The sequence below is a fragment of the Actinoplanes sp. ATCC 53533 genome (assembly GCF_003947245.1).
In genome coordinates, this window is record NZ_QHHV01000059.1 from 114,327 (window position 1) to 170,723 (window position 56,397).

51 protein-coding genes and 3 pseudogenes (2 of these 54 running past the window's edge) are annotated in these 56,397 nt (G+C 72.3%); 32 read left to right on the plus strand and 22 right to left on the minus strand.

Features of this window, described 5'->3' with window-relative positions:
- Window positions 1–158, minus strand: partial view of a carbohydrate-binding protein gene (locus DMB66_RS20385; RefSeq protein ID WP_125805690.1) — the 5' end (the start) only. The gene continues 1,414 nt to the left of window position 1, outside the view; only the first 158 of its 1,572 coding nucleotides appear in the window; it begins with the start codon at window positions 156–158; the stop codon falls past the left edge of the window.
- 223 nt (window positions 159–381) lie between these two features.
- On the opposite strand from DMB66_RS20385, the gene DMB66_RS20390 reads away from it, so the two are divergent.
- On the plus strand, window positions 382–1,374 hold the full coding sequence (locus DMB66_RS20390) for a tetratricopeptide repeat protein (RefSeq protein WP_125805691.1): 993 nt from the start codon (window positions 382–384) through the stop codon (window positions 1,372–1,374).
- Between the two features lie 40 nt (window positions 1,375–1,414).
- Here the strand turns inward: DMB66_RS20390 and DMB66_RS20395 are convergent, their stop codons facing one another.
- Entirely contained in the window at window positions 1,415–2,023 is a 609-nt protein-coding gene (locus DMB66_RS20395; RefSeq protein WP_125805692.1) for a DUF1707 domain-containing protein, read from the minus strand.
- Between the two features lie 63 nt (window positions 2,024–2,086).
- Window positions 2,087–3,568 carry an aldehyde dehydrogenase gene (locus DMB66_RS20400; RefSeq protein ID WP_233624725.1) on the minus strand — a complete coding sequence of 494 codons (1,482 nt, stop codon included), beginning with the start codon at window positions 3,566–3,568 and terminating at the stop codon, window positions 2,087–2,089.
- Between the two features lie 250 nt (window positions 3,569–3,818).
- On the opposite strand from DMB66_RS20400, the gene DMB66_RS20405 reads away from it, so the two are divergent.
- Complete coding sequence (locus tag DMB66_RS20405; RefSeq protein ID WP_125805694.1) at window positions 3,819–4,823, plus strand: helix-turn-helix domain-containing protein; 1,005 nt, start codon at window positions 3,819–3,821, stop codon at window positions 4,821–4,823.
- Between the two features lie 22 nt (window positions 4,824–4,845).
- On the opposite strand, the gene DMB66_RS20410 is transcribed toward DMB66_RS20405, so the two are convergent.
- The 3 genes from DMB66_RS20410 to DMB66_RS20420 are packed head-to-tail and all read right to left on the minus strand — an operon-like array spanning window position 4,846 to window position 8,524.
- Complete coding sequence (locus tag DMB66_RS20410; RefSeq protein WP_125805695.1) at window positions 4,846–6,369, minus strand: sugar ABC transporter ATP-binding protein; 1,524 nt, start codon at window positions 6,367–6,369, stop codon at window positions 4,846–4,848.
- 2 nt (window positions 6,370–6,371) lie between these two features.
- Window positions 6,372–7,448 carry a sugar ABC transporter substrate-binding protein gene (locus DMB66_RS20415; RefSeq protein WP_125805696.1) on the minus strand — a complete coding sequence of 359 codons (1,077 nt, stop codon included), beginning with the start codon at window positions 7,446–7,448 and terminating at the stop codon, window positions 6,372–6,374.
- A 20-nt stretch (window positions 7,449–7,468) separates the two neighbouring features.
- On the minus strand, window positions 7,469–8,524 hold the full coding sequence (locus tag DMB66_RS20420) for an ABC transporter permease (protein ID WP_125805697.1): 1,056 nt from the start codon (window positions 8,522–8,524) through the stop codon (window positions 7,469–7,471).
- A 177-nt stretch (window positions 8,525–8,701) separates the two neighbouring features.
- Between DMB66_RS20420 and DMB66_RS65950 the strand changes: the two are divergent.
- The 16 genes and pseudogenes from DMB66_RS65950 to DMB66_RS20495 form a co-directional block, all read left to right on the plus strand.
- Window positions 8,702–9,043 (plus strand): annotated as a pseudogene (locus tag DMB66_RS65950) (SDR family oxidoreductase); the annotation flags it as partial.
- A gap of 79 nt (window positions 9,044–9,122) precedes the next feature.
- On the plus strand, window positions 9,123–9,530 hold the full coding sequence (locus DMB66_RS65255; protein WP_305025587.1) for an SDR family NAD(P)-dependent oxidoreductase: 408 nt from the start codon (window positions 9,123–9,125) through the stop codon (window positions 9,528–9,530).
- A 10-nt stretch (window positions 9,531–9,540) separates the two neighbouring features.
- Window positions 9,541–10,395: a molybdenum cofactor biosynthesis F family protein gene (locus tag DMB66_RS20430; protein ID WP_125805698.1), complete on the plus strand. Its 855-nt coding sequence runs from the start codon at window positions 9,541–9,543 to the stop codon at window positions 10,393–10,395.
- Window positions 10,392–11,879 carry a GMC family oxidoreductase gene (locus DMB66_RS20435; RefSeq protein ID WP_125805699.1) on the plus strand — a complete coding sequence of 496 codons (1,488 nt, stop codon included), beginning with the start codon at window positions 10,392–10,394 and terminating at the stop codon, window positions 11,877–11,879. The genes DMB66_RS20430 and DMB66_RS20435 overlap by 4 nt, the downstream gene beginning before the upstream one ends.
- Window positions 11,876–13,318: a fumarylacetoacetate hydrolase family protein gene (locus DMB66_RS20440; RefSeq protein ID WP_125805700.1), complete on the plus strand. Its 1,443-nt coding sequence runs from the start codon at window positions 11,876–11,878 to the stop codon at window positions 13,316–13,318. The genes DMB66_RS20435 and DMB66_RS20440 overlap by 4 nt, the downstream gene beginning before the upstream one ends.
- The gene (dapA, locus tag DMB66_RS20445; RefSeq protein ID WP_125805701.1) at window positions 13,315–14,268 is read left to right on the plus strand and encodes a 4-hydroxy-tetrahydrodipicolinate synthase; all 954 of its coding nucleotides are present in this window, start codon (window positions 13,315–13,317) and stop codon (window positions 14,266–14,268) included. The genes DMB66_RS20440 and dapA overlap by 4 nt, the downstream gene beginning before the upstream one ends.
- Window positions 14,265–15,764: a 5-carboxymethyl-2-hydroxymuconate semialdehyde dehydrogenase gene (gene hpaE / locus DMB66_RS20450; RefSeq protein WP_125805702.1), complete on the plus strand. Its 1,500-nt coding sequence runs from the start codon at window positions 14,265–14,267 to the stop codon at window positions 15,762–15,764. Before dapA ends, hpaE begins: the two co-directional genes overlap by 4 nt.
- Window positions 15,765–15,774: 10 nt before the next feature.
- Entirely contained in the window at window positions 15,775–16,794 is a 1,020-nt protein-coding gene (hpaD, locus tag DMB66_RS20455) for a 3,4-dihydroxyphenylacetate 2,3-dioxygenase (protein WP_125805703.1), read from the plus strand.
- Between the two features lie 99 nt (window positions 16,795–16,893).
- Window positions 16,894–17,514: a DsbA family protein gene (locus tag DMB66_RS20460; RefSeq protein ID WP_125805704.1), complete on the plus strand. Its 621-nt coding sequence runs from the start codon at window positions 16,894–16,896 to the stop codon at window positions 17,512–17,514.
- 40 nt (window positions 17,515–17,554) lie between these two features.
- Entirely contained in the window at window positions 17,555–18,361 is an 807-nt protein-coding gene (locus DMB66_RS20465) for an MBL fold metallo-hydrolase (protein ID WP_125805705.1), read from the plus strand.
- A 94-nt stretch (window positions 18,362–18,455) separates the two neighbouring features.
- A complete protein-coding gene (locus tag DMB66_RS20470) occupies window positions 18,456–18,875 on the plus strand; it encodes a nuclear transport factor 2 family protein (protein ID WP_125805706.1) in 420 nt (139 codons plus the stop codon).
- Window positions 18,876–19,039: 164 nt separating this feature from the next.
- Window positions 19,040–19,498, plus strand: a complete 459-nt coding sequence (locus tag DMB66_RS20475; RefSeq protein ID WP_125805707.1) for a hypothetical protein — start codon at window positions 19,040–19,042, stop codon at window positions 19,496–19,498.
- Window positions 19,499–19,617: 119 nt separating this feature from the next.
- Window positions 19,618–20,613, plus strand: a complete 996-nt coding sequence (locus DMB66_RS20480; protein ID WP_125805708.1) for an ABC transporter substrate-binding protein — start codon at window positions 19,618–19,620, stop codon at window positions 20,611–20,613.
- On the plus strand, window positions 20,610–21,356 hold the full coding sequence (locus DMB66_RS20485; protein ID WP_125805709.1) for a class I SAM-dependent methyltransferase: 747 nt from the start codon (window positions 20,610–20,612) through the stop codon (window positions 21,354–21,356). The genes DMB66_RS20480 and DMB66_RS20485 overlap by 4 nt, the downstream gene beginning before the upstream one ends.
- Window positions 21,353–22,366 (plus strand): iron ABC transporter permease, encoded by a 1,014-nt coding sequence (locus tag DMB66_RS20490; RefSeq protein WP_199752520.1) that lies wholly within the window; start codon window positions 21,353–21,355, stop codon window positions 22,364–22,366. Before DMB66_RS20485 ends, DMB66_RS20490 begins: the two co-directional genes overlap by 4 nt.
- Entirely contained in the window at window positions 22,363–23,151 is a 789-nt protein-coding gene (locus DMB66_RS20495; protein WP_125805710.1) for an ABC transporter ATP-binding protein, read from the plus strand. Before DMB66_RS20490 ends, DMB66_RS20495 begins: the two co-directional genes overlap by 4 nt.
- Before the next feature lie 31 nt (window positions 23,152–23,182).
- On the opposite strand, the gene DMB66_RS20500 is transcribed toward DMB66_RS20495, so the two are convergent.
- Window positions 23,183–24,679 carry an OmpA family protein gene (locus tag DMB66_RS20500; RefSeq protein ID WP_158647297.1) on the minus strand — a complete coding sequence of 499 codons (1,497 nt, stop codon included), beginning with the start codon at window positions 24,677–24,679 and terminating at the stop codon, window positions 23,183–23,185.
- Between the two features lie 376 nt (window positions 24,680–25,055).
- On the opposite strand from DMB66_RS20500, the gene DMB66_RS20505 reads away from it, so the two are divergent.
- On the plus strand, window positions 25,056–25,487 hold the full coding sequence (locus tag DMB66_RS20505; protein ID WP_125805712.1) for a hypothetical protein: 432 nt from the start codon (window positions 25,056–25,058) through the stop codon (window positions 25,485–25,487).
- Between the two features lies 1 nt (window position 25,488).
- On the opposite strand, the gene DMB66_RS20510 is transcribed toward DMB66_RS20505, so the two are convergent.
- The 10 genes from DMB66_RS20510 to DMB66_RS20555 all read right to left on the minus strand — a co-directional run bounded on the left by DMB66_RS20510 (window position 25,489) and on the right by DMB66_RS20555 (window position 36,581).
- Window positions 25,489–25,833 carry an MmcQ/YjbR family DNA-binding protein gene (locus DMB66_RS20510; protein ID WP_125805713.1) on the minus strand — a complete coding sequence of 115 codons (345 nt, stop codon included), beginning with the start codon at window positions 25,831–25,833 and terminating at the stop codon, window positions 25,489–25,491.
- A 130-nt stretch (window positions 25,834–25,963) separates the two neighbouring features.
- Window positions 25,964–28,930, minus strand: coding sequence for a S8 family serine peptidase (locus tag DMB66_RS20515; protein WP_125805714.1), 2,967 nt, complete (start codon window positions 28,928–28,930; stop codon window positions 25,964–25,966).
- Window positions 28,931–28,983: 53 nt separating this feature from the next.
- Window positions 28,984–29,553, minus strand: a complete 570-nt coding sequence (locus DMB66_RS20520) for a GNAT family N-acetyltransferase (RefSeq protein ID WP_125805715.1) — start codon at window positions 29,551–29,553, stop codon at window positions 28,984–28,986.
- A gap of 74 nt (window positions 29,554–29,627) precedes the next feature.
- Window positions 29,628–30,392 carry an enoyl-CoA hydratase gene (locus DMB66_RS20525; protein ID WP_125805716.1) on the minus strand — a complete coding sequence of 255 codons (765 nt, stop codon included), beginning with the start codon at window positions 30,390–30,392 and terminating at the stop codon, window positions 29,628–29,630.
- Window positions 30,393–30,416: 24 nt separating this feature from the next.
- Window positions 30,417–31,715: a hypothetical protein gene (locus tag DMB66_RS20530; RefSeq protein ID WP_125805717.1), complete on the minus strand. Its 1,299-nt coding sequence runs from the start codon at window positions 31,713–31,715 to the stop codon at window positions 30,417–30,419.
- Entirely contained in the window at window positions 31,712–33,304 is a 1,593-nt protein-coding gene (locus tag DMB66_RS20535; RefSeq protein ID WP_233624726.1) for an amino acid adenylation domain-containing protein, read from the minus strand. The genes DMB66_RS20530 and DMB66_RS20535 overlap by 4 nt, the downstream gene beginning before the upstream one ends.
- A 155-nt stretch (window positions 33,305–33,459) precedes the next feature.
- Window positions 33,460–34,308 (minus strand): hypothetical protein, encoded by an 849-nt coding sequence (locus DMB66_RS20540; RefSeq protein WP_125805719.1) that lies wholly within the window; start codon window positions 34,306–34,308, stop codon window positions 33,460–33,462.
- A complete protein-coding gene (locus tag DMB66_RS20545) occupies window positions 34,305–34,619 on the minus strand; it encodes a PadR family transcriptional regulator (protein WP_125805720.1) in 315 nt (104 codons plus the stop codon). The genes DMB66_RS20540 and DMB66_RS20545 overlap by 4 nt, the downstream gene beginning before the upstream one ends.
- Window positions 34,620–34,683: 64 nt before the next feature.
- Window positions 34,684–35,904 (minus strand): sensor histidine kinase KdpD, encoded by a 1,221-nt coding sequence (locus tag DMB66_RS20550; protein ID WP_158647298.1) that lies wholly within the window; start codon window positions 35,902–35,904, stop codon window positions 34,684–34,686.
- On the minus strand, window positions 35,901–36,581 hold the full coding sequence (locus DMB66_RS20555; RefSeq protein WP_233624727.1) for a response regulator transcription factor: 681 nt from the start codon (window positions 36,579–36,581) through the stop codon (window positions 35,901–35,903). Before DMB66_RS20555 ends, DMB66_RS20550 begins: the two co-directional genes overlap by 4 nt.
- Before the next feature lie 127 nt (window positions 36,582–36,708).
- On the opposite strand from DMB66_RS20555, the pseudogene DMB66_RS20560 reads away from it, so the two are divergent.
- Window positions 36,709–39,330 (plus strand): annotated as a pseudogene (locus tag DMB66_RS20560) (hypothetical protein); the annotation flags it as partial.
- Window positions 39,242–39,649: a hypothetical protein gene (locus DMB66_RS65955; protein WP_370318858.1), complete on the plus strand. Its 408-nt coding sequence runs from the start codon at window positions 39,242–39,244 to the stop codon at window positions 39,647–39,649. The pseudogene DMB66_RS20560 and the gene DMB66_RS65955, both read left to right, overlap by 89 nt.
- A gap of 84 nt (window positions 39,650–39,733) precedes the next feature.
- On the opposite strand, the gene DMB66_RS20565 is transcribed toward DMB66_RS65955, so the two are convergent.
- Window positions 39,734–40,828, minus strand: a complete 1,095-nt coding sequence (locus DMB66_RS20565; RefSeq protein ID WP_199752524.1) for a sorbosone dehydrogenase family protein — start codon at window positions 40,826–40,828, stop codon at window positions 39,734–39,736.
- Window positions 40,829–40,941: 113 nt separating this feature from the next.
- Here DMB66_RS20565 and DMB66_RS20570 point away from each other — a divergent pair, with 113 nt between their 5' ends.
- The 5 genes and pseudogenes from DMB66_RS20570 to DMB66_RS20590 all read left to right on the plus strand — a co-directional run bounded on the left by DMB66_RS20570 (window position 40,942) and on the right by DMB66_RS20590 (window position 48,357).
- Window positions 40,942–41,742: an intradiol ring-cleavage dioxygenase gene (locus DMB66_RS20570; RefSeq protein WP_125805723.1), complete on the plus strand. Its 801-nt coding sequence runs from the start codon at window positions 40,942–40,944 to the stop codon at window positions 41,740–41,742.
- A gap of 338 nt (window positions 41,743–42,080) precedes the next feature.
- A pseudogene (locus tag DMB66_RS20575) lies at window positions 42,081–45,692 on the plus strand (Pls/PosA family non-ribosomal peptide synthetase); the annotation flags it as partial.
- A 235-nt stretch (window positions 45,693–45,927) separates the two neighbouring features.
- Window positions 45,928–47,136 (plus strand): M1 family metallopeptidase, encoded by a 1,209-nt coding sequence (locus DMB66_RS20580; RefSeq protein ID WP_233624728.1) that lies wholly within the window; start codon window positions 45,928–45,930, stop codon window positions 47,134–47,136.
- 79 nt (window positions 47,137–47,215) lie between these two features.
- Entirely contained in the window at window positions 47,216–47,995 is a 780-nt protein-coding gene (locus DMB66_RS20585) for a hypothetical protein (RefSeq protein WP_125805724.1), read from the plus strand.
- Entirely contained in the window at window positions 47,992–48,357 is a 366-nt protein-coding gene (locus DMB66_RS20590) for a GntR family transcriptional regulator (RefSeq protein ID WP_125805725.1), read from the plus strand. The genes DMB66_RS20585 and DMB66_RS20590 overlap by 4 nt, the downstream gene beginning before the upstream one ends.
- Before the next feature lie 76 nt (window positions 48,358–48,433).
- Here DMB66_RS20590 and DMB66_RS20595 read toward each other — a convergent pair whose 3' ends face one another.
- The 3 genes from DMB66_RS20595 to DMB66_RS20600 are packed head-to-tail and all read right to left on the minus strand — an operon-like array spanning window position 48,434 to window position 50,712.
- Window positions 48,434–49,414 carry a YafY family protein gene (locus tag DMB66_RS20595; protein WP_125805726.1) on the minus strand — a complete coding sequence of 327 codons (981 nt, stop codon included), beginning with the start codon at window positions 49,412–49,414 and terminating at the stop codon, window positions 48,434–48,436.
- A 39-nt stretch (window positions 49,415–49,453) separates the two neighbouring features.
- Window positions 49,454–49,609: a hypothetical protein gene (locus DMB66_RS61270; RefSeq protein WP_158647300.1), complete on the minus strand. Its 156-nt coding sequence runs from the start codon at window positions 49,607–49,609 to the stop codon at window positions 49,454–49,456.
- A complete protein-coding gene (locus tag DMB66_RS20600) occupies window positions 49,609–50,712 on the minus strand; it encodes an epoxide hydrolase family protein (RefSeq protein ID WP_125805727.1) in 1,104 nt (367 codons plus the stop codon). Before DMB66_RS20600 ends, DMB66_RS61270 begins: the two co-directional genes overlap by 1 nt.
- Window positions 50,713–50,774: 62 nt before the next feature.
- Here DMB66_RS20600 and DMB66_RS20605 point away from each other — a divergent pair, with 62 nt between their 5' ends.
- Window positions 50,775–51,749 carry a YafY family protein gene (locus DMB66_RS20605; protein ID WP_125805728.1) on the plus strand — a complete coding sequence of 325 codons (975 nt, stop codon included), beginning with the start codon at window positions 50,775–50,777 and terminating at the stop codon, window positions 51,747–51,749.
- 76 nt (window positions 51,750–51,825) lie between these two features.
- On the opposite strand, the gene DMB66_RS20610 is transcribed toward DMB66_RS20605, so the two are convergent.
- A complete protein-coding gene (locus tag DMB66_RS20610) occupies window positions 51,826–52,536 on the minus strand; it encodes an FKBP-type peptidyl-prolyl cis-trans isomerase (protein WP_233624729.1) in 711 nt (236 codons plus the stop codon).
- 222 nt (window positions 52,537–52,758) lie between these two features.
- Here DMB66_RS20610 and DMB66_RS20615 point away from each other — a divergent pair, with 222 nt between their 5' ends.
- The 5 genes from DMB66_RS20615 to DMB66_RS20635 all read left to right on the plus strand — a co-directional run.
- Window positions 52,759–53,583 (plus strand): TIGR03619 family F420-dependent LLM class oxidoreductase, encoded by an 825-nt coding sequence (locus DMB66_RS20615; protein WP_125805729.1) that lies wholly within the window; start codon window positions 52,759–52,761, stop codon window positions 53,581–53,583.
- 139 nt (window positions 53,584–53,722) lie between these two features.
- The gene (locus DMB66_RS20620) at window positions 53,723–54,076 is read left to right on the plus strand and encodes a hypothetical protein (protein ID WP_125805730.1); all 354 of its coding nucleotides are present in this window, start codon (window positions 53,723–53,725) and stop codon (window positions 54,074–54,076) included.
- A gap of 237 nt (window positions 54,077–54,313) precedes the next feature.
- On the plus strand, window positions 54,314–54,760 hold the full coding sequence (locus DMB66_RS20625) for a GNAT family N-acetyltransferase (protein ID WP_125805731.1): 447 nt from the start codon (window positions 54,314–54,316) through the stop codon (window positions 54,758–54,760).
- 208 nt (window positions 54,761–54,968) lie between these two features.
- Window positions 54,969–55,553, plus strand: coding sequence for an RNA polymerase sigma factor (locus tag DMB66_RS20630; protein ID WP_125805732.1), 585 nt, complete (start codon window positions 54,969–54,971; stop codon window positions 55,551–55,553).
- Window positions 55,550–56,397: the 5' portion of a CU044_5270 family protein gene (locus tag DMB66_RS20635; protein WP_125805733.1), read on the plus strand. The gene runs 160 nt beyond the window's last position; only the first 848 of its 1,008 coding nucleotides appear in the window; the start codon lies at window positions 55,550–55,552; the stop codon falls past the right edge of the window. Before DMB66_RS20630 ends, DMB66_RS20635 begins: the two co-directional genes overlap by 4 nt.

The window sequence follows — 56,397 nt, forward strand, 5'->3', positions numbered from 1 at the left end:
GAGAAACCGGACCAGTTGCTGTCAATCGTGCCGGTGCAGACCGCGGGGGAGGACTCCGCCTCGTAGCGGGTGGGCGCGGCGACCGCCGGCCCGGCGGTCAACACTCCCGCCGCGCCCGCTACCAGGACGGTGCCGGCGACGAGAAACTTCGATCTCATCAATTGTCTCCAAGACTGTGAGCGCGGCGCTGACACTGCCTGCTGCCCGAACACCGCATACGGCTTCGTGTTCCGCGACCCCGGGTCGGCCCAAGGTTGAAACATCGACGTAACTCTATGGTAAGGAAAGCGCTTTCCTGACCACAAGAGTTAACGTGTGCAGGTTTGTTGCAGGCCGGAGGGCCCATGACCAGGTGTCCTCCGGACTCGGTAGCCTGTCGGAATGGCTGACTGGCGTCGATGGCTTGGCTGGCGATCCGACCGCTCGGACGTTGCGGCGTTGTTACGCGACGGCGATCGGTGGGAAAAGCGCGGCAGGCTCTCCGCAGCGGAGGACGCCTATCGTCGGGCGGACGCGGCGGGCAGCGCGGAGGGCGCGTCCTGCCTTGGCGTCCTGCTCTTTGAGCGCGGCGAGATCGACGCGGCGCGTGCGGCGTTGGTCCGGTCCGACGAGCGGGGCAGCGCGACGGGCGCGTTCCGGCTCGGGTTTCTGTTGGAGGAGATCGGGCAGCCAGCGGAGGCGGAGGGGGCCTACCGGCGGGCGGTCGATCGGGGCAGCGCCGATGCTGCGGGCAACTTGGCGACGATGCTGCGGCGGCGCGGCGATCAGGCCGGCGCGGACGCGGTCGCCGCACGGTTGGCCGAGGTCACCGGCCAGGTCAGCGTGGATGCCGTCCTCGCCGAGGCCGTCGGCTCGGGCGTCCCCACGGTGCGGGTGGACAGCGCCGACGAGCTGTCGATCGCGCTGGCGACGCAGGAACAGCGGAAGGGCCGGACTGACCGCGCGGAGCAGATCCTTCGCGAGGTCGTGGCCGGCGGCCGGCCCGCGCGCGGCTTGGCCGCGTTGAACCTCGGCATTCTCCTGGAGCAGCGCGGCGACGTGGCCGGCGCCCGCCACGCGTACGGGAGCGCGCTCGCCTCCGGGGATGCGTCCGCGGCCGGGGCGGCCGGGCTCAATCTCGGCCTGATCGCCGTCACCGACGGAGATTTCGTCGCGGCCGAGAGGCTGTTTCGGGTCGCGGCCGAGTCGGACCACCCGGAAGCCCGCGTCGCCGGGGCACTCAACCTCGCCGGGGCGCTCGTCCTCAAGGGCGCCGACGCCGAGGCGCGGCAGTACTACCGCCGGGTGGTCGACTCCGCCCATCCGGAATACGCGCCACAGGCCGCAGCGAGGCTGGCGAGCCTGCCTCCGCGCTTCACCGAAGGCCAATCCTGACTGGGTGGAAAGAATGATCGCGGTGCGCTGCCCAACGGGTTCATCGGGTGGTGGTCAGCATCCCGGCGATGGTCGCGGCTTCGCGGGTTTGTAGCCGCCACACGATCCGCCCGGACCGGTCATGGTCGAACGCGCCGACGTCAGTGGTGATGCGTAGCCGGTCTCTGTGATCGACCGACACCTCGACGGCGTGCCACAGCGGGTGAACGAATGGCATGTCGACGCGTTTGGCTCCGGCCGCCCACACCAGGAGCCGGCGTTGGGAGACCGCGACTGCGCCTCTGATGCCGATCGTGCGGCGGTAGATTCGTTGTCCTGGCGCCCGGTAGCGACGGTAGATCATCGAGCCGACCAGGTCCTCGGTGAGGACGCGGAGCCCCTCGGCGGTGAGCTGGTCCCTCACCTCGGCCGGCAGGTGCCCGGGTCCCGTGCGGGCTGTGGCCGGTGGCGGGGGGTGCGGCAGCGGCAGGTCGATGAACAACGGGCGGAGGTCCGCATAGGTCCGGGCCTGCGTCGCCGCGTTGACCCGTCGCTCGTATTCGTCGAGCTCCAGGCGCCCTGCCGCGAGATGCTCGCCGATTGCGGCAACCGCGGCATCTCGTTCCGCTGCGCTGATGCGCAGACCGTCGGGGTCGACAGGACTGGACACGCACCAACGATAGCGGCCCGCCGTTCTCGGCGCGGAGCCCGCTCAAGCGCACTTATGGCCCACTCAGGTGTCCAGGTTCATGAAGACACCTTTGAGCTCGGTGTAGGCATCGATGGCCGCGGGGCCCATCTCGCGTCCGATGCCGCTGGACTTGAAGCCGCCCCAGGGGCCCGAGGCGTCGGGCACGTGCAACATGTTGACGAAGACGGCACCGGCGCGGACGGCCGCGGCGAGCCGGTGTGCCGTGCTCAGATCCCGGGTCCAGACCGACGCGGCGAGGCCGTAGTCGGTGTCGTTGGCGCGGGCCACGAGCTCGTCGGCGTCGGAGTAGGTGAGGACGGGAATGACCGGACCGAAGATCTCCTCGCGGGCCAGGGCCATGTCGTCACGGACGTCGGTGAAGACGGTCGGCTCGTAGAAGAAGCCGTCGCTGAGGTCGCCCCCGCCGCGCCGTCCGCCGGTCACGAGCCGGGCGCCCTCGGCGATGCCGCGGCGCACGCTGCGGTCGACGCGGTTCAGGTGCTCCTGGGTGACCAGCGGCCCGAGATCGGTGCCGGGGGACAGGCCCGGCCCGAGCCGGAGGCCGGCGGCCAGGGCGGCGGTCTTCGCGACGAACTCGTCGGCGCGTGCCTCGTCGACGTAGAAGCGTGAGTAGGCCGCGCAGACCTGTCCGCTGTTGAACAGGGCACCGTGGACGGCGCCGCGCACGGCGGCATCGATGTCGGCGTCCCGGGCGACGATCATCGGGGCCTTGCCGCCCAGCTCCAGCGTCGTGCGCTTGAGGTCGTCGGCACTCACGCGCAGGATCTCCCGGCCCACGGTGGTCGATCCGGTGAACGACACCTTGTGTACGCCGCGGTGGCGGGCCAGCGCGCGGCCGACCTCCGGGCCCCCGGTGACGAGGTTGATCACGCCGGGCGGGAAGCCGGCCTCCAGGCACAGCTCCACGAGGCGGATCGTGGTCAGCGGCGTCTGCTCGGCCGGCTTGACGACGACCGAGTTGCCGCAGGCCAGCGCGGGTGCCAGCTTCCAGGCGGCGATCATCATCGGGAAGTTCCAGGGCAGGATGAGGGCGCACACGCCGACGGGTTCGCGTCGCGTGTAGTGGAAGACGTCGGGGTTGGCGACCGGGCCGGCGCTGCCCTGGATCTTCGTGGCCCACCCGGCGAAGTACCGGAAGTGCTCCGCGGTGGCCGCGACGGTGACCTCGCGTGCGACGCCGAGCGGCTGGCCGTTGTCCAGGGTCTCCAGGCGCGCCAGTTCGTCGGCGTTGGCCTCGACCAGGTCGGCGACCCGCCAGAGCAGCTTGGCCAGTTCCGGCTTCGGCAGGTTCGCCCAGGCCGGGTCCGCCATCGCGGCGCCGGCCGCCCGCACCGCCTCGTCCACGTCGCTGTCGGAGGCGGTCGCGACGTCGGCCAGGATCCGGCCGTTCGCGGGGTCGCGGGTCTCGAAGGTCGCGGCGCCGGAACCGGGTCGCCAGTCGCGCCCGATGAGAAGTGCCGTGCCCGGGGCCGGGGCATCCCCGTGGGGGGCCTCGCCGGTCACTGGCCCGGATGGGAATCCGCCGGATCGGTGCCGCACCGTCGTGGACATCGCGTGGACCTTCCGCTCTTCGCCAGGCGCGCGGTGGTGGCGCCGCCTTTGGAGTCTGCGGCCCGGTGTGCGGGTCACGCTTGTCCCTGGGGGGACTGAGCTTGTCTGTGGGGCATCGACCGCGTGACGGCGACAGCTCTGGTGCGGGGCGGCATTGTAGGTTACGTTCCCGACAGCCCGTCGACACGACCATGGGAGTCTCGTGTCAACTCTGTTACGCACCACCGAGGTGAGCCCGGCCGACCGAGCCGACTACTGGCGTGCGGCGGCATCGAAGTCGTTCGTCGACCTGAGTTTCAGCGTCCCCGAGCCCGTCAAGTTCTGTGGCGAGATCATCACTGAGTGCATCGGGGATGTGACGGTCAGCCGGGTGACGGCCGGAGCCCACACGGCCGAGCGCACCGAGCGCCACATCGCCCGCGCGCACGATGACGGCTACTACAAGCTCAGCATGCCTGTGCGGGGATATGTCCTGATCAGCCAGGACGGGCGCGAGGCGCCGCTGCTCCCCGGCGACCTGGCGATCTATGACACGAGCCGCCCGTACCACGTGTCCTTCGACGACACCTGCCGGATGCTGGTCCTGATGTTTCCGCATCGCGACCTGCGGTTGTCGCAGCGGGCGATGGGAGACCTCACCGCGCGGCGGGTGTCGGGACGCCAGGGCATCGGCGGTCTCATCGCTCCGCTGCTGGTCAACCTGGTCTCCCAGATCGAGGAGCTGGGTGCCTTCACGGTGCCCAGGCTGGCCGACAATCTCGTCGACCTGCTCACCACCCTGTACGCGGAGCAGCTCGGCGAGGCCGCCCGGCCGACCGACGCGATGCAGGTCCTGCTCCAGAAGATCAAGTCCTTCATCGGGGCGCACCTGGACGACGCGGACCTCACGCCCGACGTGATCGCCTCGGCCTGCCACGTCTCGACCGGCTACCTGCACAAGCTCTTCCGGGCGTCCGGCACGTCGGTGGGCCGCTTCATCCGGGACCGTCGTCTCGAACAGTGCCGCCGGGATCTGCTCGACCCGGGCCAGGGCGGCACGGCCGTCAGCGCCATCGGGGCGCACTGGGGCTTCCTCGACGCGGCGCACTTCAGCCGCACGTTCAAGGCGACGTACGGCGTCTCGCCGCGCGAGTATCGGCTGAGCCGCGACTCCTTCGGGCACGTCGAGATGGCAGCGACCGCGGACCGGGCCGCCCCCGGTCGCTGACCGGCCGGGGACGGCCCGGTCCTCACGCCGCGGCGTTCATCTCCTCCAGCAACGTATGGCGGTTGAGGTCGCCACCGGCGAGTTCGGCGACGACCTGGCCACGCCGGAAGACCACGACCCGGTCGCACAGCGACACCAGTTCGTCGAGATCGGTCGAGCAGATCACCGTCACGCGCCGGGTGCCGGCCGAGCGGATGAGGCCGTGCATCTCGGCCTTGGAACCGACGTCGACACCCCGGGTGGGATCGTCGAGGAGCAGGACGAACGGCGCCGCCTCCAGCCACTTGGCGAGCACCACCTTCTGCTGGTTTCCACCGGAGAGCATGCCGGCCTGCTGCTCCACCCCCGAGGTCCTGATCCCGAGCTCCTCGGTCTGCCGCCGGGCCCGCTCGCGCAGCAACGGCCTGCGGATCACGGCGCCGTCCCGGGCGAGCGCGACCGAGCGCACCTGGGAGATGTTCGTCCAGATGGGCTTGTCGGGCATGAGCCCGAACTGCCGGTCGCCGGAGACGAGCGCGATCCCGCTGCGGACGGCGGCGCGCAGGCTCTTCGGGGGACGGCGTACCGGCCCCGGATCACCGGAGCCCGTGGGAAGGCGCAGCTCGCCGCCGGCGGCGGGATGCCCGCCGGAGAGGACCCGCAACAGCTCGCGGTGCCCCGCGCCGACGACACCGGCGAGGCCGACGATCTCGCCCCGCCGGGCGCGGACGGTGACGCCGTGCAGGACGCCGGGTACGGCGATGTCCTCGGCCAGCAACCCGTCCTGCGGGGCCGGCCCGGCGCCGTCCCGCACTGTCCGCCCGGCGGCGTGCGCCGTCGCCGGCGTGCGGTCACCGAGCATCGCGGCGACGATCCGGTTGACGCTCATGTCGTCGCGGCGGGCGGCGGACACGACGACGGCGCCGTCGCGGAGCACGGTCACCTCGTCGCTGACGGCCATCACCTCCTCGAGGATGTGGCTGACGAACACCACGCCGACCCGGCGGTCCCGCAGCACCCGGAGCACCCGCAGCAGCCGGGCCGAACCGGCGTCGTCGAGCGCCGACGTGGGCTCGTCCAGGACCAGCACCCGCGGGTTGGTGAGCAGCGCCTTGGCGATCTCCACGAGCTGGCGCTGCGCCAGCGTCAGGGCGCCGACGGGTGCGCGCGGCGAGACGTGCAGGCCCAGCTCGGCGAGCACCGGTTCGGCCTGCGCGGTCATGGCCGCACGGTCGAGCAGGCCCCGCCGCAGGATCTCCCGCTTGGTGAAGAGGTTGGCGAGCACGTCGAGGTCGGGGAAGAGGTTGAGCTCCTGGGAGACCACCGCCACGCCGTGGCGGGCCGCGTCCGCGGTGTCCCGGAACTGGGCGGGGGTGCCGTGGAGCAGGATCCGGCCCGCGTCCTGCCGGACGGCGCCGGTGAGGATCTTGACCAGCGTCGATTTGCCGGCGCCGTTCTCCCCGAGCAGGGCGTGCACCGTGCCGGGGGCGACCCGCAGGTCGCACCCCCGCAGCGCGGTGACGCCGCCGTAGGACTTGCTGATCCCGGCGGCCTCGATGACGTGCACGGCTAGTTCGCCTCGGACAGCGGCTTGATCGGCGGGTTCGCCAGCTGCTTGGCGATCTCCGCCTGGAAGTACGCGGTCCGGCTCTCCGGGCTCGCCTGGCGCTTCGCGATGCTTTCCACGTTGGACTTGTCCACGAGCAGGTTGCCCGAGTTCCACCAGCCCTCCGGTACCGGCGTACAGGTGCGCTTGGACTGGATCAGCAGGTGCAGCGCGACGTACCCCTTCATCCAGTGCTCCGGGGAGGAGAGGGCGAAGACCGAGCCGGACTGGACCGCGGCCACGGCCTCGGGAGGCAGATCGGCCGAGCCGGCCAGGAACGTCCTGCCGGTCTGCTTCTTGATGAGCGGGAGCGAGACACCGTCCTGCCCGCCGACCCCGATGAAGGCGGCCGCCTCGGGATGGGCCTGCGACAGGCTCTTCCAGGCGTTGTAGTTCTCGGTGGGCTGCGACTTGGCGTCGAAGGGCCCGCTGACCTTCATGCCGGGCAGCTTGCTCTTGATCACCGATTGCACCCCGTCGAGGCGTTGCACCAGCAGCGGCAGCGACGGGATGTCGTTGCCGAGCACGACCTCCCCGCTCGCCGGGGGATTCTGCTTGACGAACGCCTCGCCGAGCAGCACGCCGAGCGCCGTGTTGCTGTTACCGATGTACGTCTTGACCGAGGTGCCGGCGGGCGGCGCCGCGTCCACCGCGATCACGGGCGTCTTGTCGGACGTCGCCTCGTTGAGGGGCCGGACGAACAGGTCCGGGGTGACGGTCTGGTATGCGATGCCGTCGGTGGCCGTCTTCGACGCCGCCTGGAACAGCGCCACCGCCTTGGGCCCGTCGACGCTGGTCGGGGCGACCTCGTTCAGTTTGACGTTGCCGTCGGCGTCCGCGGCGGCCTTGGCGCCCAGCGCCATCTCCTGGAACGGGTTCTGATCCGTCGCGGCGTAGACGAACGCCAGGTTCAGCTTGCTCGTCGCGGTCTCGCAACCCCCGCTCCCGGCCGTCGTCGAGTCGCCCGAGCTGCAGGAGGTCAGCGCGAGCAGCCCAGCTGTCAGGAAGGCACCCAGGCGCGTCGCGTTGTCTGTCTTCATCGAGAATCCCCTTAGGTTGATCAGTGCCGGATGGCGGCTTCCCTGCGGCGCCGCACCAGGCTGTCGACGCCGACAGCCACGAGAATCACCAGGCCGGTCGCGAAGGCGCTCCAGTTGGCGGGAATGCTGAAGTAGGTCAGGCCGGAGGCGACGACGTTGAGCAGGATCGCGCCGCAGACCGCGCCGATGACCGTCGCCGTCCCGCCGCGCAGCGGGGTTCCCCCGATGACGGCGGCGGCGATCGCCTGCAGCTCGAAACCCGTGCCGATGGTGGGGTCGCCGGAGGTGAAGTAGGCCAGGCCCAGACACCCGCCGACCCCGGCCAGCGCGCCGACCAGCACCAGGACCTGCATGCGGACGCGGGCCACCGAGATGCCCGCGAACGCGGCCGCCTCGGGGTTGGAACCGATGGCGAGCACGCGATAGCCGAACGGGGTGTGGTGCAGCACCACCCACAGCACGAGCGCGACCACGACCAGCACGATGACGCTGACCGGCAGGCCGCCGACCTCCCCGCCCAGGACCGTGAAGAACGAGTTCTCCACGGTCAGGCCGACGACCTGCTGGCCGCCGGTCAGGGCGATGGCCAACCCCCGGAACACCGAGAGGGTCGCCAAGGTCGCGACGATGGTCGGTATCCGGATGTAGGTCACCACGGCCGCGTTCACCAGGCCCAGCACCGCACCCGCCGCGACCCCGATCCCGGCGGCGAGCCAGGTGTTCACACCGTGGGAGATGAGCAGGCCGGTGGCGATGAGGCAGAGACCGAACTGCGAGCCCACCGACAGGTCGATCTCGCGCATCGCGACCAGGTACGACATGCCGACCGCGAGGAGGCCGACGTAGGTCGACGCCTGCAGGATGTCGAGCAGCTGGTTGGGCTTGAGGAAGGTGGGGTGCGCGGCGCCCACGATGCCCACGAGCAACACGGTGGCGAGCACCACGCTCGCCGCCGGCGCCTGCAGGGCACGCCGCAGGACCCCGGCGCGCCGGCCGGGCCGGTCGCCGCCGGCCGGCGACTGCTGTGTCGGTGCCCCGGCGGTCGGAGCCGCCGTCGAGGTGCTGTCTGTGCTCACGCCGACCTCGCCGTCTGAGGGTATGAAGCGGATCGCCGTCAGCGTCTGCGATGAGCCGGTCCCGGCGCTTGACTGTGCCTACCCAGGGCTTGTCGGCCAGTGCCCGGCTGCCGTCCGGGCATCGCCCGGCGCGGGGCGGACTTCCTAGTCTCGGCCTCGGTGAAAGGGATGGTGGACATGGGACAGAACCCACGCTCCGGACGCTTCGCGGGGCGGACCGCCCTGGTGACAGGGGCCGGTACCGGCATCGGCGCGGCCGTCTGCCGGCGCATCGCCGACGAGGGCGGCAACATCGTGCTCACCGGCCGCCGGGAAGGACCGCTGAAGGAGGTCGCTGCCACACTGGCCGCCCCGGCGATCGTGGTCCCGGCCGACGCGGCGGTGGCCGAGCAGGTCGACGGCGTGCTCTCCGCCGCCGTCGAAGCCTTCGGCTCGCTGGACGTGCTGATCGCGAACGCCGGCGGTCACGTGCCCGGCGCAGCCGCGGACGTCGACGATGACTCCTGGCGCTACAGCATCCACGCCAACCTCGACAGCGCCTTCGTCACCGCCCGGGCGGCGCTGCCACACCTCATGCGCTCCCGGGGGAACCATCGTCGTGGTCTCGTCGATCGCGGGGCTGTTCGCCGGCCCCGGAGTCGCCGGCTACGTGACCACCAAGCACGCCCTGATCGGGTTGACCCGCTCGCTGGCCCGCGACTACGGGCGCTTCGGCGTCCGGGCGAACGCCGTGTGCCCGGGGTGGGTGCGCACCGCGATGGCGGACGAGCAGATGGACGACCTCGGCCGCAAGCTGGGCCTCGGCCGCGACGAGGCCTACGCCCTGGTCGCCAAGGACACCCCGTTGGCCAGGGTCGCCGAGCCCGCCGAGATCGCCGCCGTCATCGCGTTCCTCGCCTCGCCCGAGGCGTCGGCGATGACGGGCTCGGTCGTGGTCGCCGACTGCGGGGCCGGCTCGGTCGACCTGCCCACTCTCGCCTTCTCCGACCTCGCATCCGCCGACTGAGGGACGACACATGAACGAGACGATCAGCGCCGCGCCCTGGTCCGGCGAGGCCAAGCCGGACGACTGGAAGGGCATGGACGACTTCGCCCGCGGCATCGACGGCAACCGCGCTCCCGGTACGGCCGCCCTGGCGGGCACCACGCTCTCGGTGGAGGCCGACGGCGGTGGCCGGCTCGAGCTCGCCTTCGTCTCGGCCGACCGGGTCCGCTGGGCCGAGGAAGGCGGCTGCGAAGGGCAGTCTTCAGTCCACTCAAGGGCGGTGGCGGGGCGGTCGGACGGGGACTGGTACGAGGCGGTCGAGGTGCGGCCCGGGGTCTTCTTCGTGACCCTGACCTTCGCCGCGGAACCGCTGCGGGCGTCGGTGCTCGTGGTCGACGTCGGCCAGGGCCGGGCGCTGACGATCGAGTCGCACATCGCCCCGCGACCCACGCCCGGCCGGCCCCGGGTCAGCCAGAACTTCCTGCCCGGCACCGTCGCGGGGACACCGGCGCTGGGGAGTCCCGCCGCGCCGACCCGGGACCTGATCGGCTGGCGGGCCCTCTACCGCTACAGCCCGAACCACCTGTACGAGCACATCTATCTGAGCAGCGAGCGGTATGCGTGGCAGTGCCTGGTCGGTGAGCAGCGCGGGCACGGCGACGTCGACCTCGCCAGCACCTGGGCGCTCGGCGACGGCCTCTACGTGTTCACGTTCCGCGAGTTCCTCATCCCGGTGGCCGCGACCTGGCTCTACGACCTGCACGCGATGCGCACGACCGGTGTCTTCTTCGGACTGGGCGCCCAAGGGGCGGCGCAGTGCGCACCCGGGGGCGCCATCATCACCGAACTGGGCCGCGTGAGCTACCCCGACGAGCAGCCGATATGACCGCTGTGCTGGTCGTGGGCGCGGGCACCGCCGGCTGCACGCTCGCCCGCCGGCTGGTCGACGCCGGCCGTTCCGTCGTCCTGCTGGAAGCGGGGGACGGGACCGTCCCCGAGGCGGTCACCGACCCGGTTCGCATGCATGAGCTGTGGGACAGCCCGGCGGACTGGGGTTTCCGCACCGTGCCGCAGAGATTCGCGCACGACCGTCGCCTGCACCTTCCCCGGGGAAAGGTGGTCGGCGGGTCGCACGCCCTGAACGCCATGATCTGGGTCCGCGGCAATCCGGTCGACTACGACACCTGGGCCTACCTGGGCAACACCGACTGGTCGTGGGCCCGGGTCCAGCCCGTCTTCGAGCGCGTCGAGAAGACGCAGGACGTCGTGACCTCCTACCAGCCACACCCGGTGCACCGATCCATCGTCGAGGCCGCCGTGGAGTACGGGCTGCCCTACAACGCCGACTACAACGGTGAGACGCAGGACGGTGTCTCCTACGTGCAGCTCACCGTCCGGGACGGGCGGCGGCTGATGACCGCCGACGCGTACCTGGGCCCGGTGCTGCGGGACCCGCTGTTGTCGCTGGTGCCGTCGGCGAGGGTGCGCCGCCTGCTGTTCGACGGGACCCGGTGCACCGGTGCCGAGTACGAAAAGGACGGTCAGGTTCGCACCGTCACCGCCGACCGGACGGTGCTGTGCGCCGGGGCGTTCGGCTCGCCGGTCCTGCTCCAGCGCTCGGGCATCGGCGACGCCGACCACCTGCGGGCGCTGGGCCTGCCCGTCGTGGCGCCGCTGCGTGGCGTGGGCCGGAACCTGCAGGACCACTGGCTCGTCCCGATCGTGCTGGAAGTCGACCGGCCGGTCACGCCGGTGGCCGGCCTCCCGGCGTGCCAGAGCCAGCTGTTCTGGCGCAGCCGCGCCGGCCTCCCCGTACCCGATCTGCAGCCCTTGATGTTCGGCGCCCCGCTGGTGACGGGCTGGATGCAGCCGCCCGAGCACGGCATCACCTTGATGGCCGGCATCGTGCGCCCGGCCAGCCGGGGCACCGTGCGGTTGACGTCCGCGGATCCGTCGGCGGATCCGGTCGCCGCGGCCGACATCGACCCCCGGGTGCTCAGCGCCGATGCCGATGTCGACGCGATGGCCGCGGCCGTGCGGCTGTGCCGCGAGATCGCCGCGCAGCCGGCGCTGCGGGCGGGGTGGGGGGCTCGCGAGGTATACCCGGCGTCGCTGGCCACCACGACGGATCTGCTGCGCGACTACATCCGCGAGACCGTCGTGACCTACCACCATCCGGCGGGCACGTGCGCGATGGGAGCGAACGAGGACTCCGTGGTCGACCAGCGGCTGCGGGTGCACGGCGTGGACGGCCTGTGGGTGGCCGACGCCTCGGTGATGCCGACGGTCACCACGGGCAACACGAACGCGCCGGTCGTGATGATCGCCGAGCGCGCCGCCGACCTGCTGCTCACCGGCGCGGCGTCGTGAACGCCCGGCACCCGCTGGGCCTGGCGCCGTCGAAGATCATCGCGGTCCACCTGAACTACCGGAGCAGGGCGGCCGAGCGCGGCAGAACCCCGTCGGCGCCGTCCTATTTCCTCAAGCCGCCCTCGTCGCTCTCCTGCCACGACGCCGTGATCGAGCGGCCCGCCGGCTGCCGCCTGATGGCGTTCGAGGGCGAGATCGCGCTGGTCATCGGCCGGGCCGCGCGCGGCGTCCGGCCCGAGCAGGCGATGGCGCACGTACGGTGGATCACGGCCGCCAACGACGCCGGCGTGTACGACCTGCGCTACGCGGACCGCGGGTCCAATCTCCGCTCCAAGGGGGCGGACGGCTTCACCCCGGTCGGACCGGTGCTGCTGGATCCGGCGTCCGTCGATCTGTCGAACCTGCGGCTGCGCACCTGGGTCAACGGCACCCCGGTCCAGGACGCCAGCACGGCCGAGCTGATCTTCCCGTTCGACCAGCTCATCGCCGACCTCTCCCGGCTGATGACGCTCGAGGCGGGCGACATCATCCTGACCGGGACGCCCGCGGGCGCCTCGGTGGTGGAGCCGGGCGACGTCGTCGAGGTCGAGCTCGGTACGACCGGCCGGCTGGCCAACCCGATCGTCGACGCCCCGGCTCCGCTGGCCCCGTACGGCGCCATGCCCCGGTTCACCGAGGCGGACCGGGCCGACGCCTACGGCGGCGTGTCCGACGAGGCACGCCCGCGGCACCTGGACGCGCGGACCGCGGCGCTGCTGAACGGCGTCTCCACCGCCACACTGTCGTCGGTGCTGCGCAAGCGCGGCCTGGAGCACATGTTCATCGAGGGCGTCCGGCCTGCGCGTCCCGGCCTGCGCCTGCTCGGCACCGCGCACACGCTGGAATACCTGCCGCTGCGCGAGGACCTCTTCGCCGCCCGGGGCGGTGGGATGAACGCGCAGAAGCGCGCCGTCGAGGAGATCGGGCCCGGCCAGGTGCTCGTGATCGGGGCCCGCGGCGAGGCGGGCTCGGGGACGATCGGCGACATTCTCGCGCTGCGGGCGCTGCGCCGCGGCGCGACCGGCATCGTCACCGACGGCGGCCTCCGCGACAGCCCGTCCTTCGCCGCGTTGGACCTGCCCACCTATCACGGCCCCGCCCATGCCGCGGTGCTCGGCCGGCGGCACGTGCCGTGGGCCGTCGGGGTGGCGGTCGCCTGCGGCGGCGTCCTGGTGGAGCCGGGCGACGTCCTGGTCGGCGACGGCGAGGGCGTCATCGTCATCCCTCCCGGCATCGCCGCGGATGTCGCGGTCGAGGCGGCGGAACAGGAGCGCCAGGAACGGTTCATCTACGCCCAGGTCGCGGCCGGAGCGCCGATCGAGGGCCTGTACCCGCTGGGACCCGCCCGCAAGGCGGAGTACCAGGCCTGGAGCGCGGCCCTGAAGGAGGAATCGCCGTGAAGTTCCGCTCGGACCCGTCGTCGGTGCGGGGCGCGTTCAGCGCCCTCGTCACCCCGTTCACCCCCACCGGCGAGGTCGACCACGACAGCCTCACCGCCCTGACGCGCTGGCAGCTGGAATCCGGCAGCCACGGCGTCTCGATCGGCGGCTCCACCGGCGAGCCCAGCGCCCAGTCGGTGGCCGAGCGGATCGCCGCCATGCGCACGACGGCGCGGGCCGTCGACGACCGGGCGCCGTTCCTGCCGGGCACCGGCACCGCCAAGCTGGACGAGACCCTCGAACTCACCGCGGCCGCCCGCGACCTCGGCGCCGATCTCTGCCTGGTCATCACGCCGTACTACGCGCGCCCCACCCAGGAGGGTCTGTATCGCTGGTACTCCACGATCTGTGCGGAGTTCCCCGACCTGCCGATCGTCGCCTACAACGTCCCGGTCCGGACGGCGGTGGAGATCGATCCGCAGACCCTCGCGCGGCTGCGGCGCGACCACGACAACTTCGTCGGGGTCAAGGAGACGACCAAGGACTTCGAGCACTTCTCGCACGTGCTCCACCAGTGTGGCCGCGACTTCCTCGTCTGGTCGGGCATCGAGCTGCTGTGCCTGCCGCTGCTGGCGCTGGGCGGCAGCGGCTTCATCAGCGCGCTCAGCAACATCGCCCCCGCCGCCACCGCGCGGATGTACGACCGGTGGGCCGGCGGCGACCACGAGGGCGCCCGCGACCTGCACTACGCGCTGCACCCCCTGGTGTCGCTGCTGTTCGTCGAGACCAATCCGGCGCCGGCCAAGTACGTGCTGCGGCAGTGGGAGCGCATCGCGTCCGCCCACGTCCGGGAGCCGCTGGCGCCGGTGAGCGAGGCCGGCGTGCGACGGATCCGTTCCCTGCTCGCCGACGCGGCCGGGCTCATCGATCCGGGGACCGGAGTCCCCCTCCCGAGAGGAGAACGCGCGTGACGCGTCCCGACGGCCTGCCCGGGCAGATCCCGCACTTCATCGGCGGCAAGCAGGTGCCCAGCATCTCCGGGGCCACGTTCGACAACCTCGATCCCCTGACCAACCAGGCGTACTGCACGGTTGCCGCGGGCGAGGCCGCCGACGTGTCGGCGGCGGTGGCAGCCGCGCGGAGCGCGTTCGCCGACGGCCCGTGGGCCGGCCTGCTGCCGCGCGCGCGGGCCAGGATCCTGCACGCGATCGCGGACGCCATCGAGTCCCGCGACGAACACATCGCCCAGCTGGAGGCCTGGGACACCGGCCTGCCGATCACCCAGGCCCGGGGCCAGGCCCGCCGGGCCGCGGAGAACTTCCGCTTCTTCGCCGACCTCGTCGTCGGCCTGCACGAGGACGCCTTCCGGGTGGGCGACAGTCAGCTCAACTACGTGGTACGGCAGCCGAAGGGCGTCGCCGGCCTGATCACGCCGTGGAACACCCCGTTCATGTTGGAGACCTGGAAACTCGCACCCAGCCTCGCCTCCGGGTGCACCGTGGTGCTCAAGCCGGCCGAGTGGACGCCACTGTCCGCGAGCCTGTTGCCCGAGATCATGGCGGAGGCGGGGGTGCCCGACGGCGTCTTCAACATCGTCCAGGGCATCGGCGAGGATGCGGGAGCGGCACTCGTGGCGCACCCCGACGTCCCCCTGATCTCGTTCACCGGGGAGACCACCACCGGCCGGATCATCATGCGCAGTGCCGCCGACCACCTCAAGTCGCTGTCGATGGAGCTCGGCGGCAAGTCGCCCTGCGTGGTGTTCGCCGACGCCGACCTGGAACGGGCCCTGGACGGCGCCGTCTTCGGGGTCTTCTCGCTCAACGGCGAGCGCTGTACCGCGGGCTCCCGGATCCTCGTCGAGCGGTCCATCTACGACGAGTTCGTGGCCCGGCTCGCCGAGCGCGCGCAGCGCGTCACGGTCGGGCCGCCGAGCGACCCGGCGACCCAGATCGGCGCCCTGGTGCACCGCGAGCACTACGAACGGGTGCTGGCCTACGTCGCCATCGGGCAGGCCGAGGGCGCCCGGCTCGTGGCCGGGGGCCGCCGGCCCCAGCACCTCACCGAGGGGAACTTCCTCGGCGCGACGGTCTTCGCCGACGTCGAGCCCGAGATGCGGATCTTCCAGGAGGAGATCTTCGGCCCGGTGGTGTGCGTGACGCCGTTCACCGACGAGGCCGAGGCCGTCGCGCTGGCCAACGACACCAAGTACGGCCTCGCCGCGTACGTCTGGACCGGCGACCTCAAGCGCGGCCACCGGGTCGCGCGCGCCATCCAGTCCGGGATGGCCTGGCTCAACAGCCACAACGTGCGGGACCTGCGCACACCGTTCGGCGGCATCAAGGCCAGCGGCCTGGGCCACGAGGGCGGGCACCACAGCATCGACTTCTACACCGACCAGCGCGTGATCCACGTCGCCGTCGGCGACCCCGGGACGCCCCGGTTCGGTGTGTCCACCGCTAGCTGAAGGAGGTTTCATGTCCGAGATCCAGGCGCCCGACATCGTCCGCGCCGCCTACGCCGAACTGGTGGTCACCGACCTCGCCGCCAGCCGCTGGTTCTGGGTCGACATGCTGGGCTTCGTCGTCACCGTCGAGCAGGACGACGCCCTGTACCTGCGCGGCCACGACGAACTGACCCACCACAGCCTGGTACTCCGCGCCGGCGCCCGCCCCGCAGCGGCCGCCATCGCGTACCGGGTCCGCTCGGCGGCCGATCTCGACCGGGCCGAGCGGTTCTTCGGCGAGCGGGGGTGTGCCGTGCGGCGGCAGCCGGCCGGCGCCACCACCGGCGTCGGCGAGGCGGTGCGGGTCGTGGACCCGCTCGGCTTCACCGTCGAGTTCTTCTACGCCATCGACCGGGCCGAACGCCTGATCCAGCGGTATGACCTGCATCGGGGCGCACACATCGCCCGGCTGGACCACTTCAACATCGTGGTCCCGGACATCCCCGCCGCCTACGCCCACTACGAGTCCCTGGGCTTCGGCTGCTCGGAGACGATCGAGGACGAACACCAGATGTTCGCCGCCTGGATGTTCCGCAAGCAGACGGTCCACGACGTCGCCTTCACCTCGGGCGTCGGGCCGCGCCTGCACCACCTCGGCTTCGCCACCCACGAGAGCCACCACGTGCTGACGACCTGCGACATCTTCGGCGCGACCGAACAGCAGCAGCACATCGAACGCGGGCCCGGCCGGCACGGGGTGTCGAACGCCTTCTACGTCTATCTCCGTGACCCCGACGGACACCGGATCGAGGTCTACACCAGCGACTACTTCACCGGTGACCCCGACCACGAGACCTACCGATGGAGCGTGCACGACGAGCGCCGGCGCGACTACTGGGGCAACGCGGTGATCCCCTCCTGGTACGCCGAAGCCACCAACGTCCTGGACCTCGACGCCCGCGAGCAACCGTTGACGGACATGGTCGGCCAATCAGAGGTCCGGGTCGGCGCCGACGGCCTCGGCTCGATCACCACCGGCACCCAGCGGTGATCCGCCCCGGTTCGCGGGAATGCCTGACGCGTCAGATACTGTTGTGTCAGGTGAACGGCCCGCGGAAGGCGGGCTCCGCAGCGGAGAGGCACCTCCCTCATGAAGCTCGTCTACGTCTTCGACGCCTACTGCGGCTGGTCGTACGGTTTCGTACCGACCCTGGCCGAGCTGGTGCGCCGCCGCCCCGGCATCGAGGTGGAAGTGGTTTCCGGCGGTCTGTTCACCGGCTCGCGCCGGGTGCCGATCCGGGACTTCGGATACGTCGAGGGCGCCAACGCCAAGATCAGTGAGCTGACCGGGGTCACGTTCGGGCCCGGCTACGCGCGGCTGATCGCGGACGGCTCGTTCGTGATGGACTCCGCGGCCGCCGCGCGGGGCGTGGCCGCGTTGCGGCAGGTCGCGCCGGCCCGGATCGTCGAGCTGGCCGCCGCGCTGCAGCACGCGTTCTACGTCGACGGCCTGAGCCTGTCCGACCCGGCGACCTACCGCACGGTCGCCGCCGCGACCGGCCTGGACCCGGACATCGCCGTCGCCGCGTTCACCACCCCGGCCGCTGCCGTCGGCGCGCAGGACGACTTCGCCCGGGCGGCCAGGCTGGGGGTCCACAGCTTCCCCACCCTGCTGGCCGTCGACGGCGACCGCCCGTCGACCCTGGCGGTCGGTCACGCCACCGCCGACCAGATCGAGTGGCGCCTGGACGCGCTGACCACCGCTTCCTGACCGCTTTCCCGGCGGCGAACCCCTCACGAAAGGAATCATCATGAGTGTGCTCGATTTCAAGGTCATCGACCTGGACTTCCCGGTCGGCTCGAAGAACAAGACCGCCACCCTGATCACCGGCGAACAGCAGGCGTTGCTGATCGACGCCGGGTTCACCCGCGCCGACGGCCACCGCCTGGTCGCCGAGATCCTCGACTCGGGCAAGACGCTGACCACGGTCTTCATCAGCCACGCCGACCCCGACTTCTACTGGGGTGCCGAAGTGATCGCCGACGCCTTCCCGGACGCCGCGCTCGTCGCGACGCCGCTGGTGATCGAGCACATCGGCGCCGCGTACGAGGGCAAGCTCAAGGCCTGGGAATCGATCGGGGTCAACCGTCCCACCCGGCTGGTCGAGCTGACCGCGCTGACCGGCGACATCACCGTCGAGGGCCACGTGTTCGAGCTCAAGGGCGGGCACCCCGGCCTGGCCGACCGGCACTACCTGTGGCAGGCCGAGCAGCGGGCGATCGTCGGTGGGGTCCTGCTGTTCCAGGACGAGCACGTCTGGGTCGCCGACACCGCCACCCCCGCGGACCGCGCCGTCTGGATCGAGGTGCTCGACGAGATGACCGCCCTCGACCCGGCCTTCGCGGTCCCCGGCCACCGCCGGCCGGTCACCACCCTCGACGCGAGCCCGATCGCCTACACCCGTGACTACCTGACCGCGTTCGAAGCGGAGCTCGACAAGGCCGACACCGGAGCGGCGCTGACCGAGGCGCTGATCGCCCGCTATCCGCAGGCCGGGATGCTCATCGCCGCCCAGCTCGGCGCCAAGGTCGCCAAGGGCGAGATGACCTGGGGCTGACCGCACCCCGACCCCGTACCCGGTCCGGTGCCGGCCGGCCGCACGCGCCCCGGCGCCGGACCGCCCGTCCTGTCATACCGAAAGGTGACCCGCCATGAGCTCGACGACAGATTTCGACACCTCGACCGCCCCCGCCGACGTGGTACGCCGGCAGTATCTCGCCTCGGCTCGCGGCGACCTGGAGGCGCTGCGCGCGACCCTGGCCGACGACGTGGAGTGGACCGAGATGGCCGGCTTCCCCCTGGCCGGCACCTACCGCACCCCGACCGGGGTCACCTCCGCGGTCATGGAGCAACTCGGCAAGTCCTGGGACACCTGGATCGCCCACGACGACACCTACGTCGTCGACGGCGACAACGTCGTGGTCCTGGCCCGCTACACCGCCACCAACAAGGCGACCGGCAAGGACATCGACGTCCGCGTCGCCCACCACTTCATCGTCCGCGCCGGGCACATCGTCCGCTTCGAACAATTCGTCGACACCGCCAAAGTCCGCGAGGCGATGACCGGCTGACCCGGGCCCAGGTCAGCCCGGTCGGCAGGGGGTGTGGGAGGAAACGGTGGCCACTTCGTCACCTGTCGATGCGCTGGAGAGGCTGGTTTCTTGGTGATGCCGCGCGTCGCAGAACGGGGGAGGGACGCGGGGCGGCCGGCATTCGCCCCATCAGAGGAGAGACCATGCACCCTGTCCGCCGAGCTTTCGCGGCCCTGCTGGGCCTGTTGACCGTTGGCGCGTTCCTGGTCGTCAGTGGATCGCCCGCACAGGCCGCCGTCGCTTGCTCGGGCACGGTCACCTTCAGCTATGAGTATCCGGTGACCAACCCGGTGGCCGAGCTGACGATCTACTACAACAGCGCCAACGGCGGCACGAACTCCGCGTGCATGTACCACCGGGGTTCCTCGTACGGGGTTTCCGCCCGCACGTCCGTGAAGATCTCCCGCTGCGCGGAGACCTCCGGGGAGAACACGCTGCCGTGTACGGTGACCGCCTCGTCCACGGTGGACAACGGCAGCTACGCGTACTACGCGGGGCCGCGCGGGGTGACCGGCACGGCGAACAACTGCGTCTGGGCTTACGGCGAGATCGAGTGGGGTGGCACGACCTACTGGATCAACAGCGGTCGGCAGGGCTGCTGAACGACGCGTTTCCTACCGATGCGGGGGAGCCCGGGGTCTGCCGTCACGGCAGGTCCCGGGTTTCTTCGTCGGGCCCCCCGGGTTGTGCGCCGCCGCAGCCGTCGGCTAGCTTTCCGCTCATGAAAACCATTTTCGTTAACGGCGCGCTGGTGGCCGTCCTGGCGGTCACTGCCGGTTGCGGCTCGACCGGTGAGGCGGCAGGCCCGGCCTCCGGCGCCTCGCCGGCCCCGGTGGCGATCACCAACTGTGGCCTTCCGGTGACGGTCCCGGCGCCGCCGCGGCGAGCGTTGGCCATGGAACAGAACGCCACCGAGATCATGCTGACGCTGGGCCTGGCCGACCGGATGATCGGCACCAGCTACCAGACCGACCCGGTGCTGCCCGAACTCGCCGCCGCGTACGGGAAGGTGCCGGTGCTCGCGAAGCTCTACCCCGCCCGCGAGGCCGTCCTCAACGCCCGGCCGGACTTCGTGTACTCGACCTTCACCTCCGCGTACGCCTCCGACGCCGCCGGGGCCCGCAAGGACCTCGCCGGGCTCGGCGTGCCGGCCTATCTGTCCCGCTTCGCCTGCGAGGATCCCGGCACCGGCGAGCGGGCGGTGACGTTCGACGGCATCTTCGCCGAGATCACCGAGATCGCCACCGTGTTCGGCGTCGCCGACCGGGGCGCGGCGGTCGTCGCCGCGCAGCGGGCGCGCCTCGACGCCGCCAGGCAGGCGGCGCCCGGCGCCGACACGTCGCTGTTGTGGTACTACTCGGGCACCAAGACCCCGTACGTCGCCGGCGCCGGTGGCCTGCCCGCCGCGATCAGCACACAACTCGGCGTCCGCAACGCCTACGGCGACGCGAAGCAGACCTGGCCCGCCGGCAACTGGGAGGAGATCGCCGCCCGCGACCCCGACGTCATCGTGCTGGCCGACCTGACCCGCGGCGGCGACGGCGACAGCGCCCAGTCGAAGATCGACTTCCTGCGCGCGAACCCGGTGACCTCGAAGCTGGACGCCGTCCGCAACGGCCGGTTCATCACCGTCGCCGGATCGTCGATGGACCCGTCCGTGCGCAGCGTGACCGCCGTCGAGCAGGTCAGCTCCGGCCTCCAGGAGCTCGACCGATGAACGCCGACGACGCGCGGCGGCTGCTGCGCCTGTGGGATCGGCAGCAAGCCGCCTACGTCGCGCACCGCGAGGCCCGCTTCGAGGCGATGCTGGCGGTCCTGGAACTGCACGCCGGCGACGCGCCGACCGTCCTGGACCTGGCTTGCGGGCCCGGAGCCATCGCCGACCGCGTCCTCGCCGCCCTGCCGAAGGCGACCGCGATCGCCGTCGACTACGACCCCATCCTGCTGGCCATCGCCCGCGGCGCCCTCGCCGACCGTGCCGAGGTCCACGACCTCGATCTCGTGGCCGCCGGCTGGGAACGCCGCCTCGGCACCGACCGGGTCGACGCCGTCCTCAGCTCCACCGCCCTGCACTGGTTGTCACCCGCCCAGCTGCTCGACGTCTACACCGCCGCCGGCCGGCTGCTTCCGCCCGGCGGGATCCTGCTCAACGCCGACCATCTGCGCTTCGACGACCGCTCGCCGACGCTGCGCGACGTCTCCGCACGCCACGACGCACGCACCCAGCAGGCCGGGCTCGCCGCCGGCGCCCTGCGCTACGACGCCTGGTACGACGAGGCCCTGCTCGTGCCGGACCTGGCGGCGCTCGCGCCGGAGCGGGAACGGCGCTTCGCCGACCGGCCGCCCCAGCCGCCGGCACCGCTCGACTTCCACCTCGCCGCGCTGCGGGCCGCGGGCTTCTCCGAGGTCGGCACCGTCTGGCAGTACCTCGACGACTACGTCGTCTTCGCCCGCCGGTGAGACTCGCCGCCCGTTCGCCGGTTCTGCTGACGGCCACGCTGGCGCTGGGCATCAGCGTGGCCGCCGCGGTCACCATCGGCGTCGCCGACCTGTCGGTGGGCCAGGTGGTCCGGGCCCTGGCCGGGCACGCCGGGCTGCCGGTCACCCCGCTGCCGGCGCTGGCCGACAGCATCGTCTGGGACCTGCGCCTGCCGCGGGTGGCCCTGGCCGGCCTGGTCGGCGGGGGACTGGCGGTCTGCGGTGCCGTGCTGCAGGCCCTGACCCGCAACCCGCTCGCCGACCCGTACCTGTTGGGCATCTCCGCGGGCGCGTCGACCGGCGCGGTGTCCGTACTGGTCTTCGGTCTCGGCGCCGGCGCGGCGGCGCTGTCGGCCGGCGCGTTTCTCGGCAGCGTCGCGGCATTCGGTGTCGCGCTCCTGCTCGCCGGGCGGCGCTGGACGGAGCCGGCCCGGATCCTGCTCGCCGGCGTCGCGGTCGGTCAGCTGTTCTCCGCCGTGACGAGCCTGATCGTGGTCGCCGACGCCAGCGCCCAGACCACCCGCAGCATCACGTTCTGGCTGCTCGGCTCGCTGACCGGGGCATCGTGGCCGACGGTGGGGCTGTCCGCCGCCGTCGCCGCGGCCGGACTGCTCGTCTGCTGGGCGGCCGCGCCGGCACTGGACGCGTTCGCCTTCGGCGCCGACGTCGCCCAGTCGCTCGGCTTCTCGCCGGCCAAGGTGCGGGCGCTGCTGTTCGTGACCACCGCGATGATGGCCGCGGTCCTGGTCGCGGCGAGCGGCGCCATCGGCTTCGTCGGCCTGACCATTCCGCACGCCACCCGGATGCTGGTCGGCGCCCGGCACCGGCTGCTCCTGCCCGCCTGCGCGGTCACCGGCGCGACGTTCCTGATCTGGGCGGACACGGCGGCCCGCACGGTCTTCGCGCCGCAGGAGATCCCGGTCGGCGTGGTCACCGCGCTGATCGGTGTGCCGGCCTTCGCCGTACTCATGCGCCGCAGGAGCGCGCCATGAGGATCGACGCCCGCCACCTCGACTGGGCGCCCCGCGGGAAGACGCTGTTGTCCGACGTCACCCTCGACGCCGCGCCGGGCAGCACGGTCGGGCTGCTCGGCCCGAACGGATCCGGCAAGTCCAGCCTGCTGCGGGTCCTCGGCGGGCTGCAGCAGCCCGACCGCGGTCAGGTGACCCTCGACGGCACCGACCGCAGCCGGATACCCCGGCGGCTGCTGGCCCGGCGGGTGGCCATGGTGACCCAGCACGCGCCGTCCGACGTCGACATGACCGTGCTGGACGTCCTCCTGCTCGGGCGCATCCCGCACCGGCCGCTGCTCGCCGCGGTCAGCGCCGACGACCTGGAGCGGGCCGGCCGGGCCCTCGCCGGTGCCGGACTGGCCGGCTTCGGCGCCCGCCGCTGGTCGACGTTGTCCGGCGGGGAACGGCAACGGGCGGACATCGCCCGCGCGCTGCTGCAGGAACCCGACGTCCTGCTGCTCGACGAACCGACCAACCACCTCGACATCCGCCACCAACTCGACCTGCTGGACGACCTGAGCAGCGCGCCGGCCACCGTGGTCATCGCGCTGCACGACCTCGGCCTGGCCGCGCGATACTGCGACCAGATCGTCCTGCTGCACGGCGGGCGGGTCGTCGCGGCCGGCCCGCCGCCGGAGGTCCTGACGCCGGCCCGCATCGAGCAGGTCTTCGAGGTCGCGGCCGACGTGACAGCGGACGGCGACGGCCGGTGGCACGTGCGCCTCCGCCGGGCGGGCTCGAACGAAGCTCGTACCCGGGATTGACCAGCGGCCGTCCGGCCGGTCCGGCGGTGGCTTACTCGACGGGAACGTTGTCGATCATGCCGAAGGGGCCGGCGTCGAGGGTGATCGTGGTGGTGCCTGCGGCGGGGGCGGGAAGGTAGACGTAGGACTGGACGGGGATGTTCGGGGCGGTGCCGCCGCCGGCGCCGTCGAGGCAGTAGGGGGTGCGGTCCGGCCGGGTGCCGATCTCGACCCTGGCCTGAGTGATCTTGGTCGTGGGGTCGATGGCCTTGATGTCGGTGTAGTTGCCTGCGCAGCCGCTCATCAGGTCGCTGAACGTTGTCTGTGGTCGACCTGCGGGCAGCGGCTTGTCGCGGATGAACTCGAGGGGGACGACCAGATAGGCGCCGTCGCGATAGGTCGGGGGGACCTTCAGCCGGTATCCCACGCCGTCGATCGTGGCGGTTCGTTCGGTGACGGTCCGGTCGTCGAGTCGGAACTGGGCGGGCGGTGCGATCGGGCTCGTCGCGGGTCGGGTTGCCGGCGTGGTGGTCGTGGTCGTGCTTTCCGGGGTGGTCTGCTTGATCTGGTAGGAGATCTCTACCCGGCGGTTGCGGGCCCGGGCCTGTTCGTCATCCGCTCCGCCTTCCTCGGCGATCGGTTTGGATTCGCCGAGACCGGATACGCGGTACTGGTAGCCGTCGCCCAGGCGGGTCCGCAGTTGGTGCTGGACCGCGTTCGCGCGTTGCCGGGAGAGCTTGAGGTTGTAGGCGTCGGCGCCCTTGGAGTCGGTGTGGCCGGTCACGACGATCGGCGGCTTCGCGGGGTCGGCCTTGGCCCGGGTCTCGGCGGCTACTTCGTCGAGGACGGTCTTGGCCTTGGCGGACAGGGTGGCGGAGTCGAAGGCGAACAGCACGTCGGTGCGGAGCCCGATCGTTTCCTCGGTCGCGCCGGTCGTCGTGGACCGCACGTCGCTTTCGGTTATCCCCACCAGGTCGGCGGAAGACCGCCAGACGGTTCCTTGGGGCAGGACCGACTCCAACATCGGCGACGGACCCGGCGGGACCGGCGGCTCGGTGGCGGCTCGCGGCGGTTCCGTTCCGTCCACGACCGGGATTCCGGCGAACAGACCGGGGCTCCCGTAGCTCAGCACCGTCATCCGGGGCACGGTCGTGGGCAGGGCGGGGAAGTAGACGAAGCCCTCATAGGCGATGCCGGGCTGGAACCAGGTGTCCGTGCTCCCGAAGGCGCTCCCATAGGCGTTGCCGGCCCGCAGCGAGGAGTACATCTTGCGGTTCACCGAGTCGACGAGGTTGAACCCGCCGAAACCCCCGGACGCCCCGCCACCGAACAGGAACAGTCCGGACTCCTGTCTCTCCTCCAGGTTGGTCACCTTGAAGCGGAGGACCGAATAGTCGGGGAACCGCTCGATCCGCAGCATCTGCGTCCGGAACCGGATCGGGTTGAAGGAGTGGGTGACATAGAAGCCATCCCGGGTGAATCCCGTCGCGGGAACCGCCGACGCCGGTGGGCCGCCGATGCCCGTCGCCACGGACGGGCTGCTCGTCACCGCGGGAACGGTGGCCCTGGCACCCGGGTCTGTGCCATCGGTGCACCCGGTCAGTCCGACGCCCAGAGCAACAAGCATCAGCGCACTCGACATCCTCATGCGGATCCGGATCGCATCATCGTCTCCACGGAAAGCGGTGTCGTGCTCGGCTGGCTGACAACGTATCCACGCGAATGCCACCGGACATCCCGCCACGGATTGACCTTCGTCTCCAACCAGCGTGGTACGCCGGGCGGCGTCAACCCTCTGCGGTAGGTGCGAGGATCAGGCGCCTCCGTGTCCAGCCTTGTCCAGCCTTGTCCAGGATGGCCTCCGGGTGCGTGGCGGGCCGACCATGATTACCGGCACTGTTGCCCGTTCCGAAACGGAGACCGATGTGAATCCACGCATTCGTTCCGCGCTGTCCGCCGTCGCCGGGTGCGCCTTGGCCGCGGCGTCGCTCAGCCTGGCCACCGCATCGCCCGCCGCGGCGTTCGGCCAGGAGACCTTCGGCTGCCGCCTCTCGCCGGGCACCGTCCTCACCTATAAGACCCTCTGCACCAACTCCAAGCCGTCGAGCCGGTACAACGCGGCGTTCGCCGTTCAGAACACCTCGGGTGACTACACCTACTCCTGGGCCATCGCCGGCGACTACACGTCGATCGTCGGCGGGTGCACCGCAACCTCTTCCACTTGCGCGGTCGCGCTTCCCGGCAGCTCCACGGACAGCACGGTCTCGGTCACGGTCACCTACTCGCAGGGCGGGCAGACCGCGACCAGAACTGCTCATGCCTTCACGTTCATGTACTGCGGCACAATTTACTGCTGATCTAAACCGGCCGGTCCTTCTTGGGCAGGGCCCGGACGACGGCCTCGTACGAAGCGTCCACCGCTTCGCGGACTTCGTCGTCCGGGATCCCGCCGCCGATCCGCAGGGTGTTCCAGCCGTACCGCCCGATGTAGGCCGTCACGGTGGCGTCGTCCGGGTAGCGCTTCAGCCATTCGTCCGCGGCGTCCCTGTCCTTGCCGCATTTGACGCCGACCGACGTCGCCTCCGAGCCGAGGAACGCGAAGATCTTCGCGCCGACCTTGGCGACCACGTCGTTCTCCCACGGCTCGTCCCGCCAGGCGCCGGGCTTGGCCAGACAGTACGCGAGCAGATCTTCCCCGGTCATCGGATTCCTTCCGTGACATTCGGCCTCAGTCGTACCCCGTGCCGTTCCTACCCGCAACCACCGGCCGGGTCGGCGGCTTCTTTTGTAGCCGAAAGAGCCCGCCCGGCGCCGGCCGGGCAGGGGCTGAGGGTTAGCCGACGGTGACGACTGTGCCGAGGCCGAGCGGATACTCGATGTAGCCCGCGTAGCGTCGGGCGGGATCGACTCCGGACCAGCTCCCGGTGACGGTCAGCGGCGTGCCCGGCACGGCCTTCGGGTTGGTCGGAGTCACCGAGAACGCGCCGAGCCGATCGGCCGCCGTCACCGGCGTGAACTGGAAGTGGTACGGCGTGGCGGTCGTGCCGGGCCGGTCGGCGAGGACGACGACCGCGGCCAGGTAGTCGCCGGGTGCCGGGTTCGGCACCGTCATCAGCGTGTCCGCCTTGAGCTGGGAGGAGATGTCCACCAGCTGCCACTGGCCGTCGACGATGTGGACGAGCGCCATGCCCAGGACCGCGTCGGGGTCGTCGGTGCGGGCGCTGAACTGCAGCGCCTTGACGCCCGCGGGCACCGTCACCACGTAGTCCTTCTCCTGATCGGCCGCGTTGCCGGTGGACGCGGAGACGCTGCCGGCCTGCGACGGGCCGGCGGCCAGGCCGTACGCGGTGATCGGGAAGCGCGGCAGGCCGGGCGTCACGGCGTAGGAGACCGTGCCCGAAGCGCCGCTGCCGGTCACCGAGGCCGGCGCGAGCGCGCTGGTCGGGGTCAGCGCGATCGGGCTGCGTACGGTGGTCCCGGCGCCCGACCAGACCAGACTTCCGGCCGTGTTGACCCCGGACTGGGCAGTGTCCTGAGTGAAGGTGACCGCGAACCGCTTGCGTTGTCCCGGCCTGGTGAACCGCAGCACTGGAGGGTTCACCTTCGCTTTGATGCCGGGCACATTGATCCGCGCCCGGTACACGCCCGGCTGGATGGCGGTGACTGTCCGGGTCACGGTCTGCGAGCCGAGCAACTGGCCGATCGCGATGGCCGACGTGTTGTAGTCGCTCGGGTCGATCGGCTTGACCCCGGTGTCGATGCCCTGGCCGGCCAGGTAGCCCAGCCAGTCCGCCTCGGATGAGTCGTACACCAGGCCGGGACGCAACATCCGGGCCGGCGTCACCTCACCCGCCCCCCGCGCGAACACGTCGGTGGAGACCGCGCCGGTGGCGGTCCGGATGTCCGTGGCGGTGGTCATCATGGCCGACTTGACCGCCATCGGGGACATGGCCGGATACCGGGCGAGGTACAGCGCGGCGAGGCCGGCGATGTGCGGCGCCGCCATCGACGTCCCGGACTGGAAGTCGAAGGCACGGCCGTTGTTGGTGGCAGGCGCCACCGCGGCGAGGATGGACACGCCGGGCGCCGCGATGTCCGGCTTGAGCAGGTCGCCGTGGTTGATCACCGACGGACCGCGCGAGGAGAAGCCGGCGACCTGCGGGTACGGCACGGTGGTGCCGCCCGGGGTCAGGGTCGCCTGCGCGCCGGTCGTGCCCGCGTACGCCCGTACCGCCAGCGAGCCGGGGATGTTCAGGTGCACGGTCGGCACGGTGTGCACGTCGCCGTCGAGTTCGAGATCGGTCAGGTTGACCAGGACCATGCCCGCCCCGCCGGCCCGCTTCACCTCGGCGGACTTCGCCGCCCGGGCGTTGACACCGCGGTCGCAGACCACGATCCGGCCGGCGGCCAGAGTGGGGTCGAGGGTGTTCGGTTGGCACAGGGCGGCATCGGCGGCCGACGCGGCCGGGTACCTCACCGCCGTGCTGGTGACCAGCGGCTCCGGGCCGACTGCCCTGGTCACCGAGGTGCTGATGCCGGTGTAGCTCGCACCGTTGCCGAGCGTGACGGTGCCCGAGTGCGGTGCGACGGTGCTGGCCGCGACCGTGGTCACCCAGGGAGCCGTGTTGTCCAGTGTGGACGGGTCCGGGCCGGCGTTGCCGGCAGCGGCGGAGACGAAGATGCCGGACTCGGCCGCGGCCAGGAACGCCTGCTGGATCGGACTGCTCAGCGCGGACTCGAAGATGCTCCCGACCGAGTAGTTGATGACGTCCACGCCGTCGGCCACGGCCTGGTCGATCGCGGCGACGATGTCGCTGGTGTACCCGCCGGTGGAGGTCGAGTCGGTGCCCTGCCACAGCGCTTTGTAGACGGCGACGGCCGCGCCCGGGGCCACCCCGGAGATGGTGCCGAAGTCGATGTCGTCGACCGTCGCGTGCACCTTCGCGTTGCCGGCCGCGGTCGAGGCGGTGTGCGTGCCGTGGCCGAGGCCGTCGCGGGGGGAGAGGTAGTCGGCCCGCCGGTCCGGCGGGACGACCTGGGTCCAGGTGTCCCCGAAGTACCGGGCGCTGATCAGCTTGGTGTTGCACAGGTCGGCCGTGAACTGCTGGCCGGCCTGGCAGGTCCCGGTGAAGGTGGTGCCGTCGGCCTTGGCCATGGTGGTGCTGGCGCCCCGCAGGTACGGCCGGAAGGGGTCCCGGCGGGTGGGTGGCTCGGTGCCCAGCGCGGGAGCGGCGAACGAGGCGCTCTCCGGCCATACGCCGGTATCGATGACGCCCACCACGGTGCCCTTGCCCGCGTTGGCGGCGCCGCCCAGCGCCGCCCAGACACCGTTCCTTCCGGACAATCGAAGGAAGTCCGTGGAGTTTCGGTCGTCGGTCACCTTCTGCAGAGTGTCCGGCACGACCGACCGCACACCGGCGGACTGGGCGAGTCTGAGCGCCTGCGGGCCGGTCAGCGTCGAGGCGAAGGCGTTGGCCGCGACGGCATAGTGCCGGGTGGCCTTGGCGCCGACCGAGGCCGCGAGCCGGTCCTGCTGGTCGCTCAGGTATCCCCGATAGCGCCGCGAGTTGGCGCCGGCCACATCGACCTTCGCGCCGGTCGCCGGCTTGGTGGCGGCCATGCCGGCCACCCCGCCCTGGTAGCTGGCCAGCGGCGCACCGGCCAGCGTGACGACATAACGCCCGGTCAGGAAGGCGGTCCCGGGTGGCGCGGCCGAGGCCGGTGCGGCGGGCACTGTCGTCAACGCTGCGGTGACTACCAATACCAGGGCGGCGGAAACCCGCCGGGCGGTCGCGGCCACAGATCTCCTTCGGCAGAAGCTGGGTACAGGTTGCTGCACCAGGCGGCCGGCCGTCAATGCAAGATTTGTCCTCTATGGAGCGTCGTCTGCCACGGCGTGACCGGGGACCGCAGGCCGAGCCACTGCTCGGCGCCCCAGGCCTGGAACCGCTCCACCTCGGTGAACCCCAGCTTCGCCGCGAGGCGCATCGAGGCGACGTTGGCGCTTTGGGTGGTGAGCACCACCGGCTCGCCGGGCAGGGCGCCGTCGAACCAGTCGAGTGCCGCCGCGCACGCCTCGGCGGCGTACCCGAATCCCCACGCCCGGGGCAGGAACAGGTAGCCGAGATCGGCCTTCCCCGCGGCGGCCTGGCGACGGTGCCCCGTTGCTCTCCTGAGCAGGATTTGGCCGATCATGGTCCCGTCGAGATCGACGACGAAACTCCCGGGCCACCGCTCGGGCGCCCCGGGCATCTCGCGCTCAAGCTCCTCCCGCGGCCGGGCGCCGCCGAGGTAGGTGTGTACCTCCGGCGACGCCAGCAGCTCGACGAACGCCGCGCGGTCCCGGGTCTCGGACTCACGGAGCACGAGCCTCGCGGTCCGGATCGGCGTGGGCGGCCAGGCGATGGGTCCGAGCTCAGTCATGCCGGCCAGCCAACCAGCAGGCTCGGCGGCGATCAAGACTCGCGGACCGGTCAACCCACCGGCCCGCACAGCGGTCACCAGCCGGTGAAGCGCGGCGGGCGCTTCTCCAGGAAGGCCCGCATCCCTTCGCTGCGGTCCTCGGTGGCGAACAGCGCGTGGAAGTTCCGGCGTTCGAACAGGATGCCTTCGCGCAGGCCGACCTCCAGGGCCCGGTCCACGCACTCCCGGGCGATCATGCTCGCCGGCTTGCTGTGCGAGGCGATCGTCGTGGCCGCCGCGGTCGCCTCGGCCAGGAGGCGGCCGGCGGGGACGACCCGGGAGACCAGACCGCAGCGTTCGGCCTCCTCGGCGTCCATCGGGCGGCCGGTGAGGATGAGGTCCATGGCCTTGGCCTTGCCGACCAGCCTGGTGAGGCGCTGGGTGCCACCGATGCCGGGTATCACCCCGAGGGTGATCTCCGGCTGGCCGAACCTGGCCGTGTCGGCGGCGATGATCAGGTCGCACATCATCGCCAGTTCGCAGCCGCCGCCGAGCGCGTAGCCGGAGACCGCGGCGACCTTCGGCGTACGGAGCGCGGCGAAGCCTTCCCAGCCGGCGAAGAAGTCCTCGGCCATCATCTCGGCGAAGGACTTCGACGCCATCTCGCGGATGTCGGCGCCGGCCGCGAACGCCCGCTCGGAACCGGTGATCAGGAAACAGCCCACCGAGGGATCGCGGTCCATCGGCCGCAGCGTCTCGACCAGTTCCGTCATCAGGTCTGTGTTGAGCGCGTTGAGCACCTCGGGGCGGTGCAGGCGCACGGTGACGACCCGCTCGTTCCGTTCGATCTTCAGATTCATGTCGAGTCCTTCCGGTGAGTGGGGTCAGGAATCCCAGATCGCGCCGTACGCCGGGATGCCGCGCCGTTCGAGGCTGTGGACAACCTGCCAGGTCAGCTTCTTGTTCGAGATGCAGATGACCGCCTCCGCGCCGGAGAGCAGGTACGCGGCGTACGCGAGCCGGACCATGTCGGGCTTGCCCCGCTCGGCGGTGTCCCAGATGGTGGCGTCGGGCTCCGCGGCGAGGATCTCGTCGACGAACGCGTCGCCGTACGTCTCGCGGGGGCTGCGCGCGGACCAGACCAGCCGGGCGGGCACCCGCTTCGCCAGCAGATGGGGCAGGACCGGTCCGATGCCGCTGCCGGTCGCGACGTACACCACGCGGGTGAACAGGGTCTCGATGTTCGCCACGCCCGCCGTGGTGATGCCCTTGACCCAGACGTGCGTCGGCGCGTCGTCGATGAACGACCCGGTCCAGTCGCCGGCCCGGGAGATGGTCAGGCGGAAGCCGGCCTGCCCGGGGGAGGGCACGTTCGCGAACGAGTGCCACTCCCGCAGCGGATCCCGGCTCACCGCGGTGGACGAGCCCGCGAAGGGCGTCACCCCGTGGTCGAACCGCACCACGGCGACGTGCGCGGACGGCCGCTCGACGCCGATCCGCACCCGGCGCAGGCGCAGCCACGGCAACGCGATGCTGACGGTCAACACGGCGAGCACCCAGACGCCCGACGACTGCAGCAGGACGGTCTGCGCCCACAGCAGCGCGAGCGCGGCCCAGCCGCCGTACCGGTGGGTCTTTTCGAATCTGTCGTGCCGCCGGGCCCGCAGCGGCGGCACCGCCGTGACGACCATCCCGAGGAGCAGCGCCACCGCCGCATACGAGGCGGTGAGCGCGGCGAGCGACCTGGCATCCGGGTTGCGCAGCACGTCGGCGGTGAGCGAGGCGGTGGCGGCCAGATACCAGAGCGTGCCCGCCACCGCGCCGCCCACGTGCAGCCCGCCGAAGTGGTAGACCTTCGCCAGCGTCCAGCGCAGCCGCAGCGGCCACCGGGTGGGCGCGCTGGTGGCGAGCCGGAACAGCAGGTTGATGACGTACTGCTGACGGATCAGGATGGCCACCGCGAAGTTCGCCAGGGCCGCGTCGGCCAGGCCGGCGGTGGTGCCGGCCACCGCCGGCGCGAGCCAGAGCACGCCCAGGTTCGCGGCCAGCACAAGCGCGACGAGCCGGTTGTGGTGCATCAGCCGCGGATGCTTGAGCACCCGCCGGCACCGCGAGGTCTGTGCCGGCAACGCGATATCCGGTGTGAACGGCGCCGGCTCGGCGGCGACCCGGGCCGGCGTCATGCCGCGTCCCGCGCGACGGCCCCGAACGCGAGCGCCAGGTGCCGCAGCGCCGCCTTGTCGACTTTGCCGCGGCCGGTCTCCGGCAACACGGGCAGCGGATACACCGCCGCGGGCGTGCAGTAGTACGGCAGGGCGGCGGCGACGGCCGCCCGCACCGCGCCCGGATCGACGTGCGCCGGGCTGACGAAGCACACCAGGTCGTCGTCGAGCTTCAGGGTCACCGCCCGGCCGCATCCCGGCACGGTCTCGCACACGGCGGTGACCGAGTCCAGTTCCACCCGGAAGCCGCGGACCTTGACCTGGTCGTCGGTGCGGCCGAGGTGCTCCAGCTGGCCGTCCGGGGTCCACCGGCCGAGATCCCGGGTACGGAACATGAGCCGCCCGCCACCGAGGAACGGATCGGGGGCGTACCGCTCGGCGTTCAGGTCGGGGTTGGCGAGGTAGCCGGCGGACACGCAGTCCCCGCCGGCCCACATCTCACCGGTGTCCCCGATCGGGCAGGGGCGGCCGTCCTCGTCGAGGACGTACACCGTGTTGTTGGGTGTCGGCCGCCCGATCGTGAGCCGGGCGGCCGCGGGGTCGTGGCGCTGCATCGTGTTCACGATGGTCGTCTCGGTGGGGCCGCAGGCGTTGTAGAAGGTGCAGGCGCGCGCCCAGCGATCGGCCAGCGGCCGCGGGCAAGGCTCGCCGGCGACGGCGACGACCTGGATGTCGCGGCACTGCCGGGGGTCGATCGACGCGAGCACGGTCGGCGTCGCGATGAGCACCTGGACGCCGCGCGCCGCCGCGGCGATGTCCCCGCCCCGGATGACGAGCGTGGCGCCGTGGCTCAGGCAGCCCAGGATCTCCCACGCGGCCATGTCGAAGGCGATGTTGAGCAGCTGGGCCACCCGCCAGCCGGGCCGGATGCCGAGGGAACCGGGCTCGGTGAGCAGGATGTTGCAGACGTTGCGGTGGGTGACGGTCACCCCGTTCGGCGGTCCCGTGGTGCCGGAGGTGAACAACACGTAGCACCCGTGCTCGGGATCGATCGGTCGCACCGGCCGGAAGAACGTGTGGTCGTCGGCCGGAGCGAAGGGCTGCGCCATGACGGCGTCGATGGCGATGCGGATGTGCCCGGCATCGGCCGGCACGGCGTCGATGGTGCTCGACTGCGTCAGAATCACCCTCGTGGCGGCGGTGCGCACGACGTGGTTCAACTGTGCCCGCGGGGCGATGGCGATGTCCTGCGGTACGTACGCCGCCCCGGCCTTCAGCGTGGCGAACAGCCCGACCAGCATGGGGATCGACCGGCGGGTGAACAGCCCGACGCGGTCGCCGGGGCGCACGCCGTGCCGGGCCAGCATTGCCGCCAGCCGGTTCGCCTGCCGGTCCAGTTCGCCGTAGGTGATCGTCTCGCCGAGGTGCTCCGCCGCGATCGCGTGTGGCTGGGCCGCGGCGTGCCGCTCGAACGCGTGGTGAACGCGTGAGTGCGGCACGGCCTCGACCGGGCCGTGGCCGAAGCGCCGGAACAGTTCGCGATCCGGGCCCGGGAGAGCATCCAGCAGCTGAGTGGTCTCCGTGCCCGGGTGACGCTGCGGGCGCGCCATGGTCAGAGTCGACCCGGCACGCCGGGGTGGCGGCTGATTCATCGCGTCCCTCCGATCGTGGCCGCGTAGGTGTCGCGGCCCTCGGATCGAAGATTGCAAATGCGTCTTAGATTCTTCTTAGAGCTCCCGGCGCCGCCGTTCCGGAGGCTCCTTGATCAACGGGGTCCGGGCGCCGGGGAAGCCGTCGTCGTGCCGGTCCGCGCGGTGGTCGCGAGCCCGAGAGCGTACGCGGTGCAGCTGGTGAGCAACGCGGGGATGATCGTCATCGCATCGGCCACCCGCCCGGCCGGGTCGCCCATCACGGTCGGGTCGATGCCGAGCGTGGTGACCGGGTAGGCGCCCACGGCCACGGCTGCCGAACCGAACACCGACAGGCCGTACCAGGAGAACGCCAGCTCGCATGCCAGCACGCCGCCGAGCGCCATCGTCAGCACCGCGCGATGCCGGCGTCCCCGGCGGACCAGGGCGACCGCCACTGTGGACAGCGCGCTGATCGCCACCCACCAGCAGCCGAGGGCGGCGGCCATGGCCCACCTGCCCGTATCGGTGAGGAGCAGCACCAACGGCAGGGCGCCGACGGCGAGCCCGGCCGGCGCGAGCGCCGAGGTGAACGGCAGCCGCGCGTGCCCCGCCAGCCAGATCGCCCCGGCTGCGACCGGCAGGGTCACCACCGCAGGCAGGATGTGGCCGGCCTCGTCGCCCACCGATGAGCCGGCAACGGCGGCAACGGCGACGAACAACCATCCACAGAGGAAGAAGAGCATGAGGTAGGCACCGGCGAAGGCCATGGGCGCGGCGAGCAGGCCGGTCGCCGCGTGCACGTGGGGGCGCAGCCGCGCATACGTGAGCGCCCGCGCCCGTTCGGCGAGCGCGCACCGGGCCACGTCGGCCAGGTCGCGCACCGGCCGCCGGGAATGGGCGAGCAGGTCGGCGATCTCCGGACCGTACCGATCCCGGACGGAACGCGGGTAGAGGGCGAGGACCAGCCGGATGGCGCGGTTCACGGCAGAGCCAGCCGGCGCAGTCCGGTGCTGGCGACCGCCCGCATCCGCGCCAGCTCCGTGTGCAGCACCGCTCGGCCGTTGTCGGTGAGCTGATAGGGCTTGCGGCGTTCCAGCGCCGGCAGCGCCTCGATGAATCCCTGTTCCTCCAGGCGGCGGATCGCGCCGTACAGCGTGCCCGGACCGGGGCGCTCCGCGATGAGGGCGGCGATGTCGTCCTGCATCGCATACCCGTGTTTGGGGCCCTCGGCGAGGCTGATCAGGATGAGTAACGCCGGTTCCGAGAACCGGCCGAACTCGGTGAGCCCGGACATGCGACCTCCCTCTACTACGTCGGACGTAGCATCGCAGGACGATGTATGGAGGTCAACTCGCCCGTCAGCGTCTCGCGGCGGGCAGCCGGACGGTGAAGCGCGCGCCGTTGTCCGGCTCGCCCTCCGCGGTGATCGTTCCGCGGTGATCCTCGACGACCTCCCGGACCAGCGCCAGGCCGATGCCGTGGCGCTGGCCCCGGCCGGTGTTGCCGCGGACGAAGCGGGTGAAGATGGTGTGCCGCCGGGCCGGGTCGAGCCCGGCTCCGTCGTCGGCGACGACCAGTTCCACGGTCCGCCCGCCGTCCACCGCCGTGATGCCGATGGCTATCTTGCCGCCCGGCCTGCCGTGCCCGATGGCGTTGTCGACCAGGGCGGAGAGCATCCGGCGCAGCGACGCCTCGATGCCGGCGACGACCAGGCCGGACTCCGGCACCGCCAGGTGGGCCACCAGCTCGTGCTCGCCCAGCCGGCCGGCCTCCGCGGCGATCAGGTCGGCGGCGAGGGCCGACAGGTCGACCCGCTCGAATTCCGGCCGGCCCGACCTCAGCCGGGCGCTGGCCAGCAGGTCGTCCACCACCTCGCTCAGTTCCCGGCTGCCCCTGGCCAGCTGGCGCAGCTCGGCCACGACGGGCTGCGGCAGGGTGGGCGCGCCCCGCAGGAGCAACTGGGTCCGGGTGTGCAGGCGGGTCAGCGGGGCGCGAAGCTCGTGGCTGGCATCGGCGACGAACCGGCGTTGCCGGTCCAGGGCCTCCTCCAGCGGCGCGATGGCGCGCCGCGACAGCCGGGTGCCGGCCGCCGCCGCGCCGGCCATCCCGACCAGCCCGGCGATCACCAGCGCGCCGAACAGGTGCCAATGGTTCTCCCGCAGGTACGCGTCGTCGAACACGGCCTGCCGCACCACGTTGCCGTGCCGTTCGGTGCGGACCCGGTAGACCGTGTCGTTGCGGCTGAACGACTCCTCCATCGGGAGCCCGCTGGTCGCCACCGCGAGGATCGAGCCGCGCAGCGGCAGCCCCGGCGGAGCCTGGTCGGCCCCCTCGACCTCGCCGTTCCGGACGATGAACAACCACAGGCAGGAGTACTGGATGCCGGGGACGGTTCCCTTGTGCATCGCGAGGCCGAGATAGCGGTCGGCGACGCCCTCCTGCTGCTGCGTCGTGACGACGTAGGCGATGCCGCCGACCAGCAGGACGACCCAGCTGATCGCGGCGGTGAGATTGACCGCCAGGACGATCCGGGTCCTGCGCAGCAACCGCTGGTCCGGGTCGCGCCGGGCATACGTCACAGCGCGCCGACCTGGTATCCCCATCCGTGCACCGTGCGGACGACGCCGTTGCCCAGCTTGCGCCGGAGATAGTGCACGTAGGTGTCCACGATCGACTCCCCGGTGGCGTCGGGGAACGCCAGGCTGAGCAGCTGACCCCGGCTGTACACCGTGCGGGGCCGGATCGCGAGCGACCGGATCAGCGCGAACTCGCGGCCGGTGAGGTCCACCCGCCCGCCGTCCGGCAGCCGTACGTCGCGTTGCCGCAGGTCGAGCCGGCCCCGGCCGAGCGGGATGTCCTGGGCCTCGTCGAACAGCCGGCGCCCCAGCGCCCGGACCCGCGCCAGCAGCTCCGCGACCTCGAACGGCTTGGTGAGGTAGTCGTCCGCCCCGGCGTCGAGGCCGTCGATGCGGTCGGCGGTCTCGCCGAGGGCGGTCAGCATCAGGATCCGGGAGCTGACGGCGCGCCGGCGCAGGCGCAGGACCAGCTCGAGCCCGTCGATGGCCGGCAGCCGGCGGTCCACCATGATGACCTGGTACGGCTGGCTCAGCCCGAGGTGCAGGCCGTGCTGGCCGTCGTGCGCGACGTCGACGGTGTAGCGGTCCGCGGTGAACGTGTTGGCCAGCATCTCGGCCAGGGCGCGATCGTCTTCCACCAGGAGCAGGCGGTTCGGGCTGTTGCTTGAGCCTTCATCCACCAAACCATGATTACATCTACAACCTTCGCTGTCATGCGGTTGCGGAGGCATCCGAGAGAGCAGGAGCGCGCTGGTTGTCGACATTGATCCGACAGTCACGCCTCCCGCCGACCCCCCTCGCAGGACGATGGTGGCGTCGTCGACGGGAAAGGGCGAAACGGTGCCACGGAGCGAGCGGCCGCTGGACCCCGGGGACACGCCGCTCGTGCGACTCGCCGGCGATCTCCGCGGGCTGCGGCGCAAGGCCGGCAACCCGACGTACCGGGAGCTCGCCGAGCGGACGCACTATTCGGTCTCGACGTTGTCCGGGGCCGCGGGCGGCCGGAAGCTGCCCACCCTGGGGGTGGTGCTCGCCTACGTGACGGCCTGCGACGGCGACCGCGAGGAGTGGGAGCGGCGCTGGCATGAGGTGGCGCGGGAGCTGGCGCCGGATCTCCCGGCGGACTGGCCGGCGGGGGAAGCCGGGTCGCCGTACGTCGGCCTGGCGGCGTTCCAGGCCGACGACGCCGACCGGTTCTTCGGCCGGGAGGCGCTGGTCGCCGAGGTGCTCACCGCCGTGCGCCGGCAGAGCGTGGTGGCGGTGTTCGGCGCCTCCGGCGCCGGCAAGTCCTCGCTCCTGCGCGCCGGCGTGCTGCCACGCCTGCGCGCCGACCCGCGGCACGCCGTCGTCCTGTTCACCCCCGGCGCCGACCCGGTCGAGGAATGCGCGATCGCCCTGTCCCGGCTCGACGGCCGGCTGCCCGGCCCGGTGCGCGCCGAGCTGGCCACGGATCGGCGCGGCCTGCACCGGGTGGTGCGCCACACGCTGTCCGCGCGGCCGGAGGGCACCACATCGGTCCTGGTCATCGACCAGTTCGAGGAGATCTTCACGCTGACCACCGACGCGGGCGAGCGCGAGTTGTTCATCGACTCGCTGTGCGAGGCGGCGGCCGACACCCGGCGATGCTGCCGGGTCGTGCTCGGCGTCCGGGCCGATTTCTACGCCCACTGCACCGCCTTTCCGCGCCTGGCCGAGATCCTGCGCGGCGGCCAGGTGATCGTCGGGCCGATGACCGCGGACGAGCTGCGCAGGACGGTCACCCAGCCGGCGGTACGGCTCGGGTATGCGGTCGAGACGCCGTTGCTGACCGAACTGGTCGCCCAGGCCACCGGCCAGATCGGCGTGCTGCCGCTGCTGTCGCACGCGCTGCTGGAGACCTGGCGCCGGCGCCGGGGCAACACGCTGACGCTGGACGGGTTCCGGGCGGCGGGCGGCATGGACGGCGCGCTCAGCAAGACGGCCGAATCCGTCTGGTCCGGGCTGCCCCCGGCCGCGCGCGGGGCGGCGAAGCACCTGATGCTGCGGCTGACCGCCGTCGGCGACGGCACGCAGGACACCAAGCGCCGCATCTCGCCCGAGGAGTTGGACGACGACCCGGACACGCGCCTGGTGGTGGGCCGGTTCGCCGAGGCCCGGCTGATCGCCGTCGACCGCGACGCGATCGAGATCTCCCACGAGGCGCTGATCCGGTCCTGGCCGCGGCTGCGGGACTGGCTGGCCGAGGACCGCGACGGCCTGCGGCTGCACCGGGAGCTGACCTCGGCGACCGAGGCCTGGCAGGCGGTCCACCGCGACCGCGGGGCCCTCTACCGGGGTGTGCGGCTGGCCCGGGCGCAGGAGTGGGCCGCGCGTGACGGCGCCGCGCTCAGCCGCCGCGAGCGGGAGTTCCTGACCGCCAGTTCCGCGGCGGAGCGGGCCGACCGGATCGCCGCGCGCCGCAGCCGGAGCCGCCTGCGCCGGGCCGTCGCCCTGCTCAGCGTGCTGCTCGTGCTCGTGGTGGCGGCCACGGGATATGCGATCGTGGCCGGCCGGTCGGCCGCCGTCCAGCGCGACACCGCCCTGTCCGAGGTGGTGGCGACCAAGGCGGCCCTGCTGCGCCCCACCCAACCGGTCCTCGCCGCGCAGCTCAGCCTCGCGGCGTACCGGCTGGCGCCGACCGCGGAGGCACGGTCCGGCCTGCTCGCCGCCGTGCCGTTCCCGAACGGCCGTCGCCTCGCCGGTCATGCCGGCAACGTCAACTCGGTGCGGTTCAGCCCGGACGGCCGGTTGGTCGTGACCGCCTCGCACGACGGCACGGCGCGGCTGTGGAAGGTCGCGGACCTCCGCCGGCCCACGCCGTACGCGGTGCTCACGGGCCATGCCGGCACCGTGAACGACGCGGTCTTCCGGCCGGACGGGCGGGTGGTGGCCACCGCCGGCTGGGACCACACCGCCCGGCTGTGGGACGTCTCGCAACCCCGGCGGCCGGTGCTGCTCGCCGTGCTCGGCGGGCACGCCGACGACGTCAACTCGGTGGCCTTCAGCCCCGACGGCCGCCGCCTCGCCACGGCGAGCACCGACCGTACGGTGCGGTTGTGGGACGTCGCGAACCCGCAGGCTCCCGCCCATGTCGCGACGCTCAGCGGGCACACGAGCACGGTGGTGACCGTGGCCTTCCGCCCCGGCGGCGGCGAGCTGGCGACCGGGGGTTTCGACCGGCGGGTCGGGCTGTGGAAGCTCGCCGATCCGCGGCATCCGCGGTTCCTGACCGGCCACCGGGCGCCGGTCACCTGGGTGGCCTTCGGGCCGGACGGTTCCGCCCTGGCCTCCAGCGGCCAGGACGAGACCGTCATGATCTGGGATGCGGCCACCGGCCGGGCGACGGGCCGGCTCTCCGGCCATCGCGGGGTGGTGCGATCCGTCGCGTTCAGCCCGGACGGCCGCGCGGTCGCCACCGCGGGGCGAGGACCAAAGGACCGCCCGGTTGTGGGACGTGTCCCGGCCCGGCGCCTACCGGCAGATCGCCTCGCTGGAGGGACATGTCGAGGTGGTCTCCTCGGTCGCCGTCAGCCCGGACGGCCGTGCCCTCGTCACTGGCAGCGACGACGACACGGCGGCGCTGTGGCAGCTGCCCGGCGGCTGGGCGCCGGTCGATCCGGGCCGGGCGGCGGAGTGGATCTGCGCGCTCGCCGAGACCCCCGTCAGCGCCCGGCAGTGGGAGGCCTATTTTCCCGGGGTCGGCTACGACCCGCCCTGCCGACCGGGCTGATCGCCGGGAGGCCGACTGCCGCGCGCCTCGGCTTCCTCGTCGTGCTCGTGCTGGTCGACAACGATCTCTCGGTCGGCGCGCCGGTCAGCTGGTCGCGGGGAAGCGGATCACCCGGTCGTCGGCGGCCACCGGGCTGCCGCGGCCGTCCCGGTTGCTGGTGGTGATCCACAGGGACCCGTCGGGGGCCCGCTCCGCGGTGCGCAGCCGGCCGTACTGGCCCTGGAGCAGTGCGGTCGGGGTGCCGGCGCCGCCGTTGCCGTTGAGCGGGACCGACCAGAGCCGCTGGCCGCGCAGGGCGGCGACGTAGAGGGTGCTGCCGTCGATCGTGGCGCCGCTGGGCGAGGCTTCGGCGGTGGTCCATACGACGATGGGGTTGCGGAAGCGGGTGTCGCCGGTGCTGCCCTCGACCGTCGGCCAGCCGTAGTTGCCGCCGGCCACGATCTGGTTCACCTCGTCCCAGGTGTTCTGGCCGAACTCCGAGGCGTACAGCCGGCCCTGTCCGTCCCAGGCCAGGCCCTGCACGTTGCGGTGGCCCATGCTGTAGACCAGGGAGCCCGGGAAGGGGTTGCCGGACGTGGGCACGCCGCCGTCCGGCCGCATCCGCAGGATCTTGCCGTTGAGACTCTGCTGGTTCTGCGCGCTCGCGGTGTTGCTGGCGTCGCCCACGCCCGCGTACAGCATGCCGTCGGGGCCGAAGGCGATGCGCCCGCCGTCGTGGATGCTGGCCTTGGCGATGCCGCTGAGGATCACCCGCTGGTCCTGCGGCGCGTCGAGCCGCAGGCGCGCGATCCGGTTGTCCGAGGCGGCGGTGAAGTAGACGTAGACGAAGCCGTCCTGGGCGTATGTCGGCGAGACCGCCAGGCCGAGCAGGCCCGCCTCGCCGGCCGGTGCCACCCCGCTGATGGTGGCGACGACGGCGGGTGCGCTGCCGGGCCGCAGCCGCAGGACGCGGGCGCTGTTTCGCTCCGCGACCAGCGCGCTGCCGTCCGGCAGGAATCCCAGGCCCCAGGGTACGGTCAGACCCGTCGCCACGACCTCGGGGTTGCTGAGGTCCGGGCTCCGGAGAGCGCCTGGGAGCGCCTGGGTGGGCTGTGCGACGGCGATCGTGCCCACGCTGAGTATCAGCGTGCTGAACAAGGCGAGCTTGCGGCGCATGATCTCGACCTCCAGTTTCGGCATTGAAGTCTGTAAATGTACTCCGCCGCACATCCACAGCTCATTCATAGATTTAGATGCTTCTATGCGACGGTCCCATTACCGCTCGCAAGGAGGCGATCGTGCCAGGACGACCGATGCGACCAGACAACGACGCGTACGTGGCCGCCGTGCACGACAAGGGCCTGCAGTTCGACCTGCGGACCATGTCGCGTCGCCGGATGCTGACCGCGCTCGGCGGCGCCGGCGTGCTCACCGCGGTCGGCGGCCATGTGTTCGCCGACCCGACGGCGGCCGAGGCGGCCTGCGCGGCCGAGGTCGACTCCGAGACCGCCGGTCCCTACCCCGCCGACGGCACCAACGGTCCCAACGTGCGTACCATCTCCGGGGTCGTCCGCAGCGACATCCGCTCCTCGTTCGGCGGGGCGACCGGCATCGCCGGCGGCATCGGTCTGACCTTCTCGCTCACCTTGCTCAATCTGAGCTGCGCGCCGCTGGCCGGCGCCGCCGTCTACGCCTGGCACTGCGACCGCGAGGGCCGCTACTCGCTCTACTCCAGCGGCGTCACCAACCAGAACTATCTGCGCGGTATCCAGGTCGCCAACTCCTCCGGCACGGTCACCTTCACCAGCATCTACCCCGGCTGCTACGCCGGCCGATGGCCACACATCCACTTCGAGGTCTACCGCTCGCTGGCCGCCGCCACCACCAGTTCCGGGCTGATCGCCAAGACCTCACAGATCGCCCTGCCCAAGGACGCGTCATCCGCGGTGTACGCCACCACCGGCTACAGCCAGAGCGTGACCAACCTGAGCCGGATCACCCTCGCCGGCGACATGGTCTTCGGCGACGACCTGGCCGCGGGGCAGATGGCCACCCTCACCGGCGGCGTGACCAGCGGTTATGTGGCGACCCTGACCGCGACGGTGAACGTCTGAGCCGGCGGCGCCGGGGCGGCGGGTCGCCGCCCCGGCGCTGTGGCGGTGGACACGAATTCGCAGTTCCGCCGTGGTTTCGCGGTCATCCGACGTAGCGTTGAGGGCTGCTCAGGGCGGGTCCGTATGCCGCACGCCTGGGTGACGCTGACCCGTGAGGTGAAGATGGTGCACGCCCGGTGACCGTGACGACTGATCTGCGATTTGTCACGCTGCCTCCGATCGTCGCCCCGGCGGTGTTCCGTTCCTCGCAAGCCCCGGCACGCCGCACCCTCGTCGACATCCTCGACGAGACCGTGCGGGCGCACCCGACCGCCCGCGCCCTCGACAGCGGCGCCACCGTGCTGACCTACCGTGAGCTGGCCGATGAGGTCGACGCGGTGCGGGGGCTGCTCGCCGGGCACGGGATCGGCGTCGGCGACCGGGTCGGCGTCCGGATCTCCTCCGGCACGGCCGAGCTGTATCTGGCGATCCTCGGGGTGCTCGCGGCCGGTGCCGCCTACGTGCCGGTCGACGCGGACGATCCCGAGGAACGCGCCGAGCTCGTCTTCGTCGAGGCGGGCGTCTCCGCGGTGCTCGGTGACGGCCTGGCTGTGTCGTTACGCCGTACCCCCGAGGGCCGGACCGGCCGTCCCGGACCGGCCGACGACGCCTGGATCATCTTCACGTCCGGCTCGACGGGCACCCCGAAGGGTGTCGCCGTCAGCCACGGCGCGGCGGCGGCCTTCGTGGACGCCGAGGCGCGGCTGTTCCTCGCCGACCAGCCGCTCGGCCCGCAGGACAGGGTCCTGGCCGGGCTGTCGGTGGCGTTCGACGCGTCCTGCGAGGAGATGTGGCTGGCCTGGCGGCACGGCGCCTGCCTGGTGCCCGCCGAGCGGTCGCTGGTCCGCAGCGGCGTCGACCTGGGCCCGTGGCTGGCCGAGCAGCGCATCTCCGTGGTGTCCACGGTGCCGACGCTCGCCGCGCTGTGGCCGGTCGAGGCGCTGGAGGAGGTCCGGCTGCTGATCTTCGGCGGGGAGGCCTGCCCGCCGGAGCTCGCGGAGCGGCTGGCCGTCGAGGGGCGCGAGGTCTGGAACACCTACGGGCCGACCGAGGCGACCGTCGTCGCCTGCGCCGCGCGGATGACCGGCGAGGGGCCGGTGCGCATCGGGCTGCCGCTCGCCGGCTGGGAGCTCGCGGTGGTCGACCAGTCCGGCGAGCCGGTCGCGATGGGCGAGACGGGCGAGCTGGTCATCGGCGGCGTGGGCCTCGCCCGCTACCTCGACCCGCGCAAGGACGCCGAGAAGTTCGCGCCGCTGCCCTCGCTCGGCTGGGGCCGGGCATACCGCAGCGGAGACATCGTCCGTGCGGAGCCCGAGGGGCTGCTGTTCCTCGGGCGCGGCGACGAGCAGGTCAAGCTCGGCGGGCGCCGGATCGAGCTGGGCGAGGTCGACGCCGCGCTGCAGGGGCTGCCCGGCGTCGCGGGCGCGGCCGCCGCGGTCAAACGCACCGCCGCCGGCAATCAGCTCCTGGTGGGATACGTCGTGCCGGGTGAGGGCGCCGATTTCGATGCCACGGCGGCCGCGCTGCGGATCCGTGAGCACCTGCCGGCCGCGCTCGTTCCGCTGCTGGCCGTGGTGGACGAGCTGCCGACCCGCACCTCCGGAAAGGTCGACCGGGCCGCGCTGCCCTGGCCGCTGGCCACCGCGCAGGACGCGGCGGCCGAGCTGACCGAGACCGAGCGGTGGCTCGCCGGCGGCTGGGAGGAGATCCTCGGCGTACGGCCCACCGAGGCGGACGCCGACTTCTTCAACAACGGCGGCGGCAGCCTGAACGCGGCGCAGCTGGTGGCCTGGATCCGGCACCGGCACCCGCGGGTCTCGGTCGGCGACATCTATCTGCACCCGAGGCTGTCGCGGCTCGCGGCGGTGCTCGACGCGCTCGACGGCTCGACGGCGACCCGGCGTGCGGTCCGGCCGACCCCGCGGCGGGCGGGGCTGGTCCAGGCCGTGCTGCTGCTGCCGATGCTCGCGCTGGTCGGGCTCCGCTGGCTGACCGTGCTGGCCGCGCTCGGCAACGTGCTGGCCCTGGTCGCCCCGGCGCCGTGGGTGCCGGCCGTGTCCTGGTGGTGGTTGGCGCTGGGCTGGGCGCTGCTGTTCAGCCCGCTCGGCCGGATCGCCGTGGCGGCCGGGGGAGCGCGGCTGCTGCTGCGCGGCGTGCGCCCGGGCAGCTACCCGCGCGGCGGCAGCGTGCACCTGCGGCTGTGGGCCGCCGAGCGGCTCGCCGAGCTGACCGGCGCGACCAGCGTCGCCGGTGCGTCGTGGATGATCACCTACGCCAAGGCGCTCGGCGCCCAGCTCGGCCCCGACGTCGACCTGCACTCCGCGCCGCCGGTCACCGGCCTGCTCAAGCTCGGCCGCGGCGCGGCGATCGAGCCGGAGGTCGACCTGTCCGGCCACTGGGTCGACGGCGATGTCGTGCGCATCGGCAAGGTGCGCATCGGCGCGGGCGCCCGGGTCGGCTCCCGCAGCACCCTGATGCCCGGCGCCCGGATCGGCAAGGGCGCGCGGATCGCCGCCGGCTCGACCGTGGCCGGCGCCGTGCCGGCGAACCAGCGCTGGGCCGGCTCCCCGGCGGCGCCCGCCGCCAAGGACCAGGCCGCGTGGCCCGCGCAGCGTCCCCCGCGCTCAAGGCTGTGGTCACCCTTCTGGGCCGCCGCGTACGGGCTGACCGCGCAGCTGCTGGGGCTGGTGCCGGTCGTGGCCGCCCTGCCGGCGCTCGCCCTGCTCGGCTGGACGGTCGCCGTCCGGCCGTCCGCGGGCACCGTGCTGGCCGCCGTCGCGGTGGGCACGATCGGCTATGTCGTCGGCTACGCGCTGCTGGTGCTCGTCGCCGTCCGGGCGCTGAGCATCGGCCTGCGCGCCGGATACCACCCCGTGCGGGGGCGGGTGGCGTGGCAGGTGTGGGCGACCGAGCGGCTGATGGGCATGGCCCGGGTGGGGCTGTTCCCGCTCTACGCCAGCCTCTTCACGCCGGTGTGGCTGCGGCTGCTCGGTGCCAAGGTGGGGCGCGGGGTGGAGGCGTCCACGGTGCTCGCGCTGCCGGCGATGACCACGGTCGCCGACGGGGCGTTCCTGGCCGACGACACCATGGTCGCCACATACGAGCTGAGTCACGGCTGGCTGCGGGTCGCCCCGGCCCGCATCGGCAAGCAGGCCTTCCTCGGCAACTCCGGGATGGCGGCGCCCGGCCGTTCGGTGCCCAAGCGTGGCCTCGTCGGCGTGCTGTCGTCGGCGCCGCGCAAGGCGAAGAAGGGCTCGTCCTGGCTCGGCGCACCGCCGATGCCGCTGCGCCGCACCGTCGAGTCGGCCGACACCAGCCGCACCTTCGATCCGCCGTTCCGGCTGAAGCTGGCCCGGGCCGCGATCGAGCTGTGCCGCATCATCCCGGTGATGTGCGCCGCCGCCCTCGCGGTCGGCGTCCTGGCCGCGCTCGCGTTCATGTGGCAGCTCGCCGGGCCCTGGGCCGCCGCGCTCGCCGCCGGGCCGGTGGTGCTCGGCGCGGCGATCGTCGCCGCCGCCACCGCGACGGCCGCGAAGTGGCTGCTGGTCGGGCGGTTCCGGGCCGCCGACCGCGCGCTGTGGACCTCCTTCGTGTGGCGCAACGAGCTCGCCGACACGTTCGTCGAGGTGCTCGCCGCGCCGTGGCTGGTCCGCTTCGCGACCGGCACGCCGCTGCTCACGGCCTGGCTGCGCACCCTCGGTGCGAAGATCGGCCGGGGCGTGTGGCTGGAGACCTACTGGCTGCCCGAATACGACCTGGTCCGGCTCGGCGACGGCGCCACGGTGAACCGCGGTTGTGTGGTGCAGACCCATCTGTTCCATGATCGTGTGATGAGCATGGATGAAGTGACCCTGGGCGCGGGGGCCGCACTCGGCCCGCACGGCATCATTCTGCCCGGCGCGAGCATCGGCGCGCGGACCACCGTCGGGCCCGGCTCGCTGGTGACCGCGGCGACGCCGTGCCCGCCGACAGCCGGTGGCTGGGCAACCCGATCGCGACAGTCGCGCGCCGGGCATCGACCCGAAGGTGCCGGCGCCAAGCGGCGCGACGCCCGGTGCCGACCGCTCGACCGACTCGTACCTTCCCGAGCACGGCAACGGCGGCTACCGGGTGCTGCACTACGACCTGGACCTCGACTACCGGGTCGTGTCCAACCGCCTCGCCGGGCGGGCGACCGTCACCGCGGTGGCCACCCAGCCGTTGTCGCGGCTCACCCTCGACCTCGGTCGCTTCCGGATCCAGGACGTCCGGGTGGACGGCCGGCCGGCGAAGCACGCCCACCGGCCGGACAAGCTGCAGATCAGGCCCGAGCGCCCGATCGGCGCCGGAGACACGTTCCGGGTCGACATCCGGTACGGGGGGAAGCCGGTGCCCATCTCCGGCCGGTGGGGCGACGTCGGGTGGGACGAGCTCACCGACGGGGTGCTCGTCGCCAGCCAGCCGAACGGGTCACCGTCCTGGTTTCCCTGCAACGACCGGCCCGGCGAGAAGGCCACCTTCCGGGTGGCGATCACGACGTCTTCCCCGTACGCGGTCCTGGTGACCGGTGATCCGGTCTCCCGGCGCCGGGGCGCGGGCAGCACCACCTGGGTGTACGAGCGGAACGAACCCACCTCCCCGTACCTGATGAGCGTCCAGATCGGACGGTACGAGCTGGTGGACCTCGCCGTGGGCGGGGTGGTGCAGCGCGCCGCGATCCCACCCGCCGTGCGCGCCGCCTTCGCCCACGATTTCGGCCGGCACGGCGAGATCATGGCGGCGCTCCAGCGGCTCTTCGGCCCGTACCCGTTCCACGAGTACGTCGTCGTGGTCGCCGACGACGAGCTCGACGACCCGATCGAGGCGCAGGGCATGGCCGTCTTCGGGACCAACCACGTCGACGGGCGGCGCACCCACGAGCGGCTCGTCGTGCACGAGCTGGCACACCAGTGGTTCGGCAACAGCCTGACGGTCGCGGACTGGCGGCACATCTGGCTCAACGAGGGCTTCGCCACGTACGCCGAATGGTTGTGGTCCGGGGTTTGCGGCGACCTGCCGGCGGACGCTCTGGCGGCCCACTGGTACGACCGCGTCGCGGCCCGCCCGAGGGACGTCATCGTGGCGGACCCCGGCATCGACCGGATGTTCGACCCGCTGGTCTACAAGCGCGGCGCGCTGACGTTGCACGCCGTGCGAAAGCAGGTCGGGGAGGAGCCGTTCTTCGCGCTCCTGCGCTCGTGGGTTTCCGAGCACCAGCACGCGACGGTGACGACCGAGGCGTTCCGGGCGCACGCCCAGCGCTTCGCCAGGAAGCCCCTGGACGGCCTCTTCGCCGCCTGGCTCGACGGCCCCGCGCTGCCCCCGTTCCCTCGCTAGCCCGCCCCGGGGTTGACATTGTCGCATGCTATGACTCAACCTGTTGAGACAAAGCTTGCGACATTCGGAGGTGGTGGGTATGCGCCAGGAGGATCACAAAGAGGTTGAGCAGTGGCTGGCCCTACACGGCTTGGCCGACGCCGAACCGACCCCGCTGCTCGCGACGCGGCTGGCGGTGCGGCGGCGTGCCAAGCTCGCCGACAGCATCCTGCTGGCCGGGTTCCTGATCGGCGCGGCACTCACGCACGTGTTGGGGCTGGGCACCGACGTCTCGTTCTCCCGGCTGCAGCTGCTGGTGCTGATGACGCTGGTGGTCGGGTTGCTGGTGGCGCAGTGGCTGGTCGGCTGGTGGGTGCGGCGCGTTGACACGCGGGCCGCCGCGCAACTGTCCCGGCGGGTGGCCCACCCGGTCCAGCTCGGCTGGCCGGCGGTGCTGGGCCGGCCGTATGCCATCTTCGCGGTGGCCACCTTCGCCGGCGCGGCGCTGCTCGCGGTGAGCGTGCTACCGGTCTCGGACTCCGTCCTGCGGTACGGGGCGATCATCGTGCTGATCAGCCTCGCCGGCGTGGGCGTCGGCATCATCATGCAGCTGCGCCAGGTGCTGGCGAGCCCGGCCGTGGCGGAGGACGAGGCGTCGCTCACGGCCGATGTCATCATGCGGGTCGAGGACGCCCGCGCCCTCGTCACACCCAGCCTGGTGTGGTCGCTGCCGGCCATTTTCCTGTACGGGGAATCGCTCGGCTGGTGGAACGTCGTCTCGATGGCGCTCGTGGTGGCGGGCGTCATCGCGCTCTGCCTGATCCATCTCCGGACCGCGGGTGTCGGGGCGGCGGCCCGGCGAGCCATGGCCACCCGATGATCGTCATCGACGCGGCCTCGCCGACGCCGCCGTACGAGCAGCTCCGGGCCCAGCTCGCGAGGCAGATCCAGGACCGCTCGCTCGCCGTCGGCACGAGACTGCCGACGATCCGCCGGCTCGCGGCCGACCTCGGCCTCGCCGTGAACACCGTCGGCCGGGCGTACCGGGAACTGGAGGAGGCCGAGCTGATCGAGACCCGCGGGCGGGCCGGCTCCTTCGTCTCGGCCGCCGGCGATCGGGCCCTCGAGCAGGCCCACCGTGCCGCCCGCGACTACGCGGCGGTCATCGCCAGCGTCGGCATCGAGCCCACCGAGGCGATCCGGATCGTCGAGGCGGCACTGGGCCGTGCGGCGATCTCATGACCCACGGGGTCGGCCGGCGGGTGCGTGGTGGCCGGTGAGCCTGATGCGGGGGTAGCCGGCGGTCAGCCGCCATCGGCTACCCGCCGCCGATGGCGGCGCCCGCCGAGAGCAGCCGCTCGGCCAGCGCGCGGCAGCGCTCACCGAGCTCCGGAGGATCGAGCACCTCGAAGTCGTGCCCCAGCAGGACCATGTGCATGAGGGCGAAGTCGAGGCTGCCGGCACCGCTGAGCACCTCGCAACGCTCGCTCCCGCGCGGCCGGACGACGGCCGCGGACGCCGGTATCCGCGCGCGTACGGTGTCGGCCGGCGCGTGCACGAGGAAGTGCGCCTGGTGCTGGTAGACCCGGCTCGCCACGCCCTCCTGCACGTACGTCGCCGCGTCGGGCGCCGCCCGCGGGCGGAAGCGCCAGGTGCGTGCCGACACCTCGGACATCCGGTCGACGCGGAAGCTGCGCCAGCCGTCGCGATCGAGGTCGTAGGCGAACAGATACCAGCGCCGATCGGAGGCGACCAGGCGGTACGGCTCGACCCGCCGCCGTCGCACCTCGCTGCCGGACGGGTAGCCGAAGCCGGCCTCGACCTCGTCGCGGCAGGCCCTGGCCAGCGTCATGAGCACCTCGGGATCGACCGGCGTGCGACCGCCGCCAAAGGACTCCACCGACCCGGAGAGCGCACGCACATCGTGCCGCAGCCGGAGCGGCAGCACCTGATCGAGCTTGGTCAGCGCCCGGAGCGCGGCGTCGCCGGCGCCGGCGACCGCATCGCCCGCGCCGGCGAGCAGCGAGACCGCGGTGGCGATCGCCTCCTCGTCGTCCAGCAGCAGCGGCGGCAGATTCAGTCCGGCACCGAGCCGGTAACCGCCGCCGACACCCTGGCTGGCGTGCACCGGATAGCCGAGCGCGCGCAGCCGTTCGACATCACGGCGCACCGTGCGCGGCGTGACCCCGAGCCGGCCGGCGAGCTCGGGACCGGTCCAGACCTGGCGCTGCTGAAGCAGGCCGAGCAGGGTGAGCACGCGCTCGGTCGTGCCCCGCTCGTCGCCGCCGGCGATGTCCATGGGGCCACCCTGCCAGAGATAGCGGACCGATACTGTCCGCTAGGGCGGGGCAACGCGGCCGCGTAGGCCAGCGAGGCCGGGTCGGCGCCCGGCCAGGTGCTCGATCATGTCGAGCGCCCCGGCCGGCGCGCGCTCCAGCAGCTGCTGGCGGGCCAGGGTGGCCCGGTTGAGCTCGCGCCGGCTCAGGACGTCCATCACCTGAGGGGACCGAAGAACGCGCGCAGATCCGCGGCCAGCTCGGCCGGGGCCTCCATGGCCGGGAAATGCCGGCCACGCTCGTGCTCGACCCAGTGTGCCGCGGCCGGCACCGGGATCAGCTTGCGCACCGTCTCGTCCGCGCCGAAAACCGCGAACCCCTGCGGTACGCCGGGCGGGGTGCCCCACTCCGACGAGTGTGCCTGCTCGTAGAGGGTGTGCGCGGCGCTGACCCCGCAGCCGGTGAACCAGTACAGGCTGACCGTGGTGAGCATCTGGTCGCGGTCGACCGGCAGGTCCGTCCACTCCTCGAACTTCTCCGCGATCCAGGCGAGCAGCAGCAACGGTGAGTCGACCAGGCCGTACCCGATGGTCTGCGGGCGGCTGTTCATGATCGAGAGATATCCGGATCCGTCCGTCCGGAACGCGTCCATCCGGTCCTTGATGAGCTTGTCGACCGGGTCGTCCGCGTCGAGCCGCTCGGCCATGCCCGGGATGAACGTCGCGGTCGCCGCCGCCGTCCACGGGTCCGTCACGACGTGCAGGCCGATCACGTGCTCGCCGTCGATGCCGGCCAGCGAGCCCGAGATGCCGGCCCCCACATCACCCCCGTGTACGCCGTACCGCGCGTACCCGAGCCGCCGCATCAACTCGGCCCAGGCCCGGGCGGTGCGGGCCATGGTCCAGCTGGTGCCGGCCAGGGGGGTGGAGAACGCATAGCCCGGCAGCGACGGAATCACCAGGTGGAAGTCCTCGGCGAGCGGCCCGATCAGCTCGAGGAACTCGGCGACGCTGCTCGGGTAGCCGTGCGTGATCAGCAGCGGGGTGGCGTCCACCCGCTCCGACCGGACGTGCAGGAAGTGGATGCGCTGTCCGTCGATCTCCGTCGTGAACTGCGGGAACGCGTTGAGTCGCGCTTCTTGGGCACGCCAGTCGAACCCGGTGCGCCAGTAGTCGGCGAGCTCGCGGAGGTGGTCGACGGGGATGCCGCGGGTCCACCCGGTGCCGGGGAGTTCGGCGGGCCAGCGGGCTTCGGTCAGCCGGCTGCGCAGGTCGTCGAGGTCGGCGTCGGGGATCGCGATGCGGAAGGGCTCGTTGTCCATGCCGACAACGTTAGGATCAATAGCGGAAAGCTCCGTTCCTAGATTGCCGTCAGGATCGAAGAATGCTGGAAACTTCGGCGCGGTTGCTGCGCCTCCTGTCGTTGCTCCAGATCCGCCCCGACTGGACCAGCAGCGAGCTGGCCGGTCGGCTCGGCGTCACGACCCGCACGGTTCGTAACGACGTGCAGCGGCTGCGGGCACTGGGATATCCGGTGAATGCCCGGCCGGGGGTGGCCGGCGGTTACCGGCTGGGTTCGGGTGGTGCGCTGCCCCCGCTGCTGCTGGACGACGACGAGGTGGTCGCGGTCGCGGTGGGGCTGCGCACGGCCGCGAGCGTCGCCGGGATCGGGGAGACGTCGGTGCGCGCGCTCGCCAAGCTGCAGCAGATCCTGCCGTCCCGGCTCCGGCACCGGATCAGCGCCTTCCAGGCCGCGACGGTGGCGATGCCGTCATCGGGTCCCGTTGTCGACCCCGAGGTGCTGACCGCCATCGCCGGCGCGTGCCGGGACCATCATCGGCTGGCCTTCGACTACCGGACGCATGCGGGGTCCGCGGGGCGGCGATCGGTGGAGCCCTATCGGCTGGTCCATCATCGGGGGAGGTGGTATCTGGTGGCCTGGGACTTGGACCGGGACGACTGGCGGACGTTCCGAGTGGACCGGATGGACCCGCACACGCCGACCGGGCCGCGTTTCACGCCGCGGCCGCTGCCGCCGGACCGGGAGCTCACGGCCCGGATCTCGCGGGGGGTGGGCGAGGCGACGTGGCGGTACCGGGCTCGCGTGGTCGTGGAGGCATCGGCGGATCACGTCCGAAGCCACCTTCCGATCCCGGTGGAGGTGGAGGAACTCGGCGAGGAACGGTGCGCCTTCTCACCGGGCTCGGATCACCCCGAGATGCTCGCGCTGTATCTCGGCATGCTCGACGCCGACTTCACCGTGGCCGACGCACCCGAGCTGGTGGCCGTCCTGGGCAGGCTGGCCGAGCGCTACCAGCGCGCCTCGGATGCCAGCCGCGCCCGCCACGTGACGCCGTGATTCAGCCGAGCCGCCTGGTCCTGAGTCATTTCGCATCCGCCCGACGCAGCCGGTCGGACCCGGTCGGCGGCTCCGGTCAGGACGCCGACAGGACGTCGACGACGAACCGCAGCGTGCCGGCCGGTTGCCCGCCGCTCGGCTTCTCGCCGTACGCGAGGTCGGCCGGGATGTCGAGCCGCACCCGGCTGCCGACCTTGACTCCGATCAGCCCCTGGTCCCAGCCCTTGATGACGCTGCCGGCCCCGACCTGGAAGCTGAATGCCTCCGAGCGGCTCCAGGACGAGTCGAACTCCTTGCCGTCGGCGTAGTTCACACCGACGTAGTTCACGTTGACCGTCTGACCCGACTGGACCGCCGCGCCGGTGCCCTTGATGAGGGTCGTCGTCCGGAGTTTGCTGACGGTGCCGGTGCCCGCGGTGACGGCCGGCTTCTTGCTCAGGGCCGGGTCGGCGCCCGTGGGCACCGGCGGAAACGCCGCAGCCGACTCGGCCGCGCTGGGGCTGGCGCTGGCAGCCGCGCTCGGGGCGGCAGCGCTCGGCTGCGACGACGATCGGCTGACCCACACGATCAGCCCGACGACGAGAGCCAGCACGACCACCGCGGCGCCGCCGACCGCCAGCGCCTGGCGGCGCTTCCGCATCGCCCGGGCGCGTGCCTTGGCGGCCTTGGCCTCGGCGCGCTTCTCCGCCTTGGTCCTGAGCGGCTGTCCGCCGGCGCTCTTGCGTCGCGGACCAGCGGTGGCGAGGTTGGCAGCCGCGCGGCCGCGGCTCGTTACGGAATCAGGCACCGTCCGACAATACGACACCCGGCCGGGACAAGCCGACACCTGGCGCCCGGACGCCGAGCGGATTCGTTCGGCGGACGACGGGCATGCTTCGGAAGTCCGTGGAACCGGCCCAGTACGGTGCTGAGCAGAACGAGCCGCTGATGCGCTGGCGGAGTGGCGTGCGACGAGGCAAGGTTGCCGGCAAGTGGAGTCCTGGCGGGTGAACGAGAGGTGGCTGGCCAGATGAAGTTCGGGCTGTACGGGCTGCACCGCGACCGCAACGTCGAGTCCGACGTTTTGGTCCGGCGGGCCAGATTGGCCGAGGAGGCGGGCTTTGAGTCGCTGTGGGTCGGCGACCACATCGCGCTCCCGGCGGGGGAGGGCAACCCGCCCCGGCTGGAAGCCCTGATCGCGTTGACCTACCTCGCGGCCGTGACCAGCCGGGTCCGCCTCGGCGTCGGCCTGATCGTGCTTCCGCAGCGCCAGCCGGTGCTGCTGGCCAAACAGCTCAGCTCGCTGGACGTGCTGTCCGGTGGCCGGCTGACCGTCGCCGTGGGGGCCGGCTACGTCGAGCCGGAGCTGCATGCGATGGGCGTGTCGCTCGCCGAGCGGGGTGCCCGGACCGACGAATACCTGGCCGCGATGCGTGCCCTGTGGGCCGCCGCGCCTTCGTTCAGCGGCCGGTTCGTGTCGTTCGACGGCGTCGTTCAGCACCCGTCGCCGGTCCAGCAGCCGCACCCGCCGATCGTGGTCGGGGGTCACTCGGCCGCCGCGTACCGCCGGGCCGCTCGGCACGGGAACGGTTGGTACGGCTGGGGTCTGGACGTCGACCAGACCGGGGAGGCGCTGCGCGCCCTGGCCGAGACCGCCCGCGGCGAGCAGCGGCCGGCGGCCCTCGGCGAGCTGGAGATCACCATCACCCCGCCCGGCCCGCCCGACCTCGACACCGTCCGCCGGTACGCCGACGTGGGCGTGGACAGGCTCATCATCGAGCTGGAGGGCATCGACGACACCGCGGTCGACGGCGTGATCGCCTCCGTCGGGGAGACCCTCGCCGGCCACGTCTGAATAGGACAGACGACAGCCGCACCGCCTCGGGCGTCCAGGCGTGTCCAACATCGTCCAATTCGGTGGGTCGCGCGATGATCCGCACGGCACCATTCCTCCGCACCTCGCGAACAGCGCGAGCTCGCGAAAGGAACGTTCTATGCGCTCATCGACGCTCACGCCCAGCCGGCGCATCGGCCGGATCGCGGTCACTCTGGTGGCCGGCTTCGCCGGCAGCGTAGCCCTGGCGGGCGGGGCAGCAGCGGCGACCACGTTCGTCTGCAAGTCCGCGCCGGTGCCGGCCGGCAAGGTCATCATCGCCGAGGACAGGGTGCTCGCCTGCGGCACCGGCACCAGCAAGAACGCCTGGACGATCACCGACCCGGTCCGGTCGGGCATCACCGTCTGCAAGGTGTCCCCGATCCCGGCCGGCTACGTCATCGGCGCCGAGAGCCGGCTGCTCGGCTGCCCGAACCCGACCGGCCGCAACGCCTGGTTCATCCGCGCCGCCTGACCAGGGCTGCCCGGCAGACCAGGGGCTGTCCAGCAGACCAGGGCTGTCCAACAGACCAGGGCTGCCCAGCAGACCAAGGGCTTTCCAGCAGACCAGGGGCCGCGTCCGACGCGGGGCGCGGCCCCGCCGCCGTCGCCGACGGGATCGATGTGGACTACGGGCCTTGACGCACGCCGGGAGGGCGGCATCGCCGGTCCGGTCCGGGCCGAGTTGCGGGAGATTGCCAGAATTCCCGGCATGGATGTGCGGCTTCGCCCGATTCGGCGACAGGACGTGTCAGGGCTCGTTGTTCTGCTGGGCCAACTCGGATATCCGACCGTCGAGGCGGCCGTGCACGAACGACTCGACTACTGGCTGGACGACCCCGCAAGCTGGCTCGTCGGCGCCGACGACCAGGGCGAGCTGATCGGCGTAGCGGCACTGGGTGTCGTGCCGATGCTTGAGGTGACCGGAAAGGCCGGGCGTCTGATCGCCCTGGTCGTCGACGAGCGCTACCGCGGCCGAGGCGTAGGCCAGTCGCTGGTCACGGCCGCCGAAGCACAGGCCCGTGCCGCCGGCTGCGTGAAGATGGAGATCACCAGCAGTCGCTACCGGACGAGAACCCACGAGTTCTACCAGCAACTCGGGTACGAGGACATCTGCACGGCCAGCGCCCGCTTCGTGAAGAGCCTCGCTGACGTCTAGCCGCGCGGTGTCGGCCGCCGCTCCACCCGGGCCATGCCGGGGTTCGTCTCCCTCCGCGCCACCGCAACCGGCAGCGCGGGCAACGCCGTGACCCAGACCGTCGCGCGTGCCTGCCGGCTGCCCGCGGCATGACGTGCCGCGAACACTCGGCGGGGGATCGGCGAAGGGCAGGCGACAGCAAGCCACGGCGAGCGATGGGGAGGCCTGGATGGCGGTGGTCGCGGAGGAGTCGGACGCGGAGGTGATCGGCCGGGCGCGGCAACACCCGGATGCGTTCGCCGCGCTGTTCGACCGGCACTACCGGAGGATCTACGCCTACGCCGCCCGGCGGCTCGGCGCCGGCCTGGCCGACGACATCGCGGCGGAGACGTTTCTGATCGCCTTCGACCGGCGGGACGGCTACGACCGTACCCGGGCGGACGCCGGACCGTGGCTGTACGGCATCGCGGCCAACCTCATCGCCCGCCACGCGCGGGCCGAGGCCCGGCACCTGCGCGCGCTGGCCCGCACCGGCGCCGTGGACGCGGTCGACTGGGACGGTGACGCGGTGGCCGGCCGGCTCGACGCCGCGGCGGCCCGCGGCCTGCTGGCGCAGGCGCTGGCTGCGCTGCCCGCCACCGAGCGCGAGGTGCTGCTGCTGGTCGGGTGGGCCGGACTGAGCTGCCAGGACGCGGCGAGCGCCCTGGACATACCGGCCGGGACCGCCCGTTCCCGGCTGCACCGCGCCCGCACCCAGATGCGGGCGGCGCTGGGCATGACCAACTCGAACCTCGACCCGGAGGTGGACGAATGATGGACGACCTGCGAATCCTGCGCGTGCTGGGCGGCCCGGACCCGGTGCCCGACCCGGACAGCGAGACCCGGGCGCGCGCCGCGCTGCTCACCCGGGCCCAGGCCGCCCCGGTGGGCGCCGCCCGGCGTACCCGATGGGGTCGCCTGGGTTGGCGGATCGCGGTGCCGGCGGTCGCGGCAGCGGTCGCGGTCGGCGGCCTGGTCGCGGTGGAGCTGGTCGCGGTGGAGACCGTCGGCCCGGTCACCCGGGACGGCCCGGTCGTGCCGGGACTGCCGGCAGCCAAGCCGGCCAACGCGGCCGAGGCCCTGGGGTACGCCGCGGCGGCGGCCACCCGCCGGCCGTTCACCACGCCGCGGCCGAACCAGTGGCTGTATCTGGAGACGCGGACGACGTCCGGCAAGGGGCCGGGCGGGTTCGTCGCCAGTGGTCCCTACGAGACCTACACGAGCCGCGTGTGGCGGCGCATAGATGGCAAGCAGCTGGCCTCCTACAAGCGCGGCAAACTGGTCACCTATCCCAGCAACATGGCGACGCCCGGGTTCGACTTCGCGACGCTCGCGAACTTGCCCCCAGACCCGGAAGCGGCGCTGGCCTGGGTGCGTGGACAGGTCGGCGGCGTCGGCGGCGGCACCCGCGACGGCGAGGATGGGATCGCCTTCACCACGATCAACGCGATCCTGCGGGACCACCTGTTGCCGCCGGCCGTGGAGTCGGCGCTGTTCCACGCCCTGAGCAAGCTCTCCGGCGTCACCCTGGTGCCGGACGCGGTCAACCTCGACGGCCGGCCGGCCATCGCGGTCGGTCGCGTGCAGGACGGCTGGCTACGGAGCGAGATGCTGCTCGA

Coding starts and splice junctions, on each gene's coding strand:
- DMB66_RS20390 (WP_125805691.1), top strand. CDS start 382: ATGGCTGACTGGCGTCGATGGCTTGGCTGGCGATCCGACCGCTCGGAC.
- DMB66_RS20415 (WP_125805696.1), bottom strand. CDS start 7,448: ATGAAGACAGACAACGCGACGCGCCTGGGTGCCTTCCTGACAGCTGGG.
- DMB66_RS20430 (WP_125805698.1), top strand. CDS start 9,541: ATGAACGAGACGATCAGCGCCGCGCCCTGGTCCGGCGAGGCCAAGCCG.
- DMB66_RS20435 (WP_125805699.1), top strand. CDS start 10,392: ATGACCGCTGTGCTGGTCGTGGGCGCGGGCACCGCCGGCTGCACGCTC.
- hpaD (WP_125805703.1), top strand. CDS start 15,775: ATGTCCGAGATCCAGGCGCCCGACATCGTCCGCGCCGCCTACGCCGAA.
- DMB66_RS20460 (WP_125805704.1), top strand. CDS start 16,894: ATGAAGCTCGTCTACGTCTTCGACGCCTACTGCGGCTGGTCGTACGGT.
- DMB66_RS20465 (WP_125805705.1), top strand. CDS start 17,555: ATGAGTGTGCTCGATTTCAAGGTCATCGACCTGGACTTCCCGGTCGGC.
- DMB66_RS20470 (WP_125805706.1), top strand. CDS start 18,456: ATGAGCTCGACGACAGATTTCGACACCTCGACCGCCCCCGCCGACGTG.
- DMB66_RS20475 (WP_125805707.1), top strand. CDS start 19,040: ATGCACCCTGTCCGCCGAGCTTTCGCGGCCCTGCTGGGCCTGTTGACC.
- DMB66_RS20480 (WP_125805708.1), top strand. CDS start 19,618: ATGAAAACCATTTTCGTTAACGGCGCGCTGGTGGCCGTCCTGGCGGTC.
- DMB66_RS20485 (WP_125805709.1), top strand. CDS start 20,610: ATGAACGCCGACGACGCGCGGCGGCTGCTGCGCCTGTGGGATCGGCAG.
- DMB66_RS20495 (WP_125805710.1), top strand. CDS start 22,363: ATGAGGATCGACGCCCGCCACCTCGACTGGGCGCCCCGCGGGAAGACG.
- DMB66_RS20510 (WP_125805713.1), bottom strand. CDS start 25,833: ATGACCGGGGAAGATCTGCTCGCGTACTGTCTGGCCAAGCCCGGCGCC.
- DMB66_RS20520 (WP_125805715.1), bottom strand. CDS start 29,553: ATGACTGAGCTCGGACCCATCGCCTGGCCGCCCACGCCGATCCGGACC.
- DMB66_RS20525 (WP_125805716.1), bottom strand. CDS start 30,392: ATGAATCTGAAGATCGAACGGAACGAGCGGGTCGTCACCGTGCGCCTG.
- DMB66_RS20530 (WP_125805717.1), bottom strand. CDS start 31,715: ATGACGCCGGCCCGGGTCGCCGCCGAGCCGGCGCCGTTCACACCGGAT.
- DMB66_RS20535 (WP_233624726.1), bottom strand. CDS start 33,304: ATGGCGCGCCCGCAGCGTCACCCGGGCACGGAGACCACTCAGCTGCTG.
- DMB66_RS20545 (WP_125805720.1), bottom strand. CDS start 34,619: ATGTCCGGGCTCACCGAGTTCGGCCGGTTCTCGGAACCGGCGTTACTC.
- DMB66_RS65955 (WP_370318858.1), top strand. CDS start 39,242: ATGCGGCCACCGGCCGGGCGACGGGCCGGCTCTCCGGCCATCGCGGGG.
- DMB66_RS20565 (WP_199752524.1), bottom strand. CDS start 40,828: ATGCCGAAACTGGAGGTCGAGATCATGCGCCGCAAGCTCGCCTTGTTC.
- DMB66_RS20570 (WP_125805723.1), top strand. CDS start 40,942: ATGCGACCAGACAACGACGCGTACGTGGCCGCCGTGCACGACAAGGGC.
- DMB66_RS20585 (WP_125805724.1), top strand. CDS start 47,216: ATGCGCCAGGAGGATCACAAAGAGGTTGAGCAGTGGCTGGCCCTACAC.
- DMB66_RS20590 (WP_125805725.1), top strand. CDS start 47,992: ATGATCGTCATCGACGCGGCCTCGCCGACGCCGCCGTACGAGCAGCTC.
- DMB66_RS20595 (WP_125805726.1), bottom strand. CDS start 49,414: ATGGACATCGCCGGCGGCGACGAGCGGGGCACGACCGAGCGCGTGCTC.
- DMB66_RS61270 (WP_158647300.1), bottom strand. CDS start 49,609: ATGGACGTCCTGAGCCGGCGCGAGCTCAACCGGGCCACCCTGGCCCGC.
- DMB66_RS20600 (WP_125805727.1), bottom strand. CDS start 50,712: ATGGACAACGAGCCCTTCCGCATCGCGATCCCCGACGCCGACCTCGAC.
- DMB66_RS20605 (WP_125805728.1), top strand. CDS start 50,775: ATGCTGGAAACTTCGGCGCGGTTGCTGCGCCTCCTGTCGTTGCTCCAG.
- DMB66_RS20615 (WP_125805729.1), top strand. CDS start 52,759: ATGAAGTTCGGGCTGTACGGGCTGCACCGCGACCGCAACGTCGAGTCC.
- DMB66_RS20620 (WP_125805730.1), top strand. CDS start 53,723: ATGCGCTCATCGACGCTCACGCCCAGCCGGCGCATCGGCCGGATCGCG.
- DMB66_RS20625 (WP_125805731.1), top strand. CDS start 54,314: ATGGATGTGCGGCTTCGCCCGATTCGGCGACAGGACGTGTCAGGGCTC.
- DMB66_RS20630 (WP_125805732.1), top strand. CDS start 54,969: ATGGCGGTGGTCGCGGAGGAGTCGGACGCGGAGGTGATCGGCCGGGCG.